Raw genomic sequence first — 57671 nt, 5'->3', positions numbered from 1 at the left:
GGTGACGGCGGTGTTCGTGGCCAATGATCATATGGCGATGGGGGTGTTGCGGGCGTTGCGGGAGGCGGGTCGTCGGGTTCCCGAGGACGTGAGTGTCGTGGGGTTCGACGATGTGCCGGAGGCGGCGTACTTCTGGCCGCCGCTGACCACGGTGCGGCAGGACTTCGGCGTGCTCGGCCGGCAGGCGTTCCGGCTCCTGCTCCAGCGCATCGCAGGGCGCGACGTCGAGTCGGCGCGTCTGGTCGAGCCCGAACTCGTGGTCAGGGAGAGCGCGGCCGCCGCGTGACCGGCCTTCCGTAGCCTGCCCGTCGCCGATCGGCCCGCCGTCCATTCAGCCTGTGCAGCCTGTGCCCGCCCGCCTTGTCGCGCCGCGCACGTGAATGCGTGCCAATTCCAGAGGTCGGCTATATCAGCGCAATGGGCCTAAATAGGGATATTAAATTCGCTGGTCTGCGCCCTTCGCCTGTAGCTCCAGCAAGTCTCAGCGCGCGGTTGTCGCCCGGTGCCGGTTCGTGGAAGGATTAGTACAGGATTTCGAATCGGCGAAGGGGGCGTGATGGATCTGTCTGGCTTCGACCCTGGTCACCCCCATCATTCGCATGCCGCCGACGACTGGTGGGATCGCCTGGTCGCCGGCTCGCCCCTTTGGTCGTCAGAAGGTTCCCTCGCCCGCGAATTTGTACCGATCGCCGATTCCGAAGGGCGAAAGCGCGTTGGCCGGTCCGACACCCCGGCGACCTTTCCCTTTGTTCGAGCATTTACGACTCGTGCCGGTACCGCTGCCGTTGACGACTCCATCGGCGACGAAACCGCGAATGGCGCTTCCCCTGATGGTTCTTCTGCCGGCGGCCCCGTTTCCGGCGGTCCCGTTTCCGGCGCCACAGCCGGTTCTCCCTCGGCCGCCGGTCAAGCAGGAGGTGCAGCCGGCGGCGCCCGCGGTCCCGCCGCTGCTGGAATCAACGCCCCCGAGACCCCGGCCGCCCCGGCCGCCGGCGCCGGTGGCGCATCTGACGGCACCCCTGCCGCCGGCCCGCGTAACGCGGACCAGGCCCACGATGCGGGCCGCGGTGACGCCGGCCGTGGTCGGACTGCCGGCGGTGCGCCGGGTGGCGCGCCTGGTGGTGCGTCGGACGGTGTGCCCGGCAGCGCGTCTGAGCGTGGCTTCGGTGGTGCTTGCGGTGCCGGGTCGTCGTCGTGGGTGGCGGTGGCGGCGGTTGGTGAGGCGGCGCGGGTGGTGGCGCTGGTGCCGGTGCCTGAGTCGGCGGAGGTGTGTCTGGCTGAGGCGGAGGAGTTGCTGGCGGCCCGCGATCGGATCACTTCGGCGTTGGCCGCCCGGGTGGGCCGGGTCCACCGGGCTGGGGAGGCGAAGAACCATGGGCACGCCTCGACCAGATTGTGGCTGCGCAGCGTCGGGGGGATGACCATCCCCGGAGCCGGTCGGTTGGTGACGATGGGCGTGGAGTTGGGTCGTCTGTCGCGGGTGCGTGAGCGGTTCGCCGAGGGCGGCCTGGCGGAGGGGATCGTGGAGGCGATCTGCACCGCCACCTCCGGGTTGACCGACGAGCAGGCGACCACCGCTGAGGGAATTTTGCTGGAGTTGGCCGGGTCGGCGGGTGCGGCGGAGGTGGCCAAGGCGGGGCGGTATCTACGGGCGGTGCTGGACCCCGACGGCCACGAGCAGGACGAGCAGGCCGACTTCGACCGCCGGTTCTTCCGGGTCCGGCGGCGCAGGAACGGCGGACTGGAGGGAGAGTTCTACCTCCCGGTCGAGGCCGCGGCGCGGTTGCAGCACCTGCTGGATGTCTACGCAAAGCCGAAGGCCGAGGGCGATGACCGGACGCTGAGCGTGCGGAACGCCGACGCGGTCATCGCGTTCCTGGACAACAAGATCGCGACCGAGCTTCTGGTGCTGGTCACCGCCGAATCCCTGCCCGGCGACCCCACTGCCGACGGTCCCTCAGGCACCGACCCCTCAGCTGGACACCCCACCACCGACTCGGTAGACACCGACCCAGGCTCTGGTCCCGACCCTTCGGGCACCGGCCCCTCAGACGACCCCACAGCTGACCCCTCTGCCGGCCACCCCACCAGCGACCCCACGCCTGACCCCTCTGCCGACCACCCCACCAGCGACCCCTCAGACGCCGACCTGAGCGACGACCCTGGTCCCGACCTCGGTTCCTGCGGCCCTGGTTCCGTCCCCGGCTCTGACGCCCGCACTCGTGCGCAGCAGACGCGCGCCCCTGATCCCCCGACTGAGCCCCCGACCAAGAGTGACGACGCCACTGGCGCTCACACCGAGGACAGTCCAAGCGGGGACTGCCCTGGGGAGCGCCGTGCTCACGGCTGCCCCGGCGGGGACCGCCCTGCCGACGACTGCCCGGCGGAGGGCTACCGGCACGCCTCCTGGACAGGCGAGGCGCGGCATGAGACGTCCCGGACAGGAGCCGACGCTCCGCCGGGGGTGGAACGCGACGATGACGCGTGGCCGAGGGCGGGGGTCAACAGTCCGCCGCCGGGGGTGTGGTTGCGGGGGCTGCCGGGGCTGATCCTGGCGACCGGGCATCTGCTGCCCGTCTCCAGCGTGCATCGCCTGGCCCGTACCAGCACTTTGGTGCGGATCGTGATGGACGCCGGTGGGCAGGTGCTGGACATGGGCCGCAAGGTCCGTCTGGCGACCCCGGCTCAGCGGCGGGCGGTCTTCGCGCGGTATGCGACCTGCTGGGTGGACGGCTGCCCGCTGCCGGCCACGATGTGCCAGGTCGACCACGCCGAGGACTGGTGCAGCGGCGGGCTGACCGATCTCACGCTGCTGGGACCGGCGTGCCAGTTCCACAACCGCGACCGCTACCGCCACCCGAGTCGCTACACCCGCCGCAAGATCGGAGCCGACCGCTGGGCCTTCACCTACCGCAACCCCCGCACCACCCGGCGGCGCGAATGAAATCACCGGCGCGCGAATCGGTACCCGCAGGGGTGGCATCGGTGTCTCAGGGGCGAAAGCAGGGCGGGGCGAAAGCAGGGCCAGGCGCGGAAGCGTGTCGCCGTCCATGGGATCCCGAGCCGCTCACGGGGTTGCTCCGGCGGCCGGGGTTTCTGCCTGCCGGGGCTGAGAATCGGTCACCGGGGGCCAGGCACTTGGCCCCGGCACGCCTGAAACGTTCGTAGCGATTGGAACGCCCCAAACCGGCGGGTGGCCGTGCCGGTCGCGCCGGCGTCCCCCAGTGCCGCCGCTCATGACTACCGTGTGTGACCACCGAACCCGGGCATCCTCGCTGCCGCCACGATCGGCAGGGCCGATGAGCAGGGGTTTTCGGTCATGCGAGCAGCTCCTCAGACGGTTCTGTTAACGATAACACAGCCTCTCCACCGATGGGTGAGCGTTAACACCCGGGATCCGGTCACCAGTTAAAGCCGATGTGGCATGTCCGTCAATGCTGGGTTACCGGCATGTTTCGGCGTAACCGGACCGTGACCGGCGACCTCCTTGACGCCGGGTTGTGTTAACGCTCACAGTTCTTGCCAAGCAGTTGAGAGGAGCGACCGTGGGACCCAACGTCGAGCGCCGCCCGCCCGTCATGGCCGACGTGGCCAGGCTGGCCGGAGTGTCGCACCAGACGGTCTCGCGGGTGCTCAACGATCATCCGAACGTCCGCGCCGAGACCCGCACCCGGGTCATGCGGGCCATCGACCAGCTCGGTTACCGCCGCAACCTCGTCGCCCGGGCACTGGTCACCAAGCACTCGCGCACGCTGGGCGTCGTCAGCTTCGACACGACGCTGTACGGACCGGCGAGCACGGTATACGGAATCGAGCAGGCCGCAAGGGACGCGGGCTACTTCGTGAGCATCGTGAGCCTGCGGACCATCGACAGGGCCGGCGTGAACGACGCGATCGGCTACCTCGCCGAGCAGGGCGTCGACGGCATCGTCGTCGTCGCTCCGCAGCGCTCGGCGGCCCGTGCGCTCGACGACCTGCCGGCGGGCATGCCCGCCGTGGCCGTCGAGGGTTGGCATCAGGGCGACGTCTCCGTGGTGAGCGTCGACCAGGTCGAGGGAGCCAGGCTGGCGACCTCGCACCTGCTCGGCCTCGGCCACGAGACCGTCTGGCATGTCAGCGGCCCAGCCGACTGGCTGGAGGCCGAAGGGCGGTGTGAGGGCTGGCGCGCGGTGCTGACTGAGGCGGGGCGCCGCGTACCCGACATGCTGACCGGTGACTGGAGTCCTCGATCGGGCTACCAGGCCGGAAAGCACCTCGCCGCGATGGCGGGCGACGTCACCGCGGTGTTCGTCGCCAACGACCAGATGGCGCTCGGCCTGCTGCGGGCGTTCACGGAGGAGGGGGTGAAGGTCCCCGAGCAGATCAGCATCGTGGGCTTCGACGACATCCCTGAGTCGGAGTTCTTCTCCCCACCGCTCACCACCATAAGACAGGACTTCGGGGCCGTCGGCAGGCGCAGCATCGACGTGCTGCTCCGGCAGATCGAGTCGAACGAGCCGTTGCCCCATGAACGGCTCGTCGTGCCTCCCCAGTTCGTACGAAGGGGAAGCACGACAGGCGCGCGCTAGCCGTACGGAAATCAAACAAATGATCAGCGCTGACCACCTGACCTGTGTTAGCGCTAACAGCGATGAAAGGATCCCCACAGTGTTGAAGAGGATCTCGGCACTGATCCTGGCGGGCGCGACCGCCCTGACGATGGCCGGATGCAGCGGTGGCGGCGACGGCGACTCGTCGGCCAGCAACGGCTCGTCGGGCGGCGGCGACGACAAGATCGTCATGGGCTTCTCGCAGGTCGGCGCGGAGAGTGGCTGGCGTACCGCCAACACCAAGTCCGTCCAGGAGTCGGCCAAGGAGGCCGGCATCGACCTGAAGTTCTCCGACGCCCAGCAGAAGCAGGAGAACCAGATCAAGGCCATCCGCTCCTACATCCAGCAGAAGGTCGACGTGATCGCCTTCTCGCCGGTCGTGGAGTCGGGCTGGGACACCGTGCTCAAGGAAGCCCAGAACGCGAAGATTCCGGTCATCCTCACCGACCGGGCCGTGGATTCCAAGGACACCAGCCTGTACAAGACCTTCCTCGGCTCCGACTTCGTCGAGGAGGGCAAGAAGGCCGGCCAGTGGCTGGTCGACCAGTACAAGGACAGCAAGGACACGGTGAACATCGTCGAGCTGCAGGGCACCACCGGCTCTGCGCCCGCCAACGACCGCAAGGCGGGCTTCGGCGAGATCATCTCGGCCGACCCGAAGTTCAAGGTGATCGCTTCGCAGAGTGGCGACTTCACCCGTGCCAAGGGCAAGGAGGTCATGGAGGCCTTCCTCAAGTCCAACCCCAAGATCGACGTGCTCTACGCGCACAACGACGACATGGGCCTCGGCGCCATCGAGGCGATCGAGGGCGCGGGCAAGGTCCCGGGCAAGGACATCAAGATCATCACGGTTGACGCGGTGCACGACGGCATGCAGGCCCTCGCCGACGGAAAGATCAACTACATCGTCGAGTGCTCCCCGCTGCTTGGCCCCCAGCTGATGGACCTCGCGAAGAAGGTCGTCAAGGGCGAGCAGGTTCCGCCGCGCGTGGTGACCGAGGAGACCACCTTCACCCAGGAGCAGGCCAAGGAGGCCCTGCCCAACCGCAAGTACTGATCGTAAGCACTGATTCCCTCACCGGGCCGCCTCTTCCCGGGGCGGCCCGGTGCCGCGACAGTGAGTAGGAACGAGAGAGGGGCTCCGCTATGGCCGCACCCGCGCCGATCCTGCGGATGAGCGGGATCGGCAAGCAGTTCCCCGGCGTGAAGGCGCTGGACGGCGTCGACTTCCGGCTGCTGCCGGGAGAGGTGCACGCCCTCATGGGCGAGAACGGCGCCGGCAAGTCAACGCTCATCAAGGTGCTGACTGGCGTCTACGACATCGACGCCGGCGAGATCGAGCTGGAGGGAAGGCGGGTCGCCTTCTCCAGCCCGCTGGCCGCCCAGCAGGCGGGCATCAGCACCGTCTACCAAGAAGTCAACCTCTGCGCCAACCTCTCGGTGGCGGAGAACATCTTCATCGGCCGTGAGCCGCGCCGGCTCGGCCGGATCCAGTGGAAGAAGATGCGCCGCCGGGCGGGGGAGATCCTCTCCCGCCTCGACCTCGACCTCGACGTGTCGGCGCCGCTGTCGTCGTACTCGCTGGCCATCCAGCAGATGGTCGCGATCGCGCGGGCGGTGGACATCGACGCGAAGGTGCTGATCCTGGACGAGCCCACCTCCAGCCTCGACGCGGGGGAGGTCGCCCAGCTGTTCCGGGTGATGCGCCGGCTCAAGGAGCAGGGCATCGCGATCCTGTTCGTCTCGCACTTCCTCGACCAGATCTACGAGATCTCCGACCGCATGACGATCCTGCGCAACGGCACGCTCGTGGGGGAGTACCTCACCAGCGAGCTGAGCCAGGTCGAGCTGGTCGGCAAGATGATCGGCCGTGAGCTGGCCGACCTGGAGAAGCTGGAGGGCCGCCCGCCCGCCCGTGAGGCCGCGCCGCTGGTCGAGGCCGAGCTGCTGGGCCGGACCGGGGCGATCGAGCCGTTCACGCTCACCATCCACGAGGGGGAGGTCGTCGGCCTGGCCGGGCTGCTCGGCTCGGGCCGTACGGAGATCGCCCGGCTGCTGTTCGGCGCCGACCACGCGGGCACCGGCGCGCTGAAGATCGACGGCCAGGCGGTCAGCCTGCGCACGCCCCGGTCGGCGGTCGCCCGCAAGATCGCCTTCTGCTCGGAGAACCGGCGGGCCGAGGGGCTCATCCCCGACCTCACGGTCCGGGAGAACATCATCCTGGCGCTGCAGGCGGCGCGGGGCTGGACCAGGCCGATCCCGCGGCGCAAGCAGGACGAGCTGGTCGAGAAGTACATCTCCGCGCTGAACATCCGCCCGGCCAATCCCGAGCAGCTCGTCAGGAACCTGAGCGGCGGAAACCAGCAGAAGGTGCTGCTGGCCCGCTGGCTGATCCTGGAGCCCCGCCTGCTCATCCTCGACGAGCCCACCCGGGGCATCGACGTCGGCGCCAAGGCCGAGATCCAGCGCCTGGTCGCCGAGCTGTCGGACGGCGGGATGGCCGTGCTGTTCATCTCCGCCGAGCTGGAGGAGGTGCTGCGGCTCAGCCACAAGGTCGGCGTGCTGCGCGACCGCCGGCTGGTGGCCGAACTGGACAACGACGAGAGCCTCACCACGGACAGGCTCACGGAGACGATCGCGAGCGGAGCCATCTCATGACGCGGTTCCTCAGACACCGGCTGTTCTGGCCCGTGGCCATCCTGGTCGCCCTGCTGGCGCTCAACCTCGTCTTCACCGACAACTTCTTCCGGGTGCAGATGAAGGACGGCCACCTCTACGGCAGCCTCATCGACATCGTCCGCTTCGGCGCCCCGCTGATCCTCGTCTCGCTCGGCATGACGCTCGTCATCGCCACCAGCGGCATCGACCTGTCGGTGGGGTCGGTCGTGGCCATCGCCGGCGCGCTGGCCTGCCTGCAGATCAGCGACCTGGGCGACCAGAACTCGATCGGCGGGGTCCTCGGAGCGGTCGGGATCGCGCTGGCGCTCTCGGTGGTGCTCGGCGTGTGGAACGGCCTCCTGGTCGCGGGCATCGGCATCCAGCCCATCATCGCCACGCTGATCCTGATGGTCGCCGGACGCGGGCTGGCCCAGCTCATCACCGACGGCCAGATCACCACGGTCAACAGCTCGCCGTACAAGCTGATCGGCGGCGGCTACTGGCTCACGCTGCCGTTCTCGATCATCATCGTGGCGGTCGTGCTCGCGCTCACGGCGTTCCTCACCCGGCGTCTCGCGCTGGGCCTGCTCATCGAGTCGGTCGGCGGCAACGCCGAGGCGAGCCGCCTGTCGGGCATCAGCGCCCGCGGCGTCCTCATCACGGTGTACACGTTCTGCGCGCTGTGCGCGGGCATCGCCGGGCTCATGATCAGTTCGAACGTCTCCAGCGCCGACGGCAACAACGCCGGCCTGTGGATCGAGCTCGACGCCATCCTCGCCGTCGTGATCGGCGGCACGTCCCTGGCGGGCGGCCGCTTCTCGCTCGGCGGCACGGTGCTCGGCGCGCTCATCATCCAGACGCTGACCACCACGATCTACTCCATCGGCGTCCCGCCGGAGACCACGCTGCTGTTCAAGGCGCTCGTGGTGACGATCGTCTGCCTGCTGCAGTCCCCGGCCTTCCGCGAGAAGGTGTTCCACCGGCGCAGGCGCCCGCAGGCGCCGAGCCCGGTGACCGAAGAGAAGGTGAGGGTCTCGGCATGACGAGCGTCACCGGTCTGCTGGACCTCCGCCGCACGGTCCCGCAGAAGTACATCCCCGTCATGGTGACGGCGGGCCTGTTCATCGCGATGTTCGTCGCGGGCGGCATCCGCTACGAGGGCTTCGCCACCGGGCAGATCATCCTCAACGTCTTCATCGACAACGCCTTCCTGCTGGTGGTCGCGGTCGGGATGACGTTCGTGATCCTCACGGGCGGCATCGACCTGTCCGTCGGATCGGTGGTCGGGCTCTCCACGATGATCAGTGCCAGCCTGCTGAAGGACGGCTGGCCGGCGTTCGGGGTCATGGCCCTGGTGCTGGTGATCGGCGCGGTGCTCGGCCTGGGCATGGGCGCGATCATCCACTACTTCGAGATCCAGCCGTTCATCGTGACGCTGGCCGGGATGTTCCTCGCCCGCGGCCTGTGCTACACGATCAGCACCGACTCGATCCCGATCGAGGACTCGACGTTCACGGCGATCGCCCAGACGCGGGTCGACCTCGGCGGCGACATGTGGGTCTCGCCGAGTGTGCTGATCGCGCTCGTGGTCGTGCTGGCCGCGGCGTACGTGCTGCACTACACCCGGCTCGGCCGCAACGTGTACGCCACGGGAGGCAGCGAGCAGTCGGCGCTGCTGATGGGCCTGCCGGTGGCCCGTACGAAGATCGCCGTCTACACCGTCAGCGGGTTCTGCTCGGCGCTCGGCGGTCTGCTGTTCGCCTTCTACTCGCTGTCGGGATACGGGCTGAGCGCCGTCGGGATGGAGCTGGACGCGATCGCCGCGGTCGTCATCGGCGGCACGCTGCTCACCGGCGGCAGCGGCTACCTGCTCGGCACCGTGCTCGGCGTGCTCGTGCTCGGCCTGATCCAGACGATCATCAGCTTCGAGGGCACGCTGAGCTCGTGGTGGACCAAGATTTTCATCGGCCTGCTGCTGTTCGCCTTCATCCTGCTGCAGCGGCTGATCACCGCCAGGCGCAGATAGCGCGGGCCCGGGTCCCCTCTCCCCTCTCCCTGGTTTGGAGTACTTGTGAGCGCTAACAGCGAGCGTTACGTCATCGGCGTCGACTACGGCACACTGTCCGGCCGTGCCGTGGTGGTGCGGGTGAGCGACGGCGAGGAGGTGGGCGGCGCCGTCCACGAGTACGCCCATCGGGTGATCGAGGAGGCGCTGCCGGGCTCGGGGGTCCGCCTCGGGCCCGACTGGGCGCTGCAGTCGCCGGCGGACTGGATCGACGTGCTTCGGCACGCGGTGCCGAAGGCCCTGGCCGCCGCGCAGGTCCCGGCCGAGCAGGTGGTCGGCATCGGCACCGACTTCACCGCCTGCACGATCCTGCCCGTCACCGCCGACGGCCACCCGCTGTGCGAGCGCTTCCCCGAGCGGCCGCACGCCTGGCCGAAGCTCTGGAAGCACCACGCGGCCCAGCCCCACGCCGACCGGATCAACGCCCTGGCGGCCGAGCGCGGCGAGCCGTGGCTGCCGCGGTACGGCGGCAAGATCTCCTCGGAGTGGCAGTTCGCCAAGGGCCTGCAACTGCTGGAGGAGGACCCGGAGCTCTACGGCCTGGCCGACCGGTGGATCGAGGCGGCCGACTGGATCATCTGGCAGCTCGCCGGCGTGGAGACCCGCAACGTCTGCACCGCCGGATACAAGGGGATCTTCCAGGACGGCGCCTACCCCTCGGAGGAGTTCCTGGCCGCGCTCAACCCCGGCTTCACGGGCTTCGCCGGGAAGCTGGGCACCGACCTCGCGCCGCTCGGCGGCCTCGCCGGCCGGCTGACCGCGCGGGCGGCCGAGTGGACGGGCCTGCCCGAGGGGATCGCCGTCGCGGTCGGCAACGTCGACGCCCACGTCACCGCGGCCGCGGCCGACGCCGTGCGCCCGGGCCAGATGGTCGCCATCATGGGCACCTCCACGTGCCACGTCATGTGCTCCGACCGGCTCGCCGAGGTGCCCGGCATGTGCGGGGTGGTGCAGGACGGCATCGTCCCCGGGCTGTGGGGCTACGAGGCGGGCCAGTCCGCCGTCGGCGACATCTTCGCCTGGTTCGTGGACAACTGCGTGCCCGCCTCGTACGCCGAGCGGGCCGCGGAGGCGGGACTCGGGCTGCACGAGTATCTGACCTCGCTCGCGGCCGGGCAGAAGGTCGGGCAGCACGGACTGGTCGCGCTCGACTGGCACGGCGGCAACCGTTCGGTCCTGGTCGACCACACCCTGTCCGGGGTCGTCGTCGGGCAGACGCTCGCCACCCGTCCCGAGGACGTTTACCGCGCGCTCATCGAGGCCACCGCGTACGGCGCCCGCACGATCGTGGAGACCTTCGAGGCCGCCGGGGTGCCGGTCGAGGAGTTCGTGGTCGCCGGCGGTCTGCTGAAGAACAAGTTCCTCATGCAGATCTACGCCGACGTGCTGCGCCGCCCGCTGTCGGTGATCGGCTCCGACCAGGGACCGGCGCTGGGCTCGGCGATCCACGCCGCCGTCGCCGCCGGGGCGTACCCCGACATCACCGCCGCCGCGGCGGCGATGGGCAAGCGCGACGCCGCGGTGTACGCGCCCGACAAGGAGCGGGCCGACGCCTACGACCGGCTGTACGCCGAGTACCGGAGGCTGCACGACCACTTCGCGGACGGTGATCTCCTGCACCGGCTCCGCGCGATCAGGAACGAGGCCAGTGCATGATCGAAGAACTGCGCAGGACCGTGTGCCGGCTCCACACCGAGCTGGTGCGGTACGGCCTGGTGGTGTGGACGGCGGGCAACGTCTCGGGCCGGGTGCCCGGAGAGGACCTGTTCGTCATCAAGCCGAGCGGCGTGTCGTACGACGACCTGACGCCCGAGTCGATCGTGGTGTGCGACCTGGACGGCCACCTCGTCGAGGGCGACCTCGCGCCCTCCAGCGACACGGCCGCGCACGCCTACGTCTACCGGCACATGCCGGAGGTGAACGGCGTCGTGCACACCCACTCGACGTACGCCTCGGCGTGGGCGGCCCGCGGGGAGGCGATCCCGTGCGTGCTCACGGCCATGGCCGACGAGTTCGGCGGCGAGATCCCCGTCGGTCCGTTCGCGCTGATCGGCAACGACGACATCGGCAAGGGGATCGTGGAGACCTTGACAGGTCACCGTTCCCGTGCGGTGCTGATGCAGAACCACGGAGTGTTCACCATCGGGGAGTCGCCGAAGGCGGCGGTCAAGGCCGCCGTCATGTGCGAGGACGTCGCCCGCACCGTCCACATCTCCCGTCAGCTCGGTGAGCCGCTGCCGATCGCCTCCGGCGACGTCGACAGCTTGTACGACCGCTATCAGAACGTCTACGGACAGAGGAGTCACCTGTGAGGTTTTGGTTCCTGACCGGCAGCCAGGGCCTGTACGGCGAGGACACGCTGCGGCAGGTGGCCGAGCAGTCCCAGCGCATCGCCGAGGTCCTCGGCGAGGGGCTGCCGTTCGAGCTCGAGTGGCGGCCCGTGCTCACCGACGCGGCGGCGATCCGCCGGGTGTGCCTGGAGGCGAACGCCGACGACGAGTGCATCGGCCTGATCGCGTGGATGCACACGTTCTCCCCGGCCAAGATGTGGATCGCCGGCCTGGACGCGCTGCGCAAGCCGCTGCTGCACCTGCACACGCAGGCCAACGTCGAGCTGCCGTGGAGTTCCATCGACATGGACTTCATGAACCTCAACCAGGCCGCCCACGGCGACCGCGAGTTCGGTTACATCCAGTCCCGTCTGGGCGTGCCGCGCAAGACCGTCGCCGGGCACGTCAGCGACCCCGCGGTGGTGGCGCGGATCGGCACCTGGGCGCGGGCGGCGGCCGGCCGCGCCGAGGTCGGGTCGCTGCGCCTGGCCCGTTTCGGCGACAACATGCGCGACGTGGCGGTGACCGAGGGCGACAAGGTCGAGGCGCAGCTGCGGTTCGGGGTGTCGGTGAACACCTACGGGGTCAACGAGCTGGTCGAGGCCGTGGACGCCGCCGCGGACGCCGACGTCTCCGCGCTGGTCAAGGAGTACGACGACCTCTACCGGATGGCGCCGGAGCTGCGCGTCGGCGGCGACCGGCACGAGTCGCTGCGTTACGCGGCGCGCATCGAGCTGGGCCTGCGCCAGTTCCTGGAGGGCGGCGGCTTCAAGGCGTTCACCACCAACTTCGAGGACCTCGGCGGGCTGCGTCAGCTTCCCGGCCTGGCCGTGCAGCGGCTGATGGCCGACGGCTACGGCTTCGGCGGCGAGGGCGACTGGAAGACCTCGGTGCTGCTGCGCACGCTGAAGGTGATGTCGGCGGGCCTGCCCGGCGGCACCTCCTTCATGGAGGACTACACCTATCACCTCACTCCCGGCGAGGAGGTCATCCTCGGCGCGCACATGCTGGAGGTCTGCCCGACGATCGCGTCGGACACCCCCTCCTGCCAGATCCACCCGCTCAGCATCGGCGGGCGCGAGGACCCGGTCCGGCTCGTGTTCGACGCGGCGCCCGGCCCCGCCGTGGTGGTCGGCCTGTCCGACATGGGCGAGCGGTTCCGGCTGGTGGCCAACGAGATCGACGTGGTCGCCCCGCCCGAGCCGCTGCCGGCCCTGCCGGTCGCGCGGGCCGTCTGGCGGCCCCGGCCCGACCTGCGCACCTCCGCCGAGTCCTGGATCACGGCGGGTGCCCCGCACCACACCGTGCTGTCCTCGGCCCTCGGGGCCGAGGAGCTGACCGACTTCGCCGACATGCTGGGCGTCGAACTGCTCGTCATCGACGAGGCGACGACCCCCCGGCAGTTCGCGAAGGAACTGCGGTGGAACCAGGCCTACTACCGGCTCGCGCAGGGATTCTGATCGTCCGACGGGCCCCTCCCCCGGCTTCCCGGGGGAGGGGCCCGTCCGCCGGTTACCCGCCTCCGCGCCGACTCCTATACACTGGCTGCGTCGCACGGGGCTATAGCGCAGCTGGTAGCGCACCTCCATGGCATGGAGGGGGTCTGGGGTTCGAGTCCCCATAGCTCCACAGACAGCTTCACAAGTGGCTTCACAAGCAGGATCGTCGAAGGGCGGTCGGACGGCGCGGCGCGCGGTCCGGCCGCCCTTCGTCGTCGTTCCCGGGCTCGGCGGGCGCGGCCGACGGCGTAAGGGTTGACAATGATCATTGACTCGTTTTCCTGCTGAAAAGCCTAAATAGCTTCGGTATGTCTTGACTTGATCGGGCGAAGCCCCCTATCTAGAAGAAAGCAAATACAGCTGATCACCAATGGCGGCCATGATGACAATCGAGTCAGGACCGGACAATCCGCGTCGGGAGTACCGGGCCATGCAGGCCGAGGCGTTCAATCGCATCGGAGCCCGGTACGACGAGGCGTTCCCACACAAGGAGGGACAGGTCGCCGCCGGTGAATGGTTGATCAAGCAGCTCCAGCCGGGAGCGCGGGTCCTCGACGTGGGCTGCGGCACCGGCGCTCCCACCGCGCAGCAGTTCGCCGAGGCGGGCTGCGAGGTCACCGGCATCGACATCTCCCCGGTCATGCTCGACCTGGCCAGGAAGAACGTGCCGGTCGGCACGTTCTTCGAGACCGACGTGGTCGACCTCGACGCCTCGCTCGGCACGTTCGACGCCGCGACGGCCTTCTTCAGCCTCCTCATGCTGCCCCGGCCCCAGATCGAGCAGGCGCTCGGCCGGATCCACGCCGTGCTCGCGCCCGGCGGCCTCTTCTCGCTGAGCATGGTGGAGATCGACCTCGACGACGTGCCCTTCCAGTTCCTCGGCGCTCCCGTGCGGGTGACGGGGTATCTGCGCGACGAGTTGCGCGAGGTCGTCGAGGCCGCGGGATTCACCGTGCTGTCGGAGAACCACCTCTCGTACGCGCCGGCGACCACGCAGGCGCCGCCGGAGATCCAGCTCTTCGTCAACTGCCGGCGTGACCATCGCTGAACGGCCGCATCCGTGTGGGGAGGCGGGGAGCCGTCGACCATGCTGCACGATGTCAGCGCGATCGTCCGGGCCGTGGGCGACAGCCCCGGCCCGGAGGAGGCCACCAGGGCCCTGTGTGAGGCGGCGGTGCCGGGGCTGGCCGACGCCGCCGCGGTCTACGTGGACGGCGCCGCCTGGCACCGGGTCGATCCCGGCGGGCGGCTGCCACCGCACTGGGCCGGCGACGAGGCCGGTGAGACCGGTGAGACCGCCCTGCTCGACGGGCGCCTGCTCGCCGTGCCGCTCCGGGCGTACGGAACGGTCGTCGGCTGCGCGCTCCTCGCGCGCGACGCCGAGCGGCCGCCGTTCGGCCCGGCGGACCTGTTCACCGCGGGACAGTTCGCTGTGCCCGCCGCGCTCACGATCTTCCACGGCCGGCGGGACCGCCGCCAGGTCGAGATCGTCGAGACGCTGGAGCGTGACATGCGCCCCGGCGCTCCGCCCGACCTGCCCGGGCTGGAGATCTCCTACCGGTACCGGCCGGCGGCCGAGCGGGTGGGCGGCGACTGGTACGACGTGATCCCGCTGCCGGGCAGCAGGGTGGCCCTGGTCGTCGGTGACGTGATGGGTCACGGGCCGGCCGCCGCCGCCGTGATGGGCCGGCTGCGCACGGTCGTGCAGACCCTGGCCGCGCTCGACCTCCCGGCCGAGCAGGTGCTCCACTCGCTCGACGAGGTGGCGCAACGGCTGGCCGAGCAGACCATCACGACCTGCGTCTACTGCGTGTACGACCCGGTGCTGCGCCGGTGCACGATCGCGAGCGCGGGCCACCTGCCGCCGATCCTCGTGGGCGCGGACGGCCGGGCGGAGGTGCTGGCGCCGCCCCAGTGCCCGCCGATCGGGCTGGGCCGCACCCCCTTCGAGACGATGGAGATCGCGGCGGAGGACGGCAGCATGCTCGTCCTCTACACCGACGGGCTCGTGGAGGAACGCGGGGAGGACATCGGCCAGCAGGTGGAGGACCTGCGCCGCCGGCTCTCGGACGGGACCTCGATCGAGGACCTGAGCGACGCCGTGCTGTCGGCCGCCCGGGCCGACGACGTCACGATGCTGGCCATCCGCTTCCGCGGCATCCCGAGCGAGCACGTCGCCCAGTGGATGATGGAGCCGCAGCCGATGACGCCGTCGCGTGTCCGCGGCCTGGTCCGCCGTACGCTCGACGCGTGGGGTCTCGCCTCGATGACCCCGGTGGCCGAGCTGCTCGCGTCGGAGCTCGTCACCAACGCCGTACGGCAGACGTCGCGGCCCATCACGATCAGGCTGCTGCGCACCGATCACCTGCTGTGCGAGGTCAGCGATGACAACCACCGCCTGCCGATGCAGCGCGAGCCCGGACCCCTCGACGAGGACGGCAGAGGGCTGTACGTCGTCTCCCGGCTCGCCGAGCGCTGGGGGGCGAGCCGGGTCGCGGGAGGCAAGACGGTCTGGTTCTCCCTGGCGATCCCCTGACGCGGGTTACGCTCACGCCGCCGAAGTCCTATACACTGGCGGGGCGCCGCCGACGCGGCGTGGCAAGGGGCTATAGCGCAGCTGGTAGCGCACTTCCATGGCATGGAAGGGGTCTGGGGTTCGAGTCCCCATAGCTCCACCGTCGCCGAATCATCTCAGGAGCCGTCCTCCGTCCGGAGGGCGGCTCTCGGCGTTCCGGCCGGTCAGTGGCCCGTGCGTACGAAGGCGACCGCGTCCAGCGGGACGGTGTGCCCCTCGGGGTCGGTGAAGGACACGTCCAGCCGCGCCCCGGTCCGCCGATCGCGGCGTTCGAACGTCGGTCCCGCGAGCCGGGGCACGTGACGGTCCCCCCACTGCTGCAGCGCTCCGAGGATCACGAGTGCGTCGCGGCCCGAATCGGTCAGGTGGTACTCGTACCGGGTGCGGGCTCCGGTGTCGCGGTAGGGCCGCTTCTCGACGACGCCCGCACCGGCGAGCGTCGCCAGCCGGGTGGTCAGCAGATTCGTGGCGATCCCCAGGCGCTGCTGGATGTCGGCGAAGCGGACGACTCCCGTGTGCAGCTCGCGCAGGATCAACGGCGTCCACCGCTCTCCGAGGAGGGTCACCGCCCGCTCGATGGAGCACGTCATCGAGTCGGGGAGTTCGGTGGTCGTCATCGCACGCCTCGCTCACTCGTCGCCGGTGGGATCCAGGCTAGCCCGGGAAAGCTAACTTGCAATTTTAAAGTCAGCTCTCTACCGTGGACGCCAGGACGTCGACGGATGGAGACACGATGAGGATCGAAGGATCGGTCGCGCTGGTCACGGGCGCGAACCGCGGGCTGGGACGGCGCTTCGCGGCCGCGCTGCTGGACCGTGGCGCCGCCAAGGTGTACGCGGCGGCGCGCAGGCCGGAGACGGTCGACCTGCCGGGCGTGGTGCCGCTCGCCCTGGACATCACCGACCCCGCGTCCGTCCGGGCCGCCGCCGAGCGGGCCCGCGACGTGAACCTGCTGATCAACAACGCGGGGATCTCCACGGGCTCGTCCTTCCTCGCCGGTGCGCTCGACGACATCCGCCTGGAGATGGAGACGCACTACTTCGGCACGCTCGCCATGGCTCGTGAGTTCGCCCCGGTCCTGGGCCGCAATGGAGGCGGCGCGATCCTCAACGTGCTGTCGGTGCTGTCGTGGTTCACCGCACCGCAGGTGGCCGGCTACTCCGCGGCCAAGGCCGCCGCGCTGCAGCTCACCAACAGCCTCCGCCTCGAACTGAAGGAGCAGGGCACGCTCGTCACGGCGCTGCACGTCGGATACATGGACACCGACATGGCCGCCCACGTCGACGGCCCGAAGATCGACCCGGCGGAGGTCGCCGCCCAGGCGCTGCAGGGGATCGAGCAGGGGCGCTTCGAGGTGGTCGCCGACGACACGAGCCGCCAGGTGCGGGCCATGCTGTCCGGCGACGTGGCCGGCCTGTATCCGCAGCTGGCTTCCTGAACGGCGGGCACATGATCACACGCCTGCCGGGTAGGGGCGAGTGCCATGAAGAGAATCCTTCAGCTCGTCGTCACCCGCTGGCTGGCCCGTACGCCGATCGGGATGGTCGTGCTCGGCCTCGGCTGGCTCTTCATGCGCAAGCGGCGCTCGGACCAGCGGCAGCAGGAGCAGACCCAGGTGCGCCGCGCGCCGGGACGCCGGTCGGACGACGCGTACGGCCGGCGGAGGCCGGTCGCGGGCGGCCGCCGCTGACCGGCCGCCGGTCGCCCGTCAGGAGAGCGCGGGGGTGCGGAACGTCTGCCGGTAGGCGAGCGGGGACACCCCGACGGCGGCGTTCAGGTGCTGCCGGAGCGAGACCGCGCTGCCGAACCCCGCCTTCCTGGCGATCGCGTCCACCGGCAGGTCGGTGGTCTCCAGCAGGCGCCGGGCGTGCGCGACTCGCTGCCCGGCGAGCCACCTGGCCGGGCTGAGGCCGGTCTCCTCCCGGAACCTCCGGGTGAAGGTCCGCACGCTCATGCGGGCGTGCGCGGCCAGGGCCGTCAGGTTGACCGGTTCCTCCAGGTGTTCCAGCATCCAGGTCCGGGTGGGGGCGGTGGTCGTCCCCGCCGGGTCGGGCAGCGGCCGCTCGATGTACTGGGCCTGGCCGCCCTCGCGGAACGGCGGCGTCACGCACCGGCGGGCGGTGCGGTTGGCCACCTCGGTGCCGTGGTCGCGCCGGACCACGTGCAGGCACAGGTCGATGCCCGCCGCCACCCCGGCCGAGGTCAGCACGTCGCCGTCGTCGATGAAGAGCACGTCCGGGTCGAGCCGTACGCGGGGGAAGAGGGCGCGGAAGGCCGCGGCGTTGCGCCAGTGGGTCGTCGCGGGCCGCCCGTCCAGCAGACCGGCGGCGGCGAGCACGAAGGCGCCGGTGCAGATCGAGATCAGCCGGGCCCGCGGGGCGGCCGCCCGCAGCGCCTCGCGCACCTCCTCGTCGAGCGTGCCGTCCGTCAGCGCGCGCCCGTCGTATATGCCCGGCACCACCACCGTGTGCGCCGTGGCGAGCACGTCCAGGTCGTGGTCGGGCAGGACGCGATAGCCCGCCCGGGTCCGCACCGGGCGGCCTCCCGGGCTGCAGGTGACGACCTCGTACAGTGCCCCGCGGTTGCGGGCGGCCAGGAAAACCTGCCCGGGGATGCCCAGGTCGAGTGACGCGAAGTGGTCCAGGGCCAGCACGGCGACCCGGTGCGGGGCGGGGTGCACGGTGGGAAGCATGGCCGGAAGCATGGCCGGATTCTTTCACAGGTTGACCTCCCGGCCACTGTCTCCCCCGAGGGGCGCGACGGGAGGATGCTCGTCATGAAGTCGCTACACCGTGCCTGGACAGTGGCCGCCGTCGCCTTCGTCGCGATCATCGGGGCGGCCGGCTTCCGGGCGACGCCCGGCGTGCTGATCATGCCGTTGCAGGACGAGTTCGGCTGGACGAGGGGCACCATCTCGCTGGCGGTGTCGGTCAACCTCATGCTCTACGGGCTGTGCGCGCCGTTCGCCGCGGCCCTGATGGACCGCTTCGGCATGCGCCGGGTGGTCACCTGCGCCCTGCTTCTGGTGGCCGTCGGCAGCGGCCTCACCGTGTTCATGACCGCGAGCTGGCAGCTCGTCGCGCTCTGGGGCGTCCTGGTCGGGGCGGGCACCGGCTCGATGGCGCTCGTCTTCGCCGCCACGCTGACCGACCGCTGGTTCGTCCGGCACCGCGGCCTGGTCACGGGCGTGCTCACGGCCGGCGGTGCCACGGGGCAACTGGTCTTCCTCCCGCTGCTCGCCCACCTCGTGGAGGCGCAGGGCTGGCGCCCGGCCTCGCTCACGGTGGCCGGAGCCGCGCTCGCCGTCGTCCCCCTCGTGTGGTTCCTGCTGAGGGACACCCCCGAGGAGATCGGCCTGACCGCGCTGGGGGCCGACGCGCCGGTCGTCCGTACGCCGGGAGGGGGCGCCGCCGCGCGGGCCGTACGGGTGCTGCGGGACGCGGCGCGCACCCGGTACTTCTGGTATCTCGCCGGGGGCTTCGCCATCTGCGGCGCGAGCACCAACGGCCTGGTCGGCACCCACTTCATCCCGGCCGCCCACGACCACGGCATGCCCGAGACCGTCGCGGCCTCGCTGCTGGCCGTCATCGGGGTGTTCGACATCGCCGGCACGATCTTCTCCGGGTGGCTGAGCGACCGCGTGGACGCGCGGCTCCTGCTCGTCGTCTACTACGGCCTGCGCGGGCTGTCGTTGCTGGTCCTGCCGCAGCTGTTCGCCGCCACGACCGAGCCGAGCATGCTGGTGTTCATCGTGTTCTACGGCCTCGACTGGGTGGCCACAGTGCCGCCGACCGTCGCCCTGTGCCGCAAGATCTTCGGCGCGGACGGCGCGGTGGTGTTCGGCTGGGTCTTCGCCTCCCACCAGGTCGGCGCGGCCGTCGTCGCCACCGTGGCCGGCGTCACCCGCGACCACCTGGGCAACTACGACCTGGCGTGGTACGGCGCGGGGGTTCTGTGCCTGTTCGCGGCGCTCATGTCGTCCCGTGTCGTCACGCGTGTCCGAGACCAGCGCGAAGCTGCGATCCTTGTCGGGTGACCGAGCGCGTTCTTCCCCTGGTCGTACGCATCGAGCGGGCGGCGCCGCCGCGCCGCACCGACGCGCTGGAGGCGGCGGCGACCGCCGTGCCGCGACTGCTCGACCACGCCGAGAACGCGGAGAACGCGGAGAACGCGGAGAACGCGGAGAACGCGGACGAGTGGGGCGAGGAGATCGCCGAGTGGCAGGACGGCCGGATCAGGAAGGTGGTCAGGCGGGCCCGCGGGGCCGAGTGGCGGCGGGCGCTCGCCCTGCCCGGGATCACCGTCACGGTGCGCACGGCCGAGGTGCGGGTGCATCCGCCGGTGCCGCTGGACGACTGGCCGCGTGACCTCGCCCGGCTCCAGGTGTCGGGCACCGATCTGGCGGACGACGCCGTTCCGCCGGAGCCTGACCCGGATGACGTGGTGCTCTGGGTCAACCCCCGGCTGACGATGACGGCGGGCAAGGCGATGGCCCAGGCGGGCCACGGCGCGCAGTTCGCGTGGTGGGGCGCGGGCGAGGCGGACAGGGCCGCCTGGCGCGGCCGCGGCTTCGCCGTACGCGTCCGCACGGCGGGCCCGGACCGGTGGGACGCGCTGGCCGGGAGCGGCCTGCCGGTGGTCCGGGACGCCGGGTTCACGGAGATCGAACCCGGCTCGGCGACGGTCGTCGCGGACGCCCCCTGGCTGCGGGCGGGCGTTCCCGAAGTGTGATGGGGAAGGCACCCGAAAAACCGGGATATGCCGTACGCTCCCGATCGTGTCACCTGGGGACTATGGGACGAAGGCCGTGCCCTCCTACATAGCGGCCGAGGCCGAGACCACGCCACTGCCGAAGATCACGGTCCCGCCGCCGGCGCCGGCGACGAACTCCGGAAAGAGCCTCGGGGACCTGCCGATGCGGGTGGTCTACCGGGCGGTCGCCGTGGCCGCGGGGGTCGGCATCCTGGGCGCGAGCGTCGCCTTCGCGGTGCTCGGCCGGGGCACGCCCGCCCCGGCCGCCGTACGCGCCCCGGCCGCCCAGGGAGTCACTCAGCAGGCGGCGGTGGCAAGCGGCGCCGCGATCGGCACGGCGACCAGCGCGGCGACCGGCGCGGCGACCGGCGCGGTGGCCACGCCCGGCCTGAGCCCGCTGCCCAGTGCCAGTTCACTCAGCGTCAGCCCGCAGACCAGTGTGAGCCCGGAGCCCTCGTCCGGCCCGATCGACACCGCGATGGCGGCGGCCCTGCACGATCCCCGGGTGCCCACGCTGCCGGCGAACGAGCGCAAGCTGCGCCGCCTGCACGGTCATCCGGCTCACATCCGCGGCCTGGTCAAGGACCGGCGTTCCGGCGTCGCCCTGCCGCGCTTCACCAAGTCGTGGACGCTCGCCAAGGCGAGCCCGTTCGCCTCCCGGCAGGTGCTGCCGAAGGTCAAGGGCATGTCGTACCGGGGCCTGCTGGTCTCCTGCCCGGTGCCGATCCCGCAGCAGGAGACGCTGCGCGACACCGCCTTCCTGGCCGCGCGGTGGACGCTCAACCACCATCCGTCGGGCGCGACGATCACCTGGACGGCCTCCCAGCCGATGAAGGCGGGCAAGCGGAAGGGCTGGCTGCTGGGCTACACCGTGCACTACACGGTGAAGGGCAAGAAGCGGACCTCCGCGGCGGCGCTGGCCCTCGTGGACGTCCCGGACAGGAAGCCCGCCGTCGTGTTCGTCACGATCCCCGACAGCCAGAAGAAGCGCTGGCGCGACATCAACGCCGTGATGTCCTCCGTGAAGGCGCTCTGACTCAGCGGGAGCGCGGGCGCCGCCACAGGCGGCAGGTCAGGAGCACGGCCACCGCCAGCCCGGCCGTGGTGAGAGCGCCGCCCTCGCCGACCATCCAGGCCGACCTGTCGTGCGTCGAGGTCATCGCCTCGGCCACGAAGTACAGCGACGCGTTCACCGTGGCGTGGCACACCAGGACGGGCCAGATGCTCCGGGTGCGCAGCCGCAGCCACACGAGCGGGAAGGCCAGCGTGACCGTCTGGAGCGTGAACATCAGCATCGCGTACGGCACCGCCACGCCCTCTTCCACCGCCCCCGGCACGAACAGCATCAGCGGGTAGTGGAACGCGGCCCAGGCCAGGCCGAGGATCACCGCCGTCGTGGCCGGGCTCCTGCGCGCGGCGAGCCTCATGACCAGCAGGGAGCTCCAGCCGAGCTGCTCGCCGAGCGCCAGGACGACGAACGGCACCACACCGGGAACGAGGCCGAGCAGCACGCCGAGTGCCGGATGCAGCCCGGTGGACGCGGCGAGGTTGCCCGGGTCGAAGCGGGCGGCGCCGGTCAGCCAGGCCGTGCCGTACGCGAGGCCGACGCCGAGGACGGGAACGGCCCAGGCGGTGGCGAGCGTGCGCCAGGGCACCCGGTGGAAACCCCAGTCCACGGCGCGGACACCCCCGGCGGCCAGGCACGCGACGAGCGCGGCGAGCGCGGGCATGAACGCCTGGCCGTACATGGCGATCTGGGTCCCGACGGGAGCGTCGCCGATCCTGTCGAGGTCGGCGCCCTGCGAGACGGCGAGGGCGACGACGGGCAGCACGAGGGCGGCCAGGGTGACGCCGTAGACCCCGAGCCGCGGCTCGCGGGCGGCGGGAGCGGCGGTCTCGGTGCCGATGCCGGTGCCGATGACGGTTGACGTGTTCGTTCGCATGGGCCGATTCCAGCGTCCCGGCGGTCCCGCCCGCCTGAGGGTGAGGTCCCGTTCCGTCCCGTGCGACGGACCTGAGCGGGGTCCCGGATGGGACGGGACCCGGGTCCCATTCCCCTCCGTGCGCGTAATGTCCAATGATGTCCTGATGCGAAGCGGTGCGTGGCCCCGAGGGCTCTGGGCGATTCCTGTCCTGTGCGGGGCGGCCGTCGTCGCCGGCGTCGCGCTGACCGCGGCCGCGCCCGCGCCGGACACCACCTATCTGGTGCTCGACGCGGTCGCCGGCCTGACCTGCCCGGCGGTGGGCGTGCTGATCCTCTCGCGGTGGCGGCGGCATCCCGTCGGCCGGCTGTTCTGTCTCAGTGGCGCCGGGCTGGCCCTCCAGGCGCTTTCCGGGGGATACGCCGCGTACGCCCAGCCGCACGGGCTGCCCGGCGCCCTGGCAGCCGCGTGGGTGACGAACTGGGTGTTCTTCACCGGCTTCGGGCCGCTCCTGCTGCTGCCCATGCTGCTGCCCGACGGACGGCTGCCGTCGCCGCGCTGGCGACCGGTCCTGGTCGCGGCCGTCGCCGGGATGACGGTGCTCCAGGTCATGCTCATGCTCCGGGACCGCATCTGGGTCTGGGGGCGGGAGGTGCCCAGCTCGTTCGGGTTCGTCCCCACGAAGCCCGTGGCGGAGCTCGCGTTCGGCGTGGTGGCGCTCGGGCTGGCCGCGTCGGGGATGGCGGCGCTGGCCACACGGGTCACCCGATCCGACGACAGGCGACGTCTCCTGCCGGTGTTCGCGGCCGTCGTCGCGGTGGGGCTCGCGGTGGCCGCCGACACGCTGCTGCCGCCCGATCCCCCCGTGGGCGTGTGGCTGCTGGCCGTGGCACTGCCGCTGTTCCCCGCGGCCACGGCGGTCTCGATCTTCCGCTACCGGTTGTTCGACATCGAGGTGCTGATCCGGCGCACCGTCGTGTACGCGCTGGTCACGGTCACGCTGCTGGGGGCCTACCTGGTCACCGTGGCCACAATCGGCACGCTCCTGCGGGCCGGGACCGGGGTGGTCGAGCCGCTGGCCGCCACCGCCGTCGTCGCGGTGGCGTTCGCACCCGCGCGGGACGCCGCGCAGCGGGCCGTCGGCCGTCTGCTGTTCGGCAACCGGGGCGACCCCGCGGCCGCGCTGTCCCTGCTCGGCCAGCGCCTCGAGTCGTCGGCCGACCCGACGCGGCTGCTCGAACGGGCGGCGGAGACCGTGGCCCACACCCTGCGGCTGCCCGCGGTCGCCGTGCTCGCCGCCGACGGCACACCGGTCTGCGCGGAGGGCGGTGTCCCCGGCGACGGCGTACGGCTGCCGCTCGTGGTGGGCGGACGCGTGGAGGGGGAGCTGCGCGCGGCTCCCCGGTCGCCGGGCGAGGCCCTGTCGGCGGCGGACCTGGCGGTGCTCGACGACCTCGCCCGCCAGCTCGCGGTCGCCCTCGCGGCCGTTCGGCTCGCCAGGGAGGTGCAGGCGTCGCGAGAGCGGCTGGTCATCGCCAGGGAGGAGGAACGGCGCAGGCTCCGCCGTGACCTCCACGACGGTCTCGGGCCCGGCCTGGCCGCCATCGGCGTACGGCTCGACGTGATAGAGGCCACCGCCGCGGGTGTGTCACCGGCCGTGCGGTCGTCGCTGGCGGAGGTCGGGCAGCTCGTCCGGGGGCTCGTCGGGGACGTGCGGAGAATCGTCCACGACCTGCGCCCGCCGGCGCTCGACGAGCTCGGGCTGGCCGGAGCCCTGGAGGACCTGGCCCTGGAGACGGAGGAGACCGCGCACGGCGGCCCCACGGTCAGGGTCCGGGTGCCGGAGCCGCTTCCCGAGCTGCGCGCCGCCGTCGAGGTGGCGGCCTACCGCATCGCCCAGGAGGCGCTAGCCAACGCCCTGCGGCACGCGCAGGCCCGGACCATCGAGATCGTCGCACGGATCGAGCGGGGCGGGCTGCTCCTGCGGGTCCGTGACGACGGCCGGGGGCTGCCAGAACCGCTCGTCGAGGGCGTGGGGTCGGGCAGCATGAGAGAGCGCGCCGTGGAACTCGGCGGTGTGCTGCGCAGGACGTCCGCCTCCGGGGCGGGCACGACAGTGGAGGCGGTGCTGCCGCTGTGATGAACTCCGAGGCCGATCCGGAGACCGCCGAGCCGATACGCGTCCTGCTGGTGGACGACCACCCGCTGCTGCGGCACGGCCTGCGGACGCTGCTGGAACAGGTCGGCGGCGCCGAGGTGGTGGGCGAAGCGGGGGACGGCGAGGAGGCCGTCGCCCTCGCCCTGTCGCTGCGCCCCGACGTGGTCGTGATGGACCTGGTGATGCCGGGCACCTCGGGGATCGAGGCCACCCGCCGGCTGATCGACCGCGAGCCCGCCCTCGGCGTGCTCGTGCTGACGATGAGCGAGGACGACGCGTCGGTGTTCGCCGCCCTGCGGGCGGGCGCGCGCGGCTACGTCCTGAAGGGCACGGGCGGGGCGGAGTTCATCGCCGCTGTGCGGTCCGTCGCCCGGGGGGAGGCCGTGTACGGCCCCGCCGTGGCCCGGCGCATCCGCAGGTTCCTGGCGTCCGGCCCGGATGTCACGCCCTTTCCCGAGCTGACCGCCAGGGAACGCGGTGTTCTCGACCTGCTCGCGTCCGGCAAGTCGAACGCGGAGATCGCCCGCGCCCTGTTCCTCAGTCAGAAGACCGTGAAGAACCACCTGACGTCCGTCTTCGCCAAGCTTCAGGTGGCCGACCGGGCGCAGGCCGTGGTGCGCGCCCGCCGCGCGGGCCTCGGCGAGTGAGCGGTGGGGACGGCCGGGCTCAGCATTCGGCGAGGACGATCACGGAGTCACCCGGGGTGAACGTCACCGCCCGGGACCGGTCCGGGTTGAGCACGACGCCGTAGTGGGGCGGCTCCCCGGACTTCGCCGCCATGCGATAACCGATCGCGGTCTCGCCACGGCGCAGGGCCGACTCCACGATCGTGCGGAAGGCGACGGGCCGGCCGGTCGTCACGTAGTCCTCCACGGGCCGGGGATAGACCTCCGAGCCCGCGGCGTCGAAGAGGTAGCCGAAGACCTCGGCGAGGTGCGGGTTCTCGGCGAGCTGAGCGAGCAGCAGGCCGATGACGGTGTCGCTGATCACGATGTCGTCGGCCTCGGTGACCTCGGCGAGCGCCCGGTTGTTCTCGTCGTGCATCTCGCTCACGATCGAGTACTTCTCCCCGAGGGTCGCCTGCATGTCGCGCAGCTGCAGCAGCGTCATCAGCGTCCGGTTGTCGGCGTGGCGGGGCTCGTACCGGTCGTCGGAGAGCACGATGACGTGCTGGTAGACACCGACGCCGAGGGACTCCAGGGCGTACCTGTCGGTGCCGTCGCACTCCTTGACGTTCACCGTGAGGTTGCGCAGGTCCGCCAGGCCGGCGCCGGCGCCCGGATGGTCGCCGGCGACGTCGAGCACCGACCCGCGGGTCACATAGCCGTCCAGGTAGCGGATGATCCGCTCGGCCCGGCCGTTCCAGCCGAGCATCAGGGTCCGCTCGGGGGCCGGCTCCGGGGCCGTCGCGGGGACGATGTGCCGTTCGTCCGCGGGAGCCGTTCCGTTCGCCAGGCGGATGAGCGAGTCGTCCTGGGCGAGCACGACGATCTCGTCGGACGTCCCGATCACCGTGTCCGGCGGCGGGTTGAGCACCACACCGCCGGGCGCGCGCAGGCCGAGGACGGTCGCGGTCGCGTACGCGTCGAGGGCCTGGCCGTACGACCTGCCGGCGAGGGCGGGATCGCGGCGCAGGTAGATCTCACCGCCGTCGAAGTTCAGCAGATCCATGCAGACGACGGACACGCCGGACTGCCGGGACGACTGCACGATCAGCCGCGCGGCGATGTCGTCGCTGTCGACCAGGTGGACGCCGGGCCCTCCGGCCAGCCGGGCGGCGGCCATGTTGCGCGAGGAGGCGATGGCGGCGACCACCGGAGGATGCTCGCCCGCCCGCTTGGCCAGCGCGAGCAGGGTCTTGATGACGTGCGCGTCCGGGTCTTCCGTCTCGGGGGACAGCACCACGATCGTTCGCGCGCTGCTCAGGCTCAGCAGGTCGAGGTCGGCCGGCTCGGTGGGCCGGCCGGTGCGGCACACCAGGCGCGTCCTGCCCGTGTCGCCCACCCGGGCCCGGATCGCGTCCTCCATGGCCGGCTTGTCCCTGTCGGCCAGGATCGCGATGACCGAGCCGTGCTGGCTGGCGTGCGCCTTCGTGAGTTCGGAGACGATCGTGTAGAGCTGCTCGGACCAGCCGAGGATGACGGTGTGGCCGCTCTCGATCACACGGGAGCGGCCCTTGCGCAGCTCCTCGATCTTGCCGCGCAGACCGGCGGAGAGCACGCCCACGAGGATGCTCACGATGAAGATGCCGCCGAGGGACGCGCCCAGCATGATCGCGAGGAAGGGCGCCGTGCCGGCGTCTCCGGCGATCTTGCCCGGGCTGAGGGCGTGCATGAGCGACAGCCACAGCACCCCGGGCCAGCCGTCGTGCCGGAGCGCCTCGTCGGGGACGAGCCACATCGTCAGCGCGCTGACCACCACGATGAGCGCCAGCGACACCAGGGCCAGCCAGCCGATGAGGGCGGTCGTGCCCTTGGACATGGTGTTGTCGAACCAGTAGCGCGCACGCTCTTTGACCGTGGCTTTTGACACCGGCATCCCCCGCATGTGATCGGTAAACGTCAGACATAGTAGAAGCGACTAGGCTTCGTCGTGTGACGGAACTGCTGCTCGCCTCGGCCTCGCCCGCCCGCCTCGGTGTGCTGAGGGCGGCCGGACTGGACCCGAAGGTCATCGTCAGCGGGGTCGACGAGGACGCGATCACGGCCGCCACTCCCGAGGAGCTCTGCCTGAAGCTGGCCGTGGCCAAGGCCGTCGCGGTGTCGCTGACCCTCGGCGACGGCATCGTGATCGGTTGCGACTCGGTGCTCGAACTCGACGGCGTCGCGTACGGCAAGCCGGGGACGCCGGAGGAGGCGGTGCGCCGCTGGCACATGATGCGGGGCAGGACCGGCCGGCTGCTGACCGGCCACTGCGTCAAGGACGTGGCCGCGGGACGCACGCGGTCCGAGGTGGCCGCGACCGTGGTGCGGTTCGGCACGCCGTCGGACGAGGAGATCGGCACGTACGTCGCGAGCGGTGAGCCGCTGCGGGTGGCGGGGGCGTTCACCCTCGACGGCCTGGGCGGCTGGTTCGTGGAGGGCATCGAGGGCGACCACGGCAACGTGCTCGGCATCTCGCTTCCGCTGATCCGCCGCCTGCTCGCCGATCTCGGCGTGCCGGTGACGAGCCTTTGGCGCTAGCCTGCCCGCCATGAGTGGCAACGAGCGGGCCGCCGGGCGGCGTGGCGTCGGCGGTTTCGCCGACGGGATCGGCTTCTGCTTCCGTGGGCTCGGATGGGTGGCCCGGCATCCCGGCTGGTGGGTGTTCGGGCTGATCCCGGCCCTGATCGCGCTCGCGCTCTACATCGTGGCGCTGGTGTGGCTGGGCACGCACGCCACCGACGTCGCGGCCTGGGTGACGCCGTTCGCTGACAACTGGGGCTGGCGGGACACGTTCCGCGCGCTGGTCGGCTTCATGATCTTCGTGGTGGGGCTCGCGCTCTCCGTGCTGACCTTCACCGCCGTCACCCTCGTGATCGGCGACCCGTTCTACGAGAAGCTCTCGGAGAAGGTCGAGGAGGACCTGGGCGGGCTTCCCGGCGGCGGCGAGCTGCCCTTCTGGTCGTCGCTGTTCCGGTCGGTCCGCGACAGCCTCGTGACGCTGTGGTACGTCCTGCTGTTCACGGTGCCGCTGTTCGTGCTCGGGTTCGTGCCGGTCGTGGGCCAGACCGTGGTGCCCGTGGTCGGCGCGTTCGTCTCCGGGTTCTTCCTCACGGTCGAGCTGACCGCCCTCGCCATGGAGCGGCGGGGCCTGCGGCGCAAGGAGCGCTTCGCCCTGCTCCGCGCGAACCTGCCGGTCACGCTCGGGTTCGGCGTGCCGCTCTTCCTCTCGTTCATGGTGCCGCTCGTGAGCGTGGTCGCGATGCCGGGCGCCGTCGCCGGCGCCGCCATGCTCGTCCGCCTCCGGCTCGCGCCGGCGCCCGCACCGGGAGATCAGGCATCAGGAGGTCGGGCGCCGGGAGGTCAGGCCAGGGACACGAGACCGGCGTAGCCGGCGTTCCACATGTCCTCGGCCCCGTCGGGCAGCAGCAGGACGCGGTCGGGACGCAGAGCCTCCACGGCCTTCTCGTCGTGGGTCACCATCACGACGGCGCCCTGGTAGGAGGCGACCGCCGCCAGCACCTCGTCCCGTGACGCCGGGTCGAGGTTGTTGGTGGGCTCGTCGAGCAGCAGCACGTTGGCCTGCGAGCTGACCAGGGTGGCGAGCGCCAGACGGGTCTTCTCGCCGCCGGACAGCACGCCCGCGGGCTTACCCGCGTCATCCCCCGCGAACAGGAACGAGCCGAGGATCCGGCGCACCTCGCCGTCGCCCAGGTGCGGCGCGGCGGCGGCGAGGTTCTGGGCGACGGTGCGCGCCGGGTCGAGGGTGTCGTGCTCCTGCGCGAAGTAGCCCAGCCGCAGACCGGGCCCGTGCACCACGCGGCCTGAGTCGGGGCGTTCCCGCCCGGCCAGGATTTTCAGCAGCGTGGTCTTGCCCGCGCCGTTGAGACCAAGCACGACGAGCCGGCTGCCCCGGTCCACGGCCAGGTCCACGCCGGTCAGCACCCGCAGGTCGCCATACGCCTTGGCCAGGCTGATCGCGCCGAGCGGGGTGCGGCCGCAGGGGGCGGGCTCGGGCAGCCGGATGCGGGCGACCTTCTCGGCGCGGCGGACCGGCTCCACCGCGGCCAGCATGCGGTCGGCCCGGCGCGCCATCTCCTTGGCCCGCACGGCCGTCGACTTGCCGGCACGCATCCTGTCGGCCTGGGCGTGCAGCGCGGCGGCCTTGCGTTCTGCGACCGCCCGCTGCCGGGCGCGCCCGCGCTCGGCGGCGTCACGGTCGGCCAGATAGGTGCGCCAGCCGGTGTTGTGCACCTCCAGCGCGGCCCGGTCGGCGTCGAGGCGCCAGATCCTGTTCACGGTGTCGTCGAGCAGCGCGGTGTCATGGCTGATCAGGACCAGCCCGCCGGTCCGGCTCGCGAGGAACGACCGCAGCCAGGCCACGGAGTCGGCGTCCAGGTGGTTGGTGGGCTCGTCGAGCAGCAGCGTGTCCTGCCCGGCGAACAGGGTGCGGGCGAGTTCGACGCGGCGGCGCTGCCCGCCGGACAGGGTGCCGACCGGCTGGGTCATGACCCGGTCGGGCAGGCCGAGCCCGGCGGCGATGCGGGCGGCCTCGGCCTGCGCGGCGTATCCGCCGCGGGCCTCGAACTCCGCCTCGGCCCGGACGTACCGCCGCATCGCCCGCTTCTGGTCGGCGGGGTCGGCCATGGCCGCCCCGGCGGCGCGCAGCGCGCGCTCGGCCTCGTCGAGGCCGCGGGCCGACAGGATGCGGGCGGCGACGGAGAGGGACGGATCGGCGGTCGCGGGATCCTGCGGGAGATAGCCGACCTCCCCGGTCCGGGTGATGGTGCCCGCGACCGGCTGCAGTTCGCCGGCCAGGGTCTTCAGCAGGGTGGTCTTGCCCGCGCCGTTGCGGCCGACCAGGCCGACGTGGTCGCCGGGGGCGACGTGGGCGCTGACGTCCGACAGCAGGAGACGGGCGCCGACGCGCACGTCGACACCGCGAAGGGTGATCATTTGTTGACGCTCCGGAGAAGCTCAAGGACACACGGGTGGCGTGGAAGCGGGTGTCCGAGCTAAGAGATCCGGGGCAGAGACATGGCGCCGAGCGTAGGCCGAGTGCCCGGCCCGACGCCAACGGTTTTCCGGCTGCCGGGTTGTCCACAGGGGACGGCTGTCCCCAGAACGCGCTTCGGCCGTCCTGGGGGCGCGACGGTCCGGAGAGGCTTGCCGCCATGACGACTCCGAAGCTCGTGCTCTCGACCCCGGCGGACATCCTCTCCGCCGTGCCCTACCTCGTCGGTTTCCACCCGACCGACAGCCTCGTGGTGACCGGGTCCACCGGTCCCGAGGTGCGGCTGACGACGCGGTGGGACCTCCCGGCCGATCCCCGGGACATCGACCGGCTGGTCCCGCTGCTCCGCCGTGAGGCGGTGACCTCCGCGTTCCTCGTCGGGTACGGCCCGGGCGCCCTCGTGACCCCCGTCGTCGACGAGGTGACCCGGCTGCTGCGGGCCGGGGACATCCGGGTGACGGAGAGCCTGCGCGCCGAGGGCGGGCGCTACTGGTCCTACTCCTGCACGGGCGCGACCTGCTGCCCCGCGGAGGGCACGCCGTACGACACCGGAGGCAGCCGGGTGGCGGCCACGGCCGTGATGCACGGGCTGGTCGCGCTGCCCGACCGGGGTAGCCTGCGCCGCTCCGTCCAGCCGTCCGGCGGGACGCGGATGCGGCAGGCCACGTTCCGCGTCACGGCGGCCCTGCGCACGTGCCTCGCGGCCATGGAGACGGCCATGGAGACGGCGGCGGGCCCGGACGAACAGGCCGCGCGGTTCGTCGCCGACGCGCTGGAGCGGGTGCGCGCCGCGATCGGCCTGTACGCCTCGGGGGGCAGGCTGGGCGACGAGGAGGCCGCGCGGCTCGGGCTGGACCTCGCCGTGGTCCGGGTGCGGGACGAGGCGTGGGCGCTGATCGACGACCGGGACGCGCATCTGGCGTTGTGGCGTGATCTCACCCGGCGGCTGGAGCCGGGCCACGCCGCTCCCGCGGCCTCGCTGCTGGCGGCGGCCGCGTGGCAGCGGGGGGAGTGCGCACTGGCCGGCATGGCGCTGGAGCGGGCCCTCGACGCCGATCCGGGCTACTCGATGGCGCTCCTGCTGCGGCAGGCGCTGACGCACATGATGTCGCCCGCCATGCTCCGCGACCGCATGCCGACTCCCGAGGAACTCGACGACGAGATGGGCGCCCCGAGAGCGGTCTGGCTCGCGCCGCTGCGCGCGCTGCTGGCCCCGGCTCAGACCGGGTCGCTGTCCTGAGCCTGACGACGGCGCTCGTTGTAGGCGCGCATCCGCGCGGGATACCCGGTGAGCTGCACGTCGTAGACCGGCAGGGCGAGATCTCTGGCGACCTTGGCGATGACGGCGGGCGATCCGACGCGGCGGCGGGTCCACTCCCCGTCGTGGGCCACGGCCACCGCCGTGGTGTCGGTGGCGAAGGTCTCGGGCTCGACGTAGAACTCCACGCCACGGCGGGTCTTGGCGAACTCGATGAGCGCTTCGATGTCGGCGTCGGTCGCCTCGCGGTCGAACTTGGCCACGCGGAGGCCGCGCCGCCGCCGGAGCCCGTAACGATCTCGCCATCTCATAGTGCTTGTATACCGCGTCGCAGATCACGATGGCGTTAAGGGAACGGTCTCGGGGCCATGTCGGGGATGTCCCTGATGCCGGGGCCGCCTCTCCGGAGCAGGATGGAGGCAGACTTGAGACAAGCCGAGTAGGCCGTCGACGGAAGGCGATGTTTGTGATGCCCGCGACAGCGACACCACCGTGGCAGGGCCGCCCGGCCCCCATGCCGCACCCTCAGTTGCGCGTGACGAACCAGGACCGTGAGCAGGTGGTCGAGCACGTCAAGGCGGCCTACGCCGAGGGCAGGCTCGACAAGCACGAGATGGACGAGCGGCTGGACCGGGCGATGACCGCCCGCACCCACGCCGACCTCGCGCCGATCATGAACGACCTGTACGGCGCCCGGCCGGCGTACGTGCCCCGGCCGCCCGCGTACACCGGCCGTGCCTCCGCCCTGGAGGGGGGCGACCGGGCCGGAGCGGCGGCCTCGCACCTGTTCGCGCTGGCGGGCTTCTTCGTCATCGGCCCGCTGCTGATGATGGTGACGGCGGGCCGCACGTCCCCCTACATCAGGCGGCACGCGGTGGAGGCGCTCAACTTCCACCTCACCGTGCTCGGCGCGACCGTCCTGCTGCCGTTCACCGTCATCGGGGTCGTGCTGGTGCCGGTGGTCTGGGTCCTCGGGCTGGTCCTGTCCGTCGTCGGCGGGGTGTCGGCCATCGCCGACACCGAGTTCCGCTATCCCCTGACGGTCCGCCTCGTCAAGTAGGCGGGCGGCTAGGGCATGATCGCGCGGACGGTGGCGACGGTGTCGGCCTCCTCCGGCCGCTTGTCCGGGCGGTAGCGCAGCACCCGGGCGAACCGCAGCGCCATGCCCCCGGGGTAGCGGCTGGACCGTTGCACTCCGTCGAAGGCGATCTCCACGACCAGCGTGGGCGTGAGCGTGACGACGTGGCCGTCCCCAGGGCTCTCGGCAGGGCCATCGGCAGGGCCGTCCGCAGGGTTCTCCGCGATCCGCAGGAACTGCTCGGTCTGCCAGGTCAGCAGTTCGTCGGTGAGGCCCTTGAACGTCTTGCCGAGCATCACGAAGCCGCCTGTCTCCGGGTCGTAGGCGCCGAGGTGCAGGTTCGACAGCCAGCCCCGGCGTCGTCCGCTGCCCCACTCGGCGGCCAGCACGACCAGATCCAGGGTGTGCCGGGGCTTCACCTTGATCCAGCCCGCCCCCCGCCTGCCCGCGGCGTACGGCGTGCCCAGCGACTTCACGACGACGCCCTCGTGCCCGCGGCGTACCGCGTCGCCGAAGAAGGCCTCGGCCTCCTCGGCGTCCGCGGTGACCAGGCGCGGGGTGATCAACCCGGCCGGCACCGCCGTCTCCAGCGCGGCGTGCCGCTCCTGGTCGGGCAGGTCGAGCAGGTCGGCCCCGCCCACCCGCAGGGCGTCGAAGAAGAAGACGGTCAGCGGCACGGTCTCCCGCAGCGACGCGACGCCGGTCCTGCTGGCCACCCGGCCCGAGGTGACCTGGAACGGCTCGGGACGGCCGTCGGGGCGCAACGCCAGGACCTCGCCGTCCAGGACCAGGTCCGTGCCCGGCAGGCCCAGCACCGCCTCCACCAGCTCAGGCACCTGACCGGTGATGTCGTCGAGCGTACGGGTGAAGACGGCGACGTCGTCCCCCGACCGGTGGGCCTGGACCCGTACGCCGTCGAGCTTCCACTCGACCGCGGCGGGAGCGCCTGCCTTCTCCAGCGCGGCGGTCACGCTGGCCGCGCTCTGCGCGAGCATCGGCGCGACGGCCCGCCCGACCTCCAGATGGAACGCCTTGAGCTCCGCCACCCCGCCGCGCAGCGCCGCCGCGCCGACGGCGGGCAGCGAGCCGCGCAGGGTCAGGGCCCGGCGCACCTCGGCGGAGGGCACGTCCGCCGCCCTGGCGATCGCCTCGATCATCACGCCGTCGAGCGCCCCCTGGCGCAGCTCGCCCGTCAGCAGCCGGTGCAGGAACGACTGCTCCTGCCGCGTCACGGCGCCGAACAGCTGACCGAGCAGCTCCCGGCGCGCGGCCTGCGAACCCGTCCCCGTCTGGGCCTTGATGCGTTCGAGCAGCGCGTCGACCTGGCCGAGGGTCGCCGTGGCGATCTGGCGCGGCTCGGGAAGGTCGGAAAGGCTCCGCCAGCCCACGCCGATCTGACGCTGTGGCAGTTCCCCCGACAGGTAGGCGATGGCGATCTCGGCCTCGTCCGGGCCCACCCTGCCGAGCAGCTCGGCCAGGTGCCTGATCTTGGCCAGCCGCGCCGAGTCCGCCGCCACGGCCGCGGAGGTCCGGGCAAGGTCGATCAGCAACACAACGTAATCCTGCCTTACCGGATGGGCACCTGCCCAGGCAGGGGGGCGAGTCGCCGTCAGCTGTAGTGTCGCCGTCAGCTGTAGTGGCGCGCGAGCGGCCACAGATCGCGCCAGGGCCGGAGGGGATCGCGGCAGACCGTGATCGGCACGCCCTGCTCCTCGCCCGGCATCCCGGTCACCGTCCCCGCGACCGAGCAGTCGGCGAAGACCGTGCGGAGGCGGCCGGGCGGATAGCCGACGGAGACCGCCACCCGGGTCCCCTCCGGCGGCGGGCCCCACCACCACAGCTCGTTGTGGCCGCTGTAGACGGCGGGCAGGCCGAAGTCGCCCGCCCAGCGGCGCAGCGCGCCGGCCTCGCCGTAGTTCCCGGCGAGCAGCACCGCCCCCGCCCGCTCATCGGCGGGTAGCGTGCCCACCACCTGTCCGACCTGCGCCGCCAGGTCCCGCATGCCCACCGACTCGCGGGCGACCTCGTTGATCGCCGCGACCGGCGTCCCCGCGAGCGACGCGGCCGGGACGACCGGCAGCGCCAGGACCACCGCGACCACGGCGTTGGCCGCCAGCGCCACGACCAGCACGGTCCGCCTCCGCCATCCGGCAGCCGTCACGCACCCGGCCGCGAACAGGTAGAGCAGGAAGGCGCCGGTGTAGTCGGGGCGGCCCCCCGAGAGCAGGACCAGCGCGCAGGCCACGGGGTAGGCCAGGGCGAGCGAGCGGACCTGCCGGTCCCGCCAGAGCCGCAGCCAGCCCGCCACGCACACCACCGCCTGCGGGGGACCCAGCAGCAGGATCTGCAGGGGGACGAAGGCGATGCGGTTGTCCGACCCCTCGTCGGCGCGCAGAGCCTCGGCCATCTGCAGTTGCGGCCAGTCATGGGTGACCTGGTAGACCAGATTGGGCGAGGCGATCGCCAGGGCCAGCAGTGCCCCGAACCACAGGCGCCTGTCCCGCAGCGCCTCGCGCGGACCGGTGACGAGGAGGCCCAGCCCGGCGCAGGCGAGCAGCAGCACGATGAGGTCGCGGTTGTAGGACGCGATCCCGGCCAGCAGGCCCGTCCAGAGCCAGTAGCGGCCGTCGCCCCGCAGCAGCACCCGGAGCAGGCACAGCGTGACCGCGAGCCACAGCACGAGATCGGGAGTGAGGGTCAGCAGCGAGTGCCCCGCGATCAGGGGCAGCACCGCGCCCGCCGTGCCGGCCGCGGCGAGGACCTGCCCGGCCCGGCCGCCGCCCAGCTCCCGGGCGATCAGCGCGGCGAGCAGAACCAGCGTCCCGGCGCACAGGGAGGGGACGATCCGGAGCGCGACGACGGTGTCCCCGAATACCGCCGTCGACAGCCGGGCGATCATCGGGGTGAGCGGCGGGGTGTCGAAGTATCCGAGCCGGGGGCGTTCGCCCAGCATGCGGAAGTACAGTTCGTCGCGGTGGTAGCCGTACCAGGGGCTCACCGCGAGCAGCACGGCCACGACCGCGCCGGCGAGCGCGATCACCGCCCGGGGCAGCCCGACGGAAGGCAGCCGGGCAGAGGGCAGCCGGGCAGAGGGCGGGCGGACGGGGTGCGGCCGGATAGGAGGCACGGCACTCGCCGGGCCGCCCGCGGCGGCGTTCGGCGGCGCGGCCACGCGGTGACCGTCGTGAGAGGGACCGTCGTGAGAGGGACCGTCGTGAGGGGGGACGCCGTCCATGCGGCCATCATCCACGACGCGGCCGGGACCTCATAGGCTCCGCCGGGCGGCGTCCGTCCCGCAGGCACCGGGCCCCGCGTCAGGCCCGCCTCGGGCTCGCACCGGACCCCCGATTCCCGGCCCCTGAGCCCGGGACGCCGGCCCAGGACGCCCGGACGTCCCGGGGGCACGCGTGACAGGGCGGCGGGGGAGGGGTCAGCCGACCCCGAGCAGGTCGACGACGAAGATGAGCGTCTCGCCCGGCTTGATGACGGCGCCCGCGCCGCGGTTGCCGTACCCCAGGTGCGGGGGGATCGTCAGCCGCCGGCGGCCGCCGACCTTCATGCCGGCCACGCCGCGGTCCCAGCCGGCGATGACCCGGCCGCCGCCGAGGGGGAACTGGAACGGCTGCCCGCGGTTCCAGGAGGCGTCGAACTCCTCGCCGGTGGAGAACGCCACCCCGACGTAGTGCACGGTCACGTTCTGCCCCGGCCTGGCCTCCGGGCCGGTCCCCTCCACGAGGTCGGCGATCTCCAGGTCGGCGGGCGGCTCGCCCTCGGGGAAGTCGATCTCGGGCTTCTCCAGTGCCACGTGGGTCTCCTGTTCTGTCCGTGCCGGACGTTCCGGCCAGCTGACGACTCTACCGGCAGGCCCGCTCGCCGATCTCGCGACTGCGCCCGACGCGACGGCCGACACGACGGCCGACACGACGGCCGACACGACGGCGCCTTCCCCGCACCGGGCGGGGAAGGCGCCGTCGTCGTGCCTGAGAGCGTGGGCGGGCGTCACATGCGGCGGCCCCTCGAGAGCCCGGCCTCGTCACGCGCCTGCTCGTCACGCGCCTGCTCGTCGCGCACCTCCTCGTCGCGGGCGTCCGCGCGCTCCTCGTCCGTACGGAGGTCCGCCTGCGGGGCGGTGTCGCCGGAGACCGGCGAGGGCGGCGTCACGGGCGTGGTCACGGCCGGCGTCGCGGGCCCGGCGGACGGCGGCCGCTGGAGGACGACGGTGTCGGCCGGCCGCACCCCGCCCTGCAGCAGGGCCTGGGCCTGGTCCAGCATGGCCGAGGCCACCAGCACGTCGTAGCGCCCGGCGACGATCGAGCTCCGGGAGGAGAAGTCGCGCGTCCCGCCGGTGAAGGCGTGGCCGACGAAGCCGAAGGCGGCGCCCGCGACGGCTCCCCAAAGGATCGACCACAGCACCAACCCGAAGAACGAGGTCGTGGTCGAGGTGAACAGCCCGAGGAACATGCCGACGATGAGCCCGAAGACCGCGCCGCTGATAAGGCCCGTCAGCGCGGCCCGGCCGTTGGTGAGCCGCCCGGTGACGGTCTCCTCCAGGCGCAGGTCGCTGCCGATGATCGCGCTGTTCTCCACCGGGAAACCGGCGTCGGACAGCGTGTCGACGGCGCGTTGCGCCGCGGCGTAGTTGTCGTAGCTGACCAGCAGCCGTCTGTCGACCGCCGGACTGGCCGGCTCTGCGGCCGGTGAGTACTCCATGAGCGCCTCCGCGGGATAGTGCGGCCGGTACGAGGAACGCACTACCCCGAGAGAGCCCGATATTCCTGCGGGGAATCGGCGTGGTCACCAGCTCTGGTGCAGCGGCATGCCCTCGCTGTAGCCCGAGGCGCTCTGCACGCCGATCACCGCACGCTCGTGGAACTCCTCCAGCGTGGTGGCGCCCGCGTAGGTGCAGGAGGACCGCAGACCGGCCACGATGGCGTCGATCTGGTCCTCCACGCTCGGCCGCGCGGGGTCGAGGTACATCCGGGAGGTCGAGATGCCCTCCTCGAACAACGCCTTGCGGGCCCGCTCGAACGGCGTGTCCTCGGCGGTGCGCAGCCGTACGGCGCGGGCGGAGGCCATGCCGTAGTTCTCCTTGTACTTGCGGCCGTCCGCGGCGGTGCGGGTGTCGCCGGGGGACTCGTACGTGCCGGCGAACCACGAGCCGATCATGACGTTGGCGGCGCCCGCCGCGAGAGCGAGTGCGACGTCGCGGGGGTGACGCACGCCGCCGTCGGCCCAGACGTGCCGCCCGAGGCGGCGGGCCTCGGCCGAGCACTCCATGACGGCGGAGAACTGCGGGCGCCCGACGCCGGTCATCATCCGGGTCGTGCACATGGCGCCCGGGCCCACCCCGACCTTCACGATGTCGGCCCCGGCCTCGACCAGGTCGCGTACGCCCTCGGCGGTGACGACGTTGCCCGCGGCGACCGGCACGGCGGGGTCGAGCGCGCGTACGGCCCGCAGCGCGCCGATCATCTTCTCCTGGTGGCCGTGTGCGGTGTCGACCACCAGCACGTCGACGCCGGCGTCGAGCAGTTCCTTGGACTTGGCGGCCACGTCGCCGTTCACCCCGACCGCGGCCGCGATCCGCAGCCGGTTCCGGCCGTCGACGGCGGGCTGGTAGAGGGTGGAGCGCAGCGCCCCGGTGCGGGTGAGGATCCCGACGAGCCGGCCGTCCTCGTCCACGACGGGGGCGAGCCGGTGGCGGCCCCCGTGCAGCGCCTCGAACGCCGCCTGCGGGTCGATCCCGCGCGGCAGCGTCTGCGGCGAGGGGCTCATCACCTGGGAGAGCTGGGTGAACATGTCGACGCCGTGGCAGTCGGCCTCGGTCACCACGCCGACCGGGCGGTTCTCCCAGTCGACCACGATGACCGCGCCGTGGGCCCGCTTGGGCAGCAGGGTCAGCGCCTCTCCGACGGTGTCGTGCGGGGTGAGGGCGATCGGCGTGTCGTGGACCAGGTCGCGGTTCTTGACCCAGTCGACGACGTCGGCCACGACCTCGATCGGGATGTCCTGGGGGATGACGGCGAGGCCGCCGCGCCGGGCGATCGTCTCGGCCATCCGGCGGCCCGCGACGGCCGTCATGTTGGCGACGACGACGGGGATCGTGGTGCCGGTCCCGTCGACCGTGGACAGGTCGACGGCCAGGCGGGACCCGATCGCGGAACGGGACGGCACCATGAAGACATCGCTGTACGTGAGATCGTAGGGCGGCGTCACATCGTTGAGGAATCGCACGTTTGTCCAGCCTACGTTGTGAGCGGTCATTTCCGGCATTCCCGCCCGCCGATGAGAGCAGACCCGCACACGGGATACATTGACCTCGCCTGAGAGGAGCACAAGTGATCATCGTTGACCGTCCGGAGACGCTTGTCGTCGGCTACGTCGTACGGACGACCAACGCGGCGGAGGCGGACCCCGCCCTCGCCCGGCTGCCGGCCCTGTGGGCCCGCGCCGGAGCGCCGGGGGCGTTCGCCCATGTGCCGGGCCGGGTCGACGAGAACCTGTACGCCGTGCTGACGGACTACGAGAGCGACCACAACGGCGCCTACACCCAGATCGTCGGCGTGGCGGTGCGCACGGCCGCGCGGCTGCCGGAGGGCATGGTCGCCGTACGGGTGCCCGGAGTGCCCTCGCTGCTGGCCGAGGCGCGAGGACCCATGCCCGGAGCGCTGATCGACGCCTGGCAGCAGGTGTGGACGCACACGGAGTCGGGCGCGACCCCCGCCCGCGCCTTCACCACCGACCTGGAGATCCACCATCCCGACGGAGCCGACCTCTACGTCGCGACCCTGCCGTCCTTCGGCGAACCCTCCGGGCCCCCGGCGCAGGCTCAGGCCGCGCCTGCCTGATCATCCGGCCTGATCCGGCTCGTCGTCGGGAGGCGGGTCGGGCAGCCGCCATCCGGCGACCAGCAGCGGCAGGATCAGGTGCGTGAGCCACAGCGCCACGAGGACGAGGACGACGGCGGCGGCAGGCACCTGCGCCGTACGGCCTCCGCCCCACATGACGGCGAAGACCACGGCCAGGACGACGGTGAGGACCACCCGCATCAGCGTGTTGGCCTTCGTGTAGGCCCGCAGCCGCTCCGCGACCTGGCGCTCGTCCAGTCGGCGCTCCGGCAGCGAGGCCAGTCCGCGGGTGGCGGCGTTCAGCGCCGTCACGGCGGGCAGGTAGAGCACGAGCATCAGGGCCAGCAGCACGAAGTCGGCCACCACCGCCGCGTCGCTCGGCGCGATGCGCCAGGTGACGACGGCGTCGGCCCACATCATCAGCAGGCCGGTCGCGCCGGAGGCGACCAGCAGACGGCGCCGGGCACGGGTCCGGTAGAGCGGCACGAACCTCTCGTGCTCCATGCTCCGTACGACGTGCGCGTCCCACCTCTCGTGCCACTTCACGACGCGCTCCCCAGCCTGGGGAAGGGCTTGAGCGAGAACACGACCTCCACCGGCACCTCGAAGAACTCCGCGATCCGCAGGGCCAGGTGGAGGCTCGGGCTGTACTCGCCCCGCTCCAGGTAGCCCACCGTCTGGTAGTGCACGCCGAGCGCCGCCGCGAGGTCCCGCCGGGAGATCCCGCGGTCGGCCCGCAGCACCGCGATCCGGTTGAACACCGTCTCGTCGGCCACGCCTCACCTCCGTCGGGGCGCCGGGTCCGCTCATCGCCCGCGGATCCGGCGCAGCAACCAGGGGGCTAGAACCATACCGCCGACCGCCCACGCGCCCAGAACGGCCGCGGCCAGGCCGAGTGGCCGGTCGCGGCCGATCTCGGCAGCGACGGCGGAGTCGGGCAGGAACGCCGCGCGCAGCCCGAGGCTCTGCCAGTAGAGCGGGAAGACCTGGGCGACGCCGCGCACGAATCCCGGCATGATCTCGATCGGGAACATCACCCCGGAGACGAGCATCAGGAGCATCGTCGGCAGGGCGAGCATGGCCGCGGCCGTCTTCGGGCCGGACACCAGGCTGCCGATCGCCGCGCCGATGGGCACGACGGACAGCGTGCCGAGCGCCAGGACCCAGACGAGCGTCAGCCACCGCCCGGGAGTCGCCGGCGCCGGCACGCCGACCAGCGGCATGGCCACCAGCAGGACGAGCGCGGCGTTCAGCGCGATCGTCAGCAGCGTGGTGACGGCCCGTCCCGTCAGGTAGACCCGGACGCCCCCGGGCAGGGTGCGGGCCCGCATGAGCGTGCCCTCCTCGCGGTCCGCGGCGATCAGCGTGGGCAGCGCCGTCAGCCCGGTCGCGAAGACCCCGAACGCCAGGAACCCCGGTGTCATGTACGTCCCCATCGACACCGTCGTGCCGGGCACCGTGCCGTCGCCGATGAACAGGGCGAGCACGGTGTAGACGCCCGCAGTCCCGACCAGGGCGTTGAGCAGTTCCCTGCGGTCGCTCCACAGGTTGAGCTGCTCGGTCCAGCCCCGCCGCACCCCCAGTTTCGTCAGGCTCAGCATCGTCGCGTTCATCGGGTCCTCGCCCCCTCGATGAGGTCCAGGTAGCTCTCCTCCAGCGTCGGCCGCCGGATCTCCAGCCCGGGGACCGGGCCGCCGTACCGCCGGTGCAGGTCCCAGGCCGCGCCTGAGGGGTCGGCGGTCTCCAGTTCCCCGCCGTCCCAGCGCACCCGCGACGGAGCCTGTACGGCGCTCGCCAGCTCGGCCGGGCTGCCGCAGGTGACCACCCGCCCGGCGACGAGCACGGCGATCCGCCCGGACAGCCGCTCGGCCTCGGCCAGGTCGTGCGTGGTGAGCAGCACGGTGAGGCCCTCCTCGCCCGCCAGCCGCTCGATCAGCAGGTGGAACTCCCGCCGGGCCTCGGGATCGAACCCGGTCGTCGGCTCGTCGAGGAACAGCACCTCGGGCCGGCCGACGATGCCCAGCGCGACGTCCAGACGGCGGCGCCGGCCCCCGGACAGCACCCCCGCCCGGGTCCGCGCCTCCTCGGCCAGCCCGAGCGCGGCCAGCACGTCGTCGACGTCGCGGGGGGCGTCGTAGTGCGCCGCGGCGTGCGCGACCAGGTCACGCACCCGCCAGCGGGGATTGTCGCGCCAGGACTGCATCACCACGCCGAGCCGCGCCCGCCACGCGTCCCCGGCGCGCGCCGGGTTCTCGCCGAGCACCTCGACCTCACCGGACCAGCCCGTGCGGAACCCCTCCAGGATCTCCACCAGGGTGGTCTTTCCGGCGCCGTTCGGGCCCAGCAGCGTGAACACCTCGCCCCGGCGCAGGTCGAGGTCGACGCCGTTCAGCACCCGCACCGGCCCGTACGCCATGCGCAGCCCGCGCACCCGGATGACGACATCGGTCATGCGCCCTCCAAAGAAGTAGCCTTGCTCTCGAATGTAGTAGGTGTACTACATTCGATTCAAGACCTGCTCCATCGATGGGTGATTCACGTGATCAGGCCAGCACGCCGGCGGCGCGCAGGGCCTCCGCCTCGTCGCTGGACAGCCCCCAGGCGCTCAGGTCGTGCAACCGGGTGGCGGGGGACAGGTCACCGTGCCCGGCGCCGGCCAGCCGCGGCGCGGGCGCCGCCTGCGGCACGCCGCCGACCTCCACGAACGTGCCGCGCGCCCGGTTGTGCGGGTGCCCGGCGGCCTCGCGCGGGTCGAGCACCGGGACCACGCAGGCGTCGGAGCCCTCGAAGACCGCCTCCCACTCGGCCCGCGTACGGGACCGGAACGCCTCGGCCAGCCGTTCGCGGATGACCGGCCAGTTGGCCCGGTCGTCGCGGGCGGGCAGGTCGGCGACGCCCATGCGGTCGAGCATCTCCGCCCAGAACCGCGGCTCCAGCGCGCCCACGGCGAGGAACCCGCCGTCGGCCGTCTCGTACGTGTCGTACATGGGGGCACCGGTGTCGAGGAGGTTGGTGCCGCGCGGACCCCAGTGGCCGCCGTGCACCGCGCCGTGGAACATCGAGAACAGCAGCGCCGCGCCGTCGACCATCGCGGCGTCCACCACCCGGCCGCGGCCGGTCCGCTCCCGCTCGATCAGGGCCAGCAGCACGCCGCACGCGAGCATGAGCCCGCCGCCGGCGAAGTCGCCGAGGATGTTGATGGGCGGGGTGGGCTTGTCCCCCGCGCGGCCCAGCATCGACAGCACGCCCGCGATCGCGATGTAGTCGATGTCGTGCCCGGCGGTGTGGGCGAGCGGGCCGTCCTGGCCCCAGCCGGTCATCCGGCCGTACACGAGCCGCTCGTTGACGGCGTGCAGGTCGTCCGGCCCGATGCCGAGCCGCTCGGCGACGCCAGGGCGGAACACCTCGATGACCACGTCGGCCCGCGCCGCCAGCCGCCGGAACGCGGCCACCCCCTCGGGCGACTTCAGGTCGAGGCCGATCGTCCGCTTGCCGCGGTCCATCACCTCCCGCCGGGGCTCGTCGCCCACCGCGGCCACCCGGTCGACGCGCAGCACCTCGGCGCCGTGGTCGGCGAGCATCATCCCGGCGAACGGCCCCGGCGCGAGCCCGGCCAGCTCCAGCACCCGGATCCCCGCCAGCGGCCCCCGTGACCTCTCCATGCGTTCCTCCTCACCGCCCGGTGGAAGCCCAGTGAAGCCCAGTGGAACACACTCGTCGGCCCAGGTCGTGACGGTTTCCACAGTTACGGCAGGGGCGCGCGAGGCGAAGAACACGGGAAGGATACGATCTGTGCCGACGGGGTGTCGCGAGACTACTCGATAGTTTTCGCGGGCGTAACGTGTCTACTCTGGTCTGCGTCCCCGTCCGGGGATAGCGTGCCAAGAGGCGATCACTACGATCCATGGGGGTGGTGTCATGCCAGAGCGCACGGCCAGTATGACCGCCCATATAAAGGCCGTCGAGCAGATCAGGGACTCCTACGCCGCCATCCCCGAAGACGCCGCTCCTCGGCTGGCCAAGGCCACGACGAACCTGTTCCGCTTCCGGGCCCCGGCCAAGACGGCGTCGCTGTCGGCCCGTGACCTGGACCAGGTCATCCACGTCGACCCGGTGACCATGACGGCCGAGGTCCAGGGCATGACGACGTACGAGAACCTGGTGGACGCCACGCTGCCGCACGGGCTCATGCCGTACGTCGTGCCGCAGCTGAAGACGATCACGCTCGGCGGCGCGGTCACCGGCCTCGGCATCGAGTCGAGCAGCTTCCGGGACGGCCTGCCGCACGAGTCGGTCGAGGAACTGGAGATCCTCACCGGCGACGGGCGGATTCTGGTGGCCCGGGCCGACAACGAGCACGCGGACCTGTTCCGGGCATTCCCCAACTCCTACGGCACGCTCGGCTACGCCCTGCGCATCCGCATCAAGCTGGCCCGGGTGAAGCCGTACGTCAAGCTGACCCACATCCGCTTCAACGACGCCGACAAGTGCATGCTCGCCATGCAGGAGATCTGCGAGAGCCGGGAGCACGACGGCGAGCCGATCGACTTCGTCGACGGCACGTTCTTCAGTCCCGACGAGCTGTACGTCACCGTCGGGTCGTTCTCCGACCGGGCGCCCTACACCTCCGACTACACCGGCATGCGGATCTACTACCAGTCGATCCGCAGCCGCGCCCGCGACTGGCTCACCGTCCGCGACTACCTGTGGCGCTGGGACACCGACTGGTTCTGGTGCTCGCGCGCCTTCGGGGTGCAGCAGCCGCTGGTCCGCTCGCTCCTGCCGCGCCGGTGGATGCGCTCGGACGTCTACCGCAGGCTCGTCGGCCTCGACCAGAGGTACGGGCTGACGGCCAGGATCGACCGCTGGCGGAACAACCCCGTGCACGAGTCGGTGATCCAGGACGTCGAGGTCCCGGTCGAGCGGGGCGCGGAGTTCCTGGAGGTCTTCCACCGCGAGGTCGGCATGACCCCGGTGTGGATGTGCCCGCTCAAGGCGACCGGCGAGTGGTCGCTCTATCCCCTCGAACCCGGCCGCCTGTACGTGAACTTCGGCTTCTGGGGGATGGTGCCGCTGCCGCGGGGCCAGTACGACGGGTATCACAACCGGCTGATCGAGCGCGCCGTGCACGCGCTCGACGGCCACAAGTCGCTGTACTCCACCTCCTTCTACGGTCGTGAGGAGTTCTGGCGGCTCTACAACGGGGACGCCTACTGGCCGGTCAAGAGCGCCTACGACCCGGGCGGCCGGCTGCTGGACCTGTACGACAAGTGCGTCAGGGCCAGGTAGGTGGGCGTCGATACGTCGGGAGAGGTTTAATGGCTCTTGCGGAGATCTTCGAGAAGATCGTCGGTCCTGACGCGGGCGTCGAGTTCGTCGCCTACGACGGCAGCAAGGCGGGATCCCCGGGTGCGGACATCCGCATCGAGGTGAAGACGCCGGCGGCGGTGGCCTACCTCGCGCAGGCGCCGGGGGAGCTCGGTCTCGCCCGCGCGTACATCGCGGGGCACATGGACGTGCACGGTGACATGTACACCCTGCTCGACCGGATGTGGTCGCTGACGCTCAACGACCTGCCGCTCGGCGAGAAGATCGCCGCGGCCCGCTCGCTCGGGCTCAAGCCGCTGCTGATGCGCGTGCCGCCGCCGCCGCAGGAGGCGCGGCAGAGCACGCTGGCGAAGCTGGGCAGCCGGCACGCCAAGCAGCGTGACGCCGAGGTGATCCACCACCACTACGACGTCTCCAACCGGTTCTACGAGTGGGTGCTCGGCCCCTCCATGGCGTACACCTGCGCGGTCTTCCCCCGGCCGGACGCGACGCTGGAGGAGGCGCAGCACACCAAGTTCGACCTGGTCGCCAAGAAGCTGGACCTCAAGCCCGGCATGCGGCTGCTCGACGTCGGCTGCGGCTGGGGCGGCATGGTCATGCACGCCGCCAAGGAGTACGGCGTGAAGGGCCTCGGCGTCACGCTGTCGCGCCAGCAGGCCGAGTACGCGCAGAAGGCCATCGCCGAGGCCGGGCTGTCGGAGCTCGCCGAGGTCCGTTTCATGGACTACCGCGACGTCGCCGAGACCGGGTTCGACCGGGTCAGCTCGATCGGCCTGACCGAGCACATCGGCAAGGACAACCTGCCGTCGTACTTCTCCTTCCTCTACGGCAAGCTCAAGCCGGGCGGGCGCCTCCTCAACCACTGCATCACCCGCCCGACCAGCACGGAGAAGACCCTGAACAAGGGTGGTTTCATCAACCGCTACGTCTTCCCCGACGGCGAGCTCGAGTCGGTCGGCCACCTGATCCGTCAGATGGAGGACATCGGCTACGAGGTCCGGCACGAGGAGAACCTGCGCGAGCACTACGCGCTGACCCTGCGCGAGTGGTGCAAGAACCTCGACGAGCACTGGGACGAGGCCGTGGAGGAGGTCGGACAGGGCACCGCCCGGGTCTGGCGGCTCTACATGGCCGGGTGCGTGGTCGGGTTCGAGCGCAACAAGGTGCAGCTCCACCAGGTGCTCGGCGTCCGGCTCGACGAGGGACGGTCGCACGTGCCGCTGCGCCCGTCCCTCGACTGGCCGTGACGGTTCCTACCGAAGCTCGCGCTTGAGGATCTTGCCGGTGGCGGTCATAGGCAGGGACTCGCGGAACTCCACGATCCGCGGGTACTTGTAGGCCGCCATCGTCTCCCGGCCCCACGCCACCAGTTCCTCCTCGGTGGTCGTGTCGCCGGGCGTGCGGATGACGTACGCCTTGACCTCCTCGCCGTGCGACTCGTGGGGGACCCCGACGACCGCGGCGAGCGAGACCGCCGGGTGGGTCATGAGGACCTCCTCGATCTCCCGGGGATAGACGTTGAACCCACCCCTGATGATCATGTCCTTGGCCCGGTCGACGATGAAGTAGTAACCGTCCTCGTCGCGCCGGGCCATGTCCCCGGTGCGGAACCAGCCGTCCCGCATGACCTCCGCGGTCGCCTCGGGCCGGTTGTGGTAGCCCTTCATCACGTTGTGGCCGCGGACGGCGATCTCGCCGATGCCGCCGGGGTCGCCGACCGTGTTCCACTCGGCGTCCACCAGCTTCATCTCGACACCCCAGATCGGGGTGCCGATCGAGCCGGCCTTGGCGGGACGGCCCGGCTGGTTGAACGAGGCCACCGGCGAGGTCTCCGACAGGCCGTAGCCCTCCAGGATGTCCACCCCGAACGTCGCGCTGAAGTCCTTGAGCACCTCGACCGGCAGCGCGGACCCTCCGGAGGCGGCGGTGACCAGCGAGGACGGCACCGCGGCCCCGGCGCGCACCGCGGTGAGCATCGCCCAGTACATCGTCGGCACTCCGGCGAACAGCGTGACCTTCTCCCGCTCCATCAGGGCGAGCGCCTCGGCCGGCTCGAAGCGCGGCATCAGCACGAGCGTCGCGCGGCGCCGGAACCCGGCGTTCATCAGCACGGTCTGGCCGAAGGAGTGGAACAGCGGCAGCGCCACGAGGTAGGTGCTGCGGTCCTGGCGCGGGAACATCTCGTCGCTGACGACGGCGTTCATCACCATGTTCTGGTGGGTCAGTTCGGCGCCCTTGGGCTGCCCCGTGGTGCCGCTCGTGTAGAGGATGACCGCCGTGTCCCCGGGGGAGGTCTGCACGGTCTCGAACTCGCCCGGCACCCCGTCGAGCGCCGCCCACAGCGTCTCGCCGTACGCCGACTCGGTGGCGAACGGCGTGGCCGGCAGCACGATGAAGTGCTCGGCCCGCCCGGCCTCGGAGAACCCGGCCCGGCCGCGCTCGCCCAGCGGCAGTTCCGGCGTGCCCTCGAAGCAGAAGAACGCCTTGGCGCCGGAGTCGTCCAGGTGATAGGCGATCTCCCTGGCCTGCAGCAGCACGTTCAGCGGAACCACGGTCGCGCCCGCCTTGAGGATCCCGTAGTACACGAACGGGAAGTAGGGCAGGTTCGGGCAGGCGAGGGCGACCTTGTCGCCCCTGCCCACGCCGCGGGCGGCGAGCAGGTTGGCGACCTGACCGGCGATGGTGTTCACGAGCGAGTACGGCAGGCGGAGGTCTCCGAAGACGACCGCGGTGGCGTCGGGCTCGTCACGTGCGCTGTCCTCCAGCACGACGGCCAGGTTGAGCATCTGCCGCTCCCTCTTTCTGTCGGACGCGTGGTCCATACCAACCGGTAGGTACCTCAGCGTAACGGCTGATCCGCCCGATTTTGAGTGCCCGGTCAGCAGCGTGTTCAGCAGTGGGCGTACTCGTCGCGCCGGTGGAGCATGGCCGCCAGCATCAGCGGGAACATCGCGACGTGCGCCAGGATCATCACGGTCATCCCGTCGATCAGGCCCAGCCACAGGAGAGGGAACAACGGCACGACCGGGACGAACATGGCGGCGCACATCTCCAGCGTCCCGGCCCAGGCGTGGCCGCGCACACGCATCCACACGGCCATGCCCGCCGACATGTCGAACGCCATCAGGAGGTAGGCGAGCTCGGGGTCGCGGGTGTGGGAGAACCCGATCCCCAGGGCGGACCACAGCAGGCCGAGTGCGAACATCCCGGCGAACATCGCCACGACCATTTCGAGATAGTGCAGGGCGAAGCGTCTCCATCGCCGGGGGCCGGACGGAGAGCTGGACGGGAGACCGGTGTGCCCGGCGGGCGTCGTCTGTGTCATGGCTCGACTGTCCCGGCGGCCGGGGGTTCCGCGAAGTACGGGACCGGCGACAGGTCCGGAAACTTGGGATACCGGTCCCTGTGACGTACAGTCCCGGTGTGATCTCGCGGCGGGTGGTCGTGGTCGGGTACCACGCGGCGGAACTCCTGGACATCGCGTGCGTGACGTCGAGCCTCGTCATGGCGAACGTCCAGGGCGCCGCGCCTCCGTACGACGTGTGCCTGGTGACGCCCTCCGGGCTGCCCGTCACCTGTGGCAGCGGGCTGACGCTGCAGGCGCAGCAGGCCCTCGAACGCGTCACCGGGCCACTGGACACGCTCGTGCTGTCCGGGGGGATCGGGCACGAACTGGCCGCCGCCAACCGGGTGATCGTCGGGCACGTCCGCCGTCTGGCCCGGGAGAGCCGCCGCGTCGCCTCGGTGTGCACGGGCGCGGCGGTGCTGGCCGCCGCCGGGCTGCTCGACGGCCGGCGCGTCACCACGCACTGGGGGTACGCCTCCACGCTCGCCTCGCGCCACCCCGAGATCACCGTGGACGCCGCCCCGATCTTCATCCGGGACGGCAACGTCACCACGGCCGCCGGCGTCACCAGCGCGCTGGACCTGACCCTCGCCTTCATCGAGGAGGACAACGGCTCCGCCCTGGCCCGGGAGGTGGCCCGCCACCTGGTGACCTACCTGCAGCGTCCCGGCAACCAGGCGCAGATGAGCATGTTCACCGAAGGCCCGCCCCCCGGCGACGACCTGGTCAGGCGGGTCGTCGACCACGTCACCGGCCACCTCGGCGCCGATCTGGGCACCGCCGCGCTGGCGGCCGGGGCGGGGGTGAGCGAGCGTCACCTGACCCGGCTGTTCCTCCGGCACCTCGGTCAGACGCCGGGCCGGTTCGTCCGCCGGGCCCGGGCCGAGGCCGCCGCCCATCTGCTGGCCACCACCTCGCTGCCGGTGTCCGCCGTCGCGGCCCGGTGCGGCTTCGGCACGGCCGAGACCCTCCGCCAGGCTTTCGTCGACCTCTACGGCATCCCGCCCTCGCGCTACCGGCAGGCGCATTCCACCGCACTGCCGCGGTCCTCCGCGCCTGATCCCGGCGCTGTGGCAGACTGACCACCGAATGTCGTTCTAGTCTTCGTCGAAGGGCAGGTCCATGACCACGCGGCCCACGGGGCGGGCGCCCATCACCTCCGTGCCGGACATCGACCTGTCGAGCTGGGACTTCTGGGCCCGGCCGGACGAGGAGAGGGAGCACGCCTTCCGGCTGCTGCGCGACCTGGGCACGCCGGTCTTCTTCGCCGAGCCCGAGATCAACTTCGCCGGGACGCGCGGCCCCGGCTACCACGCGCTCGTACGGCACGCCGACATCCTGGAGGCCAGTCGCGCGCCCGAGATCTTCTGCTCCGGCGACGGCGGGGCGACCAACATCCCCGACCTGCCCGCGGAGTTCACCGAGTACTTCGGCTCCATGATCAACATGGACGACCCGCGGCACGCCCGCCTGCGGCGCATCGTCTCCCGGGCGTTCACCCCCCGCATGATCAGGCAGTTCGAGGCCGACGTCGAGGCGGCGGCCGCCCGCATCGTGGACGACCTGCTGGAGACCGGGCCGGGCTGCGACTTCGTGACCGAGGTGGCCGCCCGGCTGCCCCTGAAGATCATCTGCGACATGGCGGGCATTCCGGAGAAGGACTACGGCTTCGTCTTCGACCGGTCGAACGTCATCCTCGGCGCCACCGACCCCGAGTACGGCGGCGACCCGCAGGGCATCGCGCACGCGCTGCTCACCGCCGCGATGGAGCTGCAGCAACTGGTGCAGGACCTCGCCGTCCACCGGGCCGAGCGGCCCACCGGCGACCTGATCTCGTCGCTGGTCAACGCCAACATCGACGGGGAACGGCTGACCACGCAGGAGCTCGCCTCGTTCTTCATCCTGCTCGTCGTGGCGGGCAACGAGACGACCCGAAACGCCATCTCCTCCGGCATGCGCCTGCTCACCCTCAACCCCGACCAGCGGCGCCTCTGGACGGAGGACTTCGAGGGCCGCGCCCCGCGCGCCGTGGAGGAGATCGTCCGGCTGGCGGCGCCGGTCAACTTCATGCGCCGGAAGGTCACCCGGGACCACGAGATGAACGGCACGCGCTACCGCGCGGGCGAGAAGGTGCTGCTGTTCTACTGGGCGGCCAACCGGGACGAGCGGGTGTTCGACGACCCGCTGCGGTTCGACATCCTGCGCGACCCCAACCCGCACGTCGGATTCGGCGGGCCCGGCCCCCACTTCTGCCTCGGCGCCCACCTGGCCCGCCGCGAGATCACCGTGATGTTCCGCGAACTGCTGCGCCGGGTCCCCCGCATCGAGGCGGGCGAGCCGGAGCGCCTGCTGTCCAGCTTCATCAACGGCATCAAGCACATGCCCTGCACGTTCTGACGGCGGGAGGGGGTCCTCAGCGGATCGGCTTGATCGACCGGACGACCGTGTTGATGTCGGGCAGCAGGTCGTTCTTCAGCTCCGGCACCGCCATGTAGACGATCGTGGGAAGGTCGGCGCCGGTGTCGACGGCGGCGATCACGACCGTGGTGGAGCCGCCGTCGGCGGTCACCTTGTAGGCGGCCAGCAGACCGGTCAGGCCGCCCCGCGACAGGCGCTGCTGGGCGGTCTTGGTGACCTTGTTGTCCTTGGGGAACTGCGTCTGCCGCGCGCGGTACATCACCGCGCTGAGGACGGGGCCCAGCTTGTCGGGCGCGGTGTACTTCACCGCGAGCGACTGCGCCAGCGGCCCCGACATCACCACGGCGAACTCCCGCTTGCCCTTGGTGGTCATGCCGGCAGGCACGTACTGCCGGGTGGTGAAGCCGTACGTCGCCTTGGTCTGGGCGGGGTTGGCGTCCGCCTGCCAGGGGCCGCCGAGCCTCGGCAGCGTGATCCGGCCGGCGGTGTCGGTGAGCACGCCGTTCACCGGGGAGGCGGTGCCCTTGTAGACGGGCAGCTGCGGCACCTGTGCCTGTGGCCGGGCACTGGAGCGGGAAGCGGGGGTGGAGGCCGAGGGCTTGGGCGGGGTCGCCGCCTCGGCCGACCTGCCCGAGCTGAGCGGCCCGGCGCCGAACGCCCAGACGAGCACCGCCACGAGCGCGGCCACGACGGAGGCCACCAGCGCGTACAGCCAGACGGGGCGGCCGGGCCCGTCGTCCTCGTACTCGTCGATCGCCCGGTAGTTCTCCCCGAACACCGTGTTCCACAGCTCCTGCTGCCGGTGCGCCGGAGGCGTCTTGGGCCCGCTGATCTGCCCCGCCGTCACGAACGGCCGGTACGGGTCGTCCGGCTGGGGAGGCGGCGGCGGAGCCGTGGACGCGTGCGGAGAAGCGGGCCGGGAGGGCGGGGGGAGGGGCGGGGAGGTCTCGGCGTACGACCGGACCGAGGGGGTGAACGGGGCGGCCGGGGTGAACGGGGTGGCCGGACCGGCCTGCGCGGCGGGGCCGGCGGGGGACCGCGGCGGGCCGGGCTCGCCGAAGGCGGGGGTGGGCATGCGCGGAGCCGTGCCGGGCACGGGGCCCGCCATGGTCGCCGCGTCCGCGTCCTGCGGCGCCCCCTCGACGAAGGAGCGCACCGTGGGTGTGAAGGAGGCCGGCGGAGGGATCTCGGGCCAGGCCGGGGGGACCTCCGGCCAGGCCGGCGCCCGCTGGGGCTCACTGCGGTCCGAGGGCACGCTACCTCCCGAGATCATGCCCGAATTAGGGGTGCCTGGCATGATCTCATGGGAGCCGGGGGCTGCCGCAGTGAAATCGGAGAATGCCCCGCGGAACTGCTCACCGGTGGGGTCGGTGGGCGGGTCCTGCATCGGCAGGTCCGGAGGCGGGAAAGTGTTGGCCACGGAAGCACAGTAAAGGAGCGGACATAAGAGGTCACAACGGAACTATCACCATCGGGTATCGCACTCTGACACGCGAGGTCAGCCCCGGATGATCGAAACCGCGGCCACATGGGCGACTGCGCTACGCTTGACACGCGTGCCGCCACCCTGCACTGCGTCACCTGCACTGGGCCACCCCGTACTTGGGGCATCCATCTCACAGCTCGGCGCGTGAGAGCGCGCAGGCGAGGGCTGCCCCGATCGTACGACAGGGGTTGCCCGGGCGGGCGTCATCAACCCTGATTCTGCCGCCGGGCGAGGAGTGGAAGTGGACGAGCCGGTGTACGACCCGCAGGCGCTGCAGGCCAAGTGGCTGCCGCGGTGGGAGGAGTCGAACCCCTTCGCGGCGGTCGAGGACCCCGCGGACACCAGGCCGCGCAAGTACATGCTCGACATGTTCCCCTACCCCTCCGGCGACCTCCACATGGGACACGGCGAGGTCTTCGCGATCGGCGACGTCGTCGCGCGGTACTGGTTCCAGAAGGGCTACAACGTCCTGCACCCCATCGGGTGGGACTCCTTCGGCCTGCCCGCCGAGAACGCCGCGATCAAGCGCAACGCCCACCCGGCCGAGTGGACGTACAAGAACATCGAGACGCAGGCGAACTCGTTCAAGCGGTACGCCATCTCCTTCGACTGGTCGCGCCGCCTGCACACCAGCGACCCGGAGTACTTCCACTGGAACCAGTGGCTGTTCACCCGCTTCTTCGAGCGGGGCCTGGCCTACCGCAAGGGCGGCCTGGTCAACTGGTGCCCGCAGGACCAGACCGTGCTCGCCAACGAGCAGGTCGTGGCGGGCAGGTGCGAGCGTTGCGGGGCCGACGTCGTGCGCCGCGAGCTGACCCAGTGGTACTTCAAGATCACCGAGTACGCCGACCGGCTGCTCGACGACATGGCGCAGGTCGAGGCTGGCTGGCCCGAGCGGATCCTGACGATGCAGCGCAACTGGATCGGCCGTTCCACCGGAGCCGACGTGCGCTTCCGCATCGAGGGCCGCGACGAGCCGGTCACCGTCTACACCACCCGCCCCGACACGCTGTACGGCGCCACGTTCTTCGTCGTCGCCGCGGACGCCCCGCTGGCCGAGGAGATCGTCGCCCCCGAGCAGGCCGAGGCACTGGCCGCCTACCGCGCCGAGGTCGCCAAGCTCTCCGACATCGAGCGGCTGTCCACCGAGAAGGAGAAGACCGGCGTCTTCCTGGGCACGTACGCGATCAATCCGGTCAACGGGGAGCGCATCCCGGTGTGGGCCGCCGACTACGTGCTGTCCGACTACGGCCACGGCGCGATCATGGCGGTCCCCGCGCACGACCAGCGCGACCTCGACTTCGCGCGGAAGTTCGGCCTGCCGGTCAAGGTCGTCGTGCACACCGGCCTGGCCGACCCGGGCGAGACCGGCGTCGCCACTCCCGGCGAGGGCACGCTGGTCAACTCCGGCCCGCTGGACGGGCTGACGAAGGCCGAGGCGATCCAGAAGATCATCGAGGTCCTGGAGGAGCGCGGCACCGGCAGCGCCGCGGTGAACTACCGCCTGCGCGACTGGCTGCTGTCGCGGCAGCGGTTCTGGGGCACGCCGATCCCGATCATCCACTGCGTGGACTGCGGCGAGGTCCCGGTGCCGGACGACCAGCTGCCGGTCACGCTGCCCGACCTGCGTGGCGCGGCCCTGCAGCCGAAGGGCGTCTCGCCGCTGGCGGGTGCCACGGACTGGGTCAACGTCTCCTGCCCCAAGTGCGGCGGGCCCGCCCAGCGGGACACCGACACGATGGACACCTTCGTCGACTCGTCGTGGTACTTCCTGCGGTACTGCGACCCGCACTACACCGACGGCCCGTTCGACGTGGAGAAGGTCCGCAAGTGGGGCCCGATCGACCAGTACGTCGGCGGCCAGGAGCACGCGGTGCTCCACCTGCTCTACACGCGGTTCTTCACCAAGGTCCTGCACGACATGGGCCTGGTCGACTTCACCGAGCCCTTCGTTCGGCTCATCAACCAGGGCCAGGTCATCAACCAGGGCAAGGCCATGTCGAAGTCGCTGGGCAACGGCGTGGACCTGGGCGAGCAGATCGACAACTTCGGCGTGGACGCCGTCCGGCTGACAATGATCTTCGCCGGGCCTCCGGAGGAAGACATCGACTGGGCCGACGTCTCGCCGGCCGCGTCGCAGAAGTTCCTGGCCCGCGCGTTCCGCGTGATGGCCGAGGCTGGAGCGGCGTCCGCCCCGGGGGCCGACGTCTCCGGCGGCGACGTCGAGCTGCGCAAGGTGACCCACCGGACCATCGACGAGGTGACCAAGCTCGTCGAGGGCTACCGGTTCAACGTCGCGGTGGCCCGCATGATGGAGCTGACCTCCGCCGCGCGCAAGGCGATCGACGCCGGTCCCGGCGCCGCCGACCCCGCCGTCCGCGAGGCCGCCGAGACCCTGGCGGTCATGCTGTCGCTGGTCGCGCCGTACGTCGCGGAGGAGGGCTGGGAGCGGCTCGGTCACGCGCCGTCGGTCGCGAAGGCGGGCTGGCCGCAGGCCGACCCGGCGCTGCTGGTGCAGGAGTCGGTCACGGCCGTGGTCCAGGTGGCGGGCAAGGTCCGCGACCGGCTGGAGGTGTCCCCGGACATCTCCGAGGCCGACCTGGAGGCGCTGGCCCTGGCGTCGGAAAAGGTCAGGCCGTACCTGGACGGCACGCCGCGCAAGGTCATCGTACGGGCGCCGAAGCTCGTCAACATCGTCCCGTGATCGGGCGTTGACGATCGGGCAGCTGTCCGGACAAAATTACGCCCGAGCCACAAAACCAGTCATATAGATGAGGCGTGCGGTCAGGGCATGCCGCGACCACCACCGCTCCGGCGGTGGTCTGGGGTGCGCGCCTGACCGTACGGCTCACCGGTGGCGTGCGCCCCTCGTGGGAGGCACGTCTTGTACAGACGCATTCTCGGCGGGCTGGCGACCGCCGTCGCGATGGCGGCGACCGTGCTCGTCGCCACCGGTTCACCGGCGAACGCGGCCGGCACGGGCACCGGCTACCTGCACACCAGCGGGAACAAGATCGTCGACAGCACCGGCGCCACCGTCCGGCTGACCGGCATCAACTGGTTCGGCATGGAGACCGACAACAAGACCTTCCACGGGCTGTGGGCCAGCAACCCGTGGAGGAGCCAGCTCGACCTCATGGCGAACCTGGGCTACAACACGATCCGGGTGCCGTTCTCCGACGACGCGCTGAAGCCGGGCGCGCAGGCGACGAGCGTCAACACCGCATCCAACCCCGATCTCATCGGCCTGTCGCCGCTGCAGATCCTCGACAAGGTCGTGGACTACGCGGGCCAGAAGGGCATGCGGATCATCCTCGACCGGCACCGGCCGACCAGCGCGGGTCAGACGGCGCTGTGGTACACCTCGACCGTGCCGGAGTCCACCTGGATCGCCGACTGGAAGTCGCTGGCCCAGCACTACGCGGGCAACACCACGGTAATCGGGGCCGACCTGCACAACGAGCCGCACGCCGACGGCACCAACCCGAACGCGACCGGCTCCTGCTGGGGCTGCGGCGTCGAGTCCCGCGACTGGCGCCTGGCGGCCGAGCGGGCGGGCAACGCGATCCTGTCCGTGCAGCCCAACTGGCTGATCTTCGTCGAGGGCGTGAGCTGCCCGAGCGGCGGCCTGTCCAACATCTGGGACAACGACACCAGCAACGACGAGGACTGCGGCTGGTGGGGCGGCAACCTCACCAAGGCCGGGCAGTTCCCCGTCCGGCTGAACGTGGCGAACCGGCTCGTCTACTCGCCGCACGAGTACGCCACGTCGGTCTACCACCAGCCGTGGTTCGACGACCCGACGTACCCGGCGAACATGCCGGCCATCTGGGACAAGTACTTCGGCTACCTGTACAAGCAGAACATCGCGCCGATCATGGTGGGCGAGTTCGGCACCACGCTGGCCAGCAACACCGACAAGATCTGGCTCCAGGAGCTCATGAAGTACCTGGGCACCGGGGTGAACGGCATGTCGTTCACCTACTGGTCGTGGAACCCCAACTCGGGTGACACGGGCGGCATTTTGAAGGACGACTGGGCGACGGTCGACCAGGCCAAGCAGAGCATCATCTCGCCGTACCTGATCCCGCCGGTGGGCGGCAGGCCGCAGTCGCCTTCGGCGTCCCCGTCCTCCTCGCCCTCGACCTCTCCCTCATCCTCTCCCTCGGCGTCACCGTCGGTGTCCCCGTCGGCCTCGCCGTCCGCGTCCCCCAGCGGGAACGGGGGCAAGTCCTGCACCGCCACCTACAAGGTCGTCAACCAGTACAGCGGCGGCTTCCAGGGTGAGGTCACGGTGAAGGCGGGCAGCTCCGCCATCTCCGGCTGGACCGTGAAGTGGGCCTTCCCGAACGGGCAGACCATCAGCCAGCTCTGGAACGGCTCGCTCAGCGCCAGCGGGTCCAATGTCACGGTGACGAACATGTCCTACAACGGCGCGCTCGGCGCCGGGGCGTCCACGGCGTTCGGGTTCAACGCGAGCTGGTCCGGCACCAACGGCGTGCCGTCGCAGGTCACCTGCGCGGCGAGCTGAGCGGGCGGATCACTTCAGCGCGGCGGCGATCCTGGCCAGGATCTCCTCCAGGATCGGCGCCGACGTCGCGAAGTTGAGGCGGGCGAACGTGTCCCCGCCTCCGTAGTTGGGGCCCGGGTTGAGCTTGACCCGGGCCTCCCGCTCGACGAAGGAGGCGGCGTCGGGGATGCCGAAGTCGAGCCACGCGAGATAGGTGGCCTCGGGCATGCGGTACCCCACCCCGGACGGGAGCCGCTCGGCGACGAGCCGGCGGTTGCGGTCCAGGATCGCCAGCACCTCCTCCAGCCACGCGTGGCCGTGCCGCCACGCGGCCACCGTGGCCTCCACGCCGAGGACGCTCGGCGCGCCGTAGATGTGGGCGGGCTGGCGGCCGATCGCGTCCCTGACGTCCCTGGCGCCCAGATGGGCCACCGAGCAGTGCAGCCCGCCCATGTTGAACGCCTTGCTGGCGGAGGTCAGCGTGACCGTGCGCTCCGGGAGGATCGTGGCGAACGGGATGTGCCGGGCCGGGGCGTACGTCAGGTCGGCGTGGATCTCGTCGGCGATCACCAGCGTGCCGTGCCGGTCGGCGTACGCGGCGACCGCCTCCAGCTCCTCCCGGGTGAACGACCGGCCCGACGGGTTCTGCGGGTTCACCAGCAGGAGCACCCGTACGGGCTCATCGGGGACCTCGAACCGGCCCTCGGCCGTCAGCGGCATCGGCACCAGGCGGCGGCCCATCCCCGTGATGGTGACGAGGAAGGGGTCGTAGGCCGGGACGTGCAGCGCCACCGCGTCGCCGGGCTCGGTCATGAGGTGCAGCAGCACCTGGAGGGCCTGGTTGAGGTCGGTGTAGGACCGCACATGCCCGGGATCGGCGCGCCAGCCGTACCTCGCCTCCATCCGCTCGGCGAACGCCTCCGCCAGCGGCCCGGCGGCCGGCTGGTCCAGCCACTCGGGATAGCCGAGATCCGTGGCCGCGCGTCGCGCGACGGCCTCCCGGACCGCGTCGGGCACCGGGAAGTCCATGTCGGCGACCCAGGCGGGGATGACATCGGGCGCGGCCAGGGCCCACTTGATCCCGTCACGGGCGCGGGCGGCCTCCAGGGAGAGCGAGTCGAGTTCCACGGGACTCACCCTAATCGCCAGATATCGGTCATCCGGGAAGCAGCCATACCGGCGTCCCGCGGCGGGAC

General features: G+C 71.6%; 50 protein-coding genes and 2 tRNA genes (1 of these 52 only partly in view). 32 read left to right on the top strand and 20 right to left on the bottom strand.

Going from position 1 to position 57671, the window contains the following annotated elements; genetic code table 11:
* From HHX40_RS28170 to HHX40_RS28105, 14 genes are all read left to right on the top strand, one after another.
* Positions 1-286 carry part of the coding region annotated (locus HHX40_RS28170; protein WP_182882975.1) for a substrate-binding domain-containing protein on the top strand (this coding region is incomplete at its 5' end). 58 nt of the annotated region lie to the left of the window's left edge, so 286 of the 344 annotated nt are shown.
* A 918-nt stretch (positions 287-1204) separates the two neighbouring features.
* On the top strand, positions 1205-2944 hold the full coding sequence (locus HHX40_RS28165; RefSeq protein ID WP_182882974.1) for an HNH endonuclease signature motif containing protein: 1740 nt from the start codon (positions 1205-1207) through the stop codon (positions 2942-2944).
* Between the two features lie 634 nt (positions 2945-3578).
* The gene (locus HHX40_RS28160) at positions 3579-4568 is read left to right on the top strand and encodes a LacI family DNA-binding transcriptional regulator (protein ID WP_182876608.1); all 990 of its coding nucleotides are present in this window, start codon (positions 3579-3581) and stop codon (positions 4566-4568) included.
* A gap of 79 nt (positions 4569-4647) precedes the next feature.
* The gene (locus HHX40_RS28155) at positions 4648-5646 is read left to right on the top strand and encodes an ABC transporter substrate-binding protein (RefSeq protein ID WP_208759222.1); all 999 of its coding nucleotides are present in this window, start codon (positions 4648-4650) and stop codon (positions 5644-5646) included.
* An 89-nt stretch (positions 5647-5735) separates the two neighbouring features.
* The gene (locus tag HHX40_RS28150; protein ID WP_182882973.1) at positions 5736-7247 is read left to right on the top strand and encodes a sugar ABC transporter ATP-binding protein; all 1512 of its coding nucleotides are present in this window, start codon (positions 5736-5738) and stop codon (positions 7245-7247) included.
* On the top strand, positions 7244-8290 hold the full coding sequence (locus HHX40_RS28145) for an ABC transporter permease (RefSeq protein WP_111697906.1): 1047 nt from the start codon (positions 7244-7246) through the stop codon (positions 8288-8290). The genes HHX40_RS28150 and HHX40_RS28145 overlap by 4 nt, the downstream gene beginning before the upstream one ends.
* On the top strand, positions 8287-9273 hold the full coding sequence (yjfF, locus tag HHX40_RS28140) for a galactofuranose ABC transporter, permease protein YjfF (protein ID WP_182882972.1): 987 nt from the start codon (positions 8287-8289) through the stop codon (positions 9271-9273). Before HHX40_RS28145 ends, yjfF begins: the two co-directional genes overlap by 4 nt.
* 45 nt (positions 9274-9318) lie before the next feature.
* Complete coding sequence (gene araB / locus HHX40_RS28135) at positions 9319-10968, top strand: ribulokinase (protein WP_182882971.1); 1650 nt, start codon at positions 9319-9321, stop codon at positions 10966-10968.
* A complete protein-coding gene (locus tag HHX40_RS28130) occupies positions 10965-11624 on the top strand; it encodes an L-ribulose-5-phosphate 4-epimerase (protein ID WP_111697909.1) in 660 nt (219 codons plus the stop codon). The genes araB and HHX40_RS28130 overlap by 4 nt, the downstream gene beginning before the upstream one ends.
* Complete coding sequence (araA, locus tag HHX40_RS28125) at positions 11621-13102, top strand: L-arabinose isomerase (protein ID WP_182876589.1); 1482 nt, start codon at positions 11621-11623, stop codon at positions 13100-13102. Before HHX40_RS28130 ends, araA begins: the two co-directional genes overlap by 4 nt.
* Positions 13103-13198: 96 nt before the next feature.
* Positions 13199-13271 (top strand) — tRNA-Ala (locus tag HHX40_RS28120).
* 249 nt (positions 13272-13520) lie between these two features.
* Positions 13521-14189, top strand: a complete 669-nt coding sequence (locus tag HHX40_RS28115; protein ID WP_220499656.1) for a class I SAM-dependent DNA methyltransferase — start codon at positions 13521-13523, stop codon at positions 14187-14189.
* A gap of 39 nt (positions 14190-14228) precedes the next feature.
* Positions 14229-15677 (top strand): ATP-binding SpoIIE family protein phosphatase, encoded by a 1449-nt coding sequence (locus tag HHX40_RS28110; protein WP_182882969.1) that lies wholly within the window; start codon positions 14229-14231, stop codon positions 15675-15677.
* 66 nt (positions 15678-15743) lie between these two features.
* Positions 15744-15816: transfer RNA gene (locus HHX40_RS28105), tRNA-Ala, on the top strand.
* 64 nt (positions 15817-15880) lie between these two features.
* Here HHX40_RS28105 and HHX40_RS28100 read toward each other — a convergent pair.
* Positions 15881-16333, bottom strand: a complete 453-nt coding sequence (locus HHX40_RS28100; protein ID WP_182882968.1) for a winged helix-turn-helix transcriptional regulator — start codon at positions 16331-16333, stop codon at positions 15881-15883.
* Between the two features lie 116 nt (positions 16334-16449).
* Here HHX40_RS28100 and HHX40_RS28095 point away from each other — a divergent pair, with 116 nt between their 5' ends.
* Positions 16450-17154, top strand: coding sequence for an SDR family oxidoreductase (locus tag HHX40_RS28095; protein WP_182882967.1), 705 nt, complete (start codon positions 16450-16452; stop codon positions 17152-17154).
* Between the two features lie 45 nt (positions 17155-17199).
* On the top strand, positions 17200-17406 hold the full coding sequence (locus HHX40_RS37940) for a DUF6203 family protein (RefSeq protein WP_182882966.1): 207 nt from the start codon (positions 17200-17202) through the stop codon (positions 17404-17406).
* A gap of 18 nt (positions 17407-17424) precedes the next feature.
* On the opposite strand, the gene HHX40_RS28085 is transcribed toward HHX40_RS37940, so the two are convergent.
* Positions 17425-18408, bottom strand: a complete 984-nt coding sequence (locus HHX40_RS28085; protein ID WP_182882965.1) for a GlxA family transcriptional regulator — start codon at positions 18406-18408, stop codon at positions 17425-17427.
* Between the two features lie 84 nt (positions 18409-18492).
* On the opposite strand from HHX40_RS28085, the gene HHX40_RS28080 reads away from it, so the two are divergent.
* The 3 genes from HHX40_RS28080 to HHX40_RS28070 are packed head-to-tail and all read left to right on the top strand — an operon-like array spanning position 18493 to position 21504.
* Positions 18493-19752: an MFS transporter gene (locus tag HHX40_RS28080; protein WP_220499655.1), complete on the top strand. Its 1260-nt coding sequence runs from the start codon at positions 18493-18495 to the stop codon at positions 19750-19752.
* The gene (locus HHX40_RS28075) at positions 19749-20447 is read left to right on the top strand and encodes a peptidyl-tRNA hydrolase (protein WP_310738324.1); all 699 of its coding nucleotides are present in this window, start codon (positions 19749-19751) and stop codon (positions 20445-20447) included. The genes HHX40_RS28080 and HHX40_RS28075 overlap by 4 nt, the downstream gene beginning before the upstream one ends.
* A 46-nt stretch (positions 20448-20493) precedes the next feature.
* Positions 20494-21504, top strand: a complete 1011-nt coding sequence (locus HHX40_RS28070) for a hypothetical protein (protein ID WP_182882962.1) — start codon at positions 20494-20496, stop codon at positions 21502-21504.
* 1 nt (position 21505) lies between these two features.
* Here HHX40_RS28070 and HHX40_RS28065 read toward each other — a convergent pair whose 3' ends face one another.
* On the bottom strand, positions 21506-22411 hold the full coding sequence (locus tag HHX40_RS28065) for a CPBP family intramembrane glutamic endopeptidase (protein ID WP_182882961.1): 906 nt from the start codon (positions 22409-22411) through the stop codon (positions 21506-21508).
* 145 nt (positions 22412-22556) lie between these two features.
* Here HHX40_RS28065 and HHX40_RS28060 point away from each other — a divergent pair, with 145 nt between their 5' ends.
* Both HHX40_RS28060 and HHX40_RS28055 read left to right on the top strand, forming a co-directional pair.
* Positions 22557-24530, top strand: a complete 1974-nt coding sequence (locus HHX40_RS28060) for a sensor histidine kinase (RefSeq protein WP_182882960.1) — start codon at positions 22557-22559, stop codon at positions 24528-24530.
* Positions 24530-25195 carry a response regulator transcription factor gene (locus tag HHX40_RS28055; protein ID WP_182876607.1) on the top strand — a complete coding sequence of 222 codons (666 nt, stop codon included), beginning with the start codon at positions 24530-24532 and terminating at the stop codon, positions 25193-25195. The genes HHX40_RS28060 and HHX40_RS28055 overlap by 1 nt, the downstream gene beginning before the upstream one ends.
* A gap of 19 nt (positions 25196-25214) precedes the next feature.
* Here the strand turns inward: HHX40_RS28055 and HHX40_RS28050 are convergent, their stop codons facing one another.
* Complete coding sequence (locus tag HHX40_RS28050; protein WP_259403983.1) at positions 25215-27086, bottom strand: CASTOR/POLLUX-related putative ion channel; 1872 nt, start codon at positions 27084-27086, stop codon at positions 25215-25217.
* A 56-nt stretch (positions 27087-27142) separates the two neighbouring features.
* On the opposite strand from HHX40_RS28050, the gene HHX40_RS28045 reads away from it, so the two are divergent.
* Together HHX40_RS28045 and HHX40_RS28040 are read left to right on the top strand one after the other, a co-directional pair.
* Positions 27143-27730 (top strand): Maf family protein, encoded by a 588-nt coding sequence (locus HHX40_RS28045; protein ID WP_182882958.1) that lies wholly within the window; start codon positions 27143-27145, stop codon positions 27728-27730.
* 10 nt (positions 27731-27740) lie between these two features.
* The gene (locus tag HHX40_RS28040) at positions 27741-28580 is read left to right on the top strand and encodes an EI24 domain-containing protein (protein ID WP_182882957.1); all 840 of its coding nucleotides are present in this window, start codon (positions 27741-27743) and stop codon (positions 28578-28580) included.
* Here the strand turns inward: HHX40_RS28040 and HHX40_RS28035 are convergent.
* The gene (locus HHX40_RS28035; RefSeq protein WP_182882956.1) at positions 28553-30145 is read right to left on the bottom strand and encodes an ABC-F family ATP-binding cassette domain-containing protein; all 1593 of its coding nucleotides are present in this window, start codon (positions 30143-30145) and stop codon (positions 28553-28555) included. The genes HHX40_RS28040 and HHX40_RS28035 overlap by 28 nt on opposite strands.
* A gap of 218 nt (positions 30146-30363) precedes the next feature.
* On the opposite strand from HHX40_RS28035, the gene HHX40_RS28030 reads away from it, so the two are divergent.
* On the top strand, positions 30364-31443 hold the full coding sequence (locus HHX40_RS28030) for a DUF4192 domain-containing protein (RefSeq protein WP_182882955.1): 1080 nt from the start codon (positions 30364-30366) through the stop codon (positions 31441-31443).
* Here the strand turns inward: HHX40_RS28030 and HHX40_RS28025 are convergent.
* Positions 31422-31772 (bottom strand): hypothetical protein, encoded by a 351-nt coding sequence (locus HHX40_RS28025; RefSeq protein WP_138462612.1) that lies wholly within the window; start codon positions 31770-31772, stop codon positions 31422-31424. The genes HHX40_RS28030 and HHX40_RS28025 overlap by 22 nt on opposite strands.
* 224 nt (positions 31773-31996) lie before the next feature.
* Between HHX40_RS28025 and HHX40_RS28020 the strand changes: the two genes are divergently transcribed.
* Positions 31997-32521, top strand: coding sequence for a DUF1707 and DUF4870 domain-containing protein (locus HHX40_RS28020; protein WP_244302322.1), 525 nt, complete (start codon positions 31997-31999; stop codon positions 32519-32521).
* An 8-nt stretch (positions 32522-32529) separates the two neighbouring features.
* On the opposite strand, the gene HHX40_RS28015 is transcribed toward HHX40_RS28020, so the two are convergent.
* From HHX40_RS28015 to HHX40_RS27995, 5 genes are all read right to left on the bottom strand, one after another.
* Positions 32530-34092: an ATP-dependent DNA ligase gene (locus HHX40_RS28015; RefSeq protein ID WP_182882954.1), complete on the bottom strand. Its 1563-nt coding sequence runs from the start codon at positions 34090-34092 to the stop codon at positions 32530-32532.
* Between the two features lie 74 nt (positions 34093-34166).
* A complete protein-coding gene (locus HHX40_RS37935; protein ID WP_182882953.1) occupies positions 34167-35711 on the bottom strand; it encodes a glycosyltransferase family 39 protein in 1545 nt (514 codons plus the stop codon).
* Positions 35712-35969: 258 nt separating this feature from the next.
* A complete protein-coding gene (locus tag HHX40_RS28005) occupies positions 35970-36344 on the bottom strand; it encodes an FKBP-type peptidyl-prolyl cis-trans isomerase (RefSeq protein ID WP_138462609.1) in 375 nt (124 codons plus the stop codon).
* Between the two features lie 194 nt (positions 36345-36538).
* Positions 36539-37249, bottom strand: coding sequence for a YrzE family protein (locus HHX40_RS28000; protein WP_182882952.1), 711 nt, complete (start codon positions 37247-37249; stop codon positions 36539-36541).
* Between the two features lie 84 nt (positions 37250-37333).
* Complete coding sequence (locus HHX40_RS27995; protein ID WP_182882951.1) at positions 37334-38773, bottom strand: GuaB1 family IMP dehydrogenase-related protein; 1440 nt, start codon at positions 38771-38773, stop codon at positions 37334-37336.
* A 104-nt stretch (positions 38774-38877) separates the two neighbouring features.
* On the opposite strand from HHX40_RS27995, the gene HHX40_RS27990 reads away from it, so the two are divergent.
* Positions 38878-39387 (top strand): GyrI-like domain-containing protein, encoded by a 510-nt coding sequence (locus HHX40_RS27990; protein WP_182882950.1) that lies wholly within the window; start codon positions 38878-38880, stop codon positions 39385-39387.
* Here the strand turns inward: HHX40_RS27990 and HHX40_RS27985 are convergent, their stop codons facing one another.
* From HHX40_RS27985 to HHX40_RS27965, 5 genes are all read right to left on the bottom strand, one after another.
* Positions 39388-39933, bottom strand: coding sequence for a hypothetical protein (locus tag HHX40_RS27985; RefSeq protein WP_182882949.1), 546 nt, complete (start codon positions 39931-39933; stop codon positions 39388-39390).
* Positions 39930-40163 (bottom strand): helix-turn-helix transcriptional regulator, encoded by a 234-nt coding sequence (locus HHX40_RS27980; RefSeq protein WP_182882948.1) that lies wholly within the window; start codon positions 40161-40163, stop codon positions 39930-39932. Before HHX40_RS27980 ends, HHX40_RS27985 begins: the two co-directional genes overlap by 4 nt.
* Positions 40164-40193: 30 nt before the next feature.
* The gene (locus HHX40_RS27975; RefSeq protein ID WP_182882947.1) at positions 40194-41000 is read right to left on the bottom strand and encodes an ABC transporter permease; all 807 of its coding nucleotides are present in this window, start codon (positions 40998-41000) and stop codon (positions 40194-40196) included.
* Positions 40997-41839: an ABC transporter ATP-binding protein gene (locus HHX40_RS27970; RefSeq protein WP_182882946.1), complete on the bottom strand. Its 843-nt coding sequence runs from the start codon at positions 41837-41839 to the stop codon at positions 40997-40999. Before HHX40_RS27970 ends, HHX40_RS27975 begins: the two co-directional genes overlap by 4 nt.
* A gap of 91 nt (positions 41840-41930) precedes the next feature.
* Positions 41931-43049: a CaiB/BaiF CoA transferase family protein gene (locus tag HHX40_RS27965; protein WP_182882945.1), complete on the bottom strand. Its 1119-nt coding sequence runs from the start codon at positions 43047-43049 to the stop codon at positions 41931-41933.
* Between the two features lie 256 nt (positions 43050-43305).
* On the opposite strand from HHX40_RS27965, the gene HHX40_RS27960 reads away from it, so the two are divergent.
* On the top strand, positions 43306-44676 hold the full coding sequence (locus HHX40_RS27960; protein WP_111697932.1) for an FAD-binding oxidoreductase: 1371 nt from the start codon (positions 43306-43308) through the stop codon (positions 44674-44676).
* 29 nt (positions 44677-44705) lie between these two features.
* On the top strand, positions 44706-45962 hold the full coding sequence (locus HHX40_RS27955) for a class I SAM-dependent methyltransferase (RefSeq protein WP_182876570.1): 1257 nt from the start codon (positions 44706-44708) through the stop codon (positions 45960-45962).
* Positions 45963-45968: 6 nt separating this feature from the next.
* On the opposite strand, the gene HHX40_RS27950 is transcribed toward HHX40_RS27955, so the two are convergent.
* Both HHX40_RS27950 and HHX40_RS27945 read right to left on the bottom strand, forming a co-directional pair.
* Positions 45969-47501 carry a long-chain-fatty-acid--CoA ligase gene (locus tag HHX40_RS27950; RefSeq protein ID WP_182882944.1) on the bottom strand — a complete coding sequence of 511 codons (1533 nt, stop codon included), beginning with the start codon at positions 47499-47501 and terminating at the stop codon, positions 45969-45971.
* Positions 47502-47605: 104 nt separating this feature from the next.
* Positions 47606-48040 (bottom strand): hypothetical protein, encoded by a 435-nt coding sequence (locus HHX40_RS27945; protein ID WP_220499652.1) that lies wholly within the window; start codon positions 48038-48040, stop codon positions 47606-47608.
* Positions 48041-48138: 98 nt separating this feature from the next.
* On the opposite strand from HHX40_RS27945, the gene HHX40_RS27940 reads away from it, so the two are divergent.
* A complete protein-coding gene (locus HHX40_RS27940; RefSeq protein ID WP_310738323.1) occupies positions 48139-49143 on the top strand; it encodes a GlxA family transcriptional regulator in 1005 nt (334 codons plus the stop codon).
* Between the two features lie 40 nt (positions 49144-49183).
* Positions 49184-50458, top strand: coding sequence for a cytochrome P450 (locus tag HHX40_RS27935; protein ID WP_182882943.1), 1275 nt, complete (start codon positions 49184-49186; stop codon positions 50456-50458).
* A 16-nt stretch (positions 50459-50474) separates the two neighbouring features.
* Here HHX40_RS27935 and HHX40_RS27930 read toward each other — a convergent pair whose 3' ends face one another.
* Complete coding sequence (locus tag HHX40_RS27930) at positions 50475-51752, bottom strand: hypothetical protein (RefSeq protein WP_220499651.1); 1278 nt, start codon at positions 51750-51752, stop codon at positions 50475-50477.
* 454 nt (positions 51753-52206) lie between these two features.
* Between HHX40_RS27930 and leuS the strand changes: the two genes are divergently transcribed.
* On the top strand, positions 52207-54669 hold the full coding sequence (gene leuS / locus HHX40_RS27925; protein ID WP_182882941.1) for a leucine--tRNA ligase: 2463 nt from the start codon (positions 52207-52209) through the stop codon (positions 54667-54669).
* A 180-nt stretch (positions 54670-54849) separates the two neighbouring features.
* On the top strand, positions 54850-56496 hold the full coding sequence (locus tag HHX40_RS37205; protein ID WP_259403982.1) for a cellulase family glycosylhydrolase: 1647 nt from the start codon (positions 54850-54852) through the stop codon (positions 56494-56496).
* Positions 56497-56505: 9 nt separating this feature from the next.
* On the opposite strand, the gene HHX40_RS27915 is transcribed toward HHX40_RS37205, so the two are convergent.
* A complete protein-coding gene (locus tag HHX40_RS27915) occupies positions 56506-57603 on the bottom strand; it encodes a MalY/PatB family protein (protein WP_310738322.1) in 1098 nt (365 codons plus the stop codon).
* Positions 57604-57671 lie beyond the last annotated feature (68 nt).

Source organism: Microbispora sp. H10949, assembly GCF_014161435.1.
Taxonomy (GTDB): Bacteria; Actinomycetota; Actinomycetes; order Streptosporangiales; family Streptosporangiaceae; genus Microbispora; species Microbispora triticiradicis.
Note: the sequence above shows the minus strand (reverse complement) of the source record. Positions and strands in the feature narration are given on the sequence as shown.

Coding starts and splice junctions, on each gene's coding strand:
- HHX40_RS27935 (WP_182882943.1), top strand. CDS start 49,184: ATGACCACGCGGCCCACGGGGCGGGCGCCCATCACCTCCGTGCCGGAC.
- HHX40_RS28115 (WP_220499656.1), top strand. CDS start 13,521: ATGATGACAATCGAGTCAGGACCGGACAATCCGCGTCGGGAGTACCGG.
- HHX40_RS28110 (WP_182882969.1), top strand. CDS start 14,229: ATGCTGCACGATGTCAGCGCGATCGTCCGGGCCGTGGGCGACAGCCCC.
- HHX40_RS27970 (WP_182882946.1), bottom strand. CDS start 41,839: ATGACCGATGTCGTCATCCGGGTGCGCGGGCTGCGCATGGCGTACGGG.
- HHX40_RS28040 (WP_182882957.1), top strand. CDS start 27,741: ATGAGTGGCAACGAGCGGGCCGCCGGGCGGCGTGGCGTCGGCGGTTTC.
- HHX40_RS27965 (WP_182882945.1), bottom strand. CDS start 43,049: ATGGAGAGGTCACGGGGGCCGCTGGCGGGGATCCGGGTGCTGGAGCTG.
- HHX40_RS27930 (WP_220499651.1), bottom strand. CDS start 51,752: ATGATCTCGGGAGGTAGCGTGCCCTCGGACCGCAGTGAGCCCCAGCGG.
- HHX40_RS28095 (WP_182882967.1), top strand. CDS start 16,450: ATGAGGATCGAAGGATCGGTCGCGCTGGTCACGGGCGCGAACCGCGGG.
- HHX40_RS28160 (WP_182876608.1), top strand. CDS start 3,579: ATGGCCGACGTGGCCAGGCTGGCCGGAGTGTCGCACCAGACGGTCTCG.
- HHX40_RS28035 (WP_182882956.1), bottom strand. CDS start 30,145: ATGATCACCCTTCGCGGTGTCGACGTGCGCGTCGGCGCCCGTCTCCTG.
- yjfF (WP_182882972.1), top strand. CDS start 8,287: ATGACGAGCGTCACCGGTCTGCTGGACCTCCGCCGCACGGTCCCGCAG.
- HHX40_RS37940 (WP_182882966.1), top strand. CDS start 17,200: ATGAAGAGAATCCTTCAGCTCGTCGTCACCCGCTGGCTGGCCCGTACG.
- HHX40_RS28030 (WP_182882955.1), top strand. CDS start 30,364: ATGACGACTCCGAAGCTCGTGCTCTCGACCCCGGCGGACATCCTCTCC.
- HHX40_RS28000 (WP_182882952.1), bottom strand. CDS start 37,249: ATGGAGTACTCACCGGCCGCAGAGCCGGCCAGTCCGGCGGTCGACAGA.
- HHX40_RS28055 (WP_182876607.1), top strand. CDS start 24,530: ATGAACTCCGAGGCCGATCCGGAGACCGCCGAGCCGATACGCGTCCTG.
- HHX40_RS28050 (WP_259403983.1), bottom strand. CDS start 27,086: ATGCCGGTGTCAAAAGCCACGGTCAAAGAGCGTGCGCGCTACTGGTTC.
- HHX40_RS28025 (WP_138462612.1), bottom strand. CDS start 31,772: ATGAGATGGCGAGATCGTTACGGGCTCCGGCGGCGGCGCGGCCTCCGC.
- HHX40_RS27950 (WP_182882944.1), bottom strand. CDS start 47,501: ATGCTCAACCTGGCCGTCGTGCTGGAGGACAGCGCACGTGACGAGCCC.
- HHX40_RS28080 (WP_220499655.1), top strand. CDS start 18,493: ATGAAGTCGCTACACCGTGCCTGGACAGTGGCCGCCGTCGCCTTCGTC.
- HHX40_RS28100 (WP_182882968.1), bottom strand. CDS start 16,333: ATGACGACCACCGAACTCCCCGACTCGATGACGTGCTCCATCGAGCGG.
- HHX40_RS28150 (WP_182882973.1), top strand. CDS start 5,736: ATGGCCGCACCCGCGCCGATCCTGCGGATGAGCGGGATCGGCAAGCAG.
- HHX40_RS27945 (WP_220499652.1), bottom strand. CDS start 48,040: ATGACACAGACGACGCCCGCCGGGCACACCGGTCTCCCGTCCAGCTCT.
- HHX40_RS27960 (WP_111697932.1), top strand. CDS start 43,306: ATGCCAGAGCGCACGGCCAGTATGACCGCCCATATAAAGGCCGTCGAG.
- HHX40_RS28085 (WP_182882965.1), bottom strand. CDS start 18,408: ATGCTTCCCACCGTGCACCCCGCCCCGCACCGGGTCGCCGTGCTGGCC.
- HHX40_RS28130 (WP_111697909.1), top strand. CDS start 10,965: ATGATCGAAGAACTGCGCAGGACCGTGTGCCGGCTCCACACCGAGCTG.
- HHX40_RS28145 (WP_111697906.1), top strand. CDS start 7,244: ATGACGCGGTTCCTCAGACACCGGCTGTTCTGGCCCGTGGCCATCCTG.
- HHX40_RS27975 (WP_182882947.1), bottom strand. CDS start 41,000: ATGAACGCGACGATGCTGAGCCTGACGAAACTGGGGGTGCGGCGGGGC.
- HHX40_RS27955 (WP_182876570.1), top strand. CDS start 44,706: ATGGCTCTTGCGGAGATCTTCGAGAAGATCGTCGGTCCTGACGCGGGC.
- HHX40_RS28060 (WP_182882960.1), top strand. CDS start 22,557: ATGCGAAGCGGTGCGTGGCCCCGAGGGCTCTGGGCGATTCCTGTCCTG.
- HHX40_RS28065 (WP_182882961.1), bottom strand. CDS start 22,411: ATGCGAACGAACACGTCAACCGTCATCGGCACCGGCATCGGCACCGAG.